The 57,671-nt window shown below is 56.9% G+C and carries 48 protein-coding genes and 1 riboswitch; of the genes, 22 read left to right on the top strand and 26 right to left on the bottom strand.

What is annotated here, in order from left to right; all coding sequences use genetic code 11:
* Window positions 1–54: 54 nt before the first annotated feature.
* The 6 genes from AC13E3_RS04475 to hslU all read left to right on the top strand — a co-directional run bounded on the left by AC13E3_RS04475 (window position 55) and on the right by hslU (window position 8,556).
* Window positions 55–2,229, top strand: coding sequence for a primosomal protein N' (locus AC13E3_RS04475; RefSeq protein WP_482901758.1), 2,175 nt, complete (start codon window positions 55–57; stop codon window positions 2,227–2,229).
* 199 nt (window positions 2,230–2,428) lie between these two features.
* Window positions 2,429–4,123, top strand: a complete 1,695-nt coding sequence (locus AC13E3_RS04470; RefSeq protein WP_482901757.1) for a hypothetical protein — start codon at window positions 2,429–2,431, stop codon at window positions 4,121–4,123.
* 141 nt (window positions 4,124–4,264) lie between these two features.
* Window positions 4,265–5,950: an arginine--tRNA ligase gene (gene argS / locus AC13E3_RS04465; protein ID WP_482901756.1), complete on the top strand. Its 1,686-nt coding sequence runs from the start codon at window positions 4,265–4,267 to the stop codon at window positions 5,948–5,950.
* 5 nt (window positions 5,951–5,955) lie between these two features.
* A complete protein-coding gene (locus AC13E3_RS04460) occupies window positions 5,956–6,594 on the top strand; it encodes an SPOR domain-containing protein (protein ID WP_219123489.1) in 639 nt (212 codons plus the stop codon).
* Between the two features lie 90 nt (window positions 6,595–6,684).
* The gene (hslV, locus tag AC13E3_RS04455; protein WP_008170810.1) at window positions 6,685–7,215 is read left to right on the top strand and encodes an ATP-dependent protease subunit HslV; all 531 of its coding nucleotides are present in this window, start codon (window positions 6,685–6,687) and stop codon (window positions 7,213–7,215) included.
* A gap of 12 nt (window positions 7,216–7,227) precedes the next feature.
* On the top strand, window positions 7,228–8,556 hold the full coding sequence (hslU, locus tag AC13E3_RS04450; protein WP_008170812.1) for an HslU--HslV peptidase ATPase subunit: 1,329 nt from the start codon (window positions 7,228–7,230) through the stop codon (window positions 8,554–8,556).
* A 55-nt stretch (window positions 8,557–8,611) separates the two neighbouring features.
* Here the strand turns inward: hslU and AC13E3_RS04445 are convergent, their stop codons facing one another.
* The 3 genes from AC13E3_RS04445 to AC13E3_RS04435 form a co-directional block, all read right to left on the bottom strand.
* Complete coding sequence (locus AC13E3_RS04445; protein ID WP_008170814.1) at window positions 8,612–9,853, bottom strand: patatin-like phospholipase family protein; 1,242 nt, start codon at window positions 9,851–9,853, stop codon at window positions 8,612–8,614.
* 122 nt (window positions 9,854–9,975) lie between these two features.
* A complete protein-coding gene (gene ptsP, locus AC13E3_RS04440; RefSeq protein WP_014576019.1) occupies window positions 9,976–12,282 on the bottom strand; it encodes a phosphoenolpyruvate--protein phosphotransferase in 2,307 nt (768 codons plus the stop codon).
* Window positions 12,283–12,297: 15 nt separating this feature from the next.
* A complete protein-coding gene (locus AC13E3_RS04435; protein ID WP_041644941.1) occupies window positions 12,298–12,828 on the bottom strand; it encodes an RNA pyrophosphohydrolase in 531 nt (176 codons plus the stop codon).
* 173 nt (window positions 12,829–13,001) lie between these two features.
* Here AC13E3_RS04435 and AC13E3_RS04430 point away from each other — a divergent pair, with 173 nt between their 5' ends.
* Complete coding sequence (locus AC13E3_RS04430) at window positions 13,002–13,658, top strand: histidinol-phosphatase (protein ID WP_008170819.1); 657 nt, start codon at window positions 13,002–13,004, stop codon at window positions 13,656–13,658.
* Window positions 13,659–13,712: 54 nt separating this feature from the next.
* Here the strand turns inward: AC13E3_RS04430 and AC13E3_RS04425 are convergent, their stop codons facing one another.
* The 3 genes from AC13E3_RS04425 to AC13E3_RS04415 all read right to left on the bottom strand — a co-directional run bounded on the left by AC13E3_RS04425 (window position 13,713) and on the right by AC13E3_RS04415 (window position 16,432).
* Window positions 13,713–14,909 carry a class I SAM-dependent rRNA methyltransferase gene (locus tag AC13E3_RS04425; protein ID WP_008170821.1) on the bottom strand — a complete coding sequence of 399 codons (1,197 nt, stop codon included), beginning with the start codon at window positions 14,907–14,909 and terminating at the stop codon, window positions 13,713–13,715.
* Window positions 14,910–15,102: 193 nt separating this feature from the next.
* Window positions 15,103–15,495: a glycine cleavage system protein GcvH gene (gene gcvH / locus AC13E3_RS04420; protein ID WP_008170823.1), complete on the bottom strand. Its 393-nt coding sequence runs from the start codon at window positions 15,493–15,495 to the stop codon at window positions 15,103–15,105.
* A gap of 46 nt (window positions 15,496–15,541) precedes the next feature.
* Entirely contained in the window at window positions 15,542–16,432 is an 891-nt protein-coding gene (locus AC13E3_RS04415; protein ID WP_008170824.1) for a LysR family transcriptional regulator, read from the bottom strand.
* Window positions 16,433–16,551: 119 nt separating this feature from the next.
* Here AC13E3_RS04415 and metE point away from each other — a divergent pair, with 119 nt between their 5' ends.
* On the top strand, window positions 16,552–18,831 hold the full coding sequence (gene metE, locus AC13E3_RS04410) for a 5-methyltetrahydropteroyltriglutamate--homocysteine S-methyltransferase (RefSeq protein WP_008170826.1): 2,280 nt from the start codon (window positions 16,552–16,554) through the stop codon (window positions 18,829–18,831).
* On the opposite strand, the gene cpdA is transcribed toward metE, so the two are convergent.
* The 4 genes from cpdA to thiC all read right to left on the bottom strand — a co-directional run bounded on the left by cpdA (window position 18,825) and on the right by thiC (window position 22,875).
* Window positions 18,825–19,631, bottom strand: a complete 807-nt coding sequence (cpdA, locus tag AC13E3_RS04405) for a 3',5'-cyclic-AMP phosphodiesterase (protein WP_008170828.1) — start codon at window positions 19,629–19,631, stop codon at window positions 18,825–18,827. The genes metE and cpdA overlap by 7 nt on opposite strands.
* A 202-nt stretch (window positions 19,632–19,833) precedes the next feature.
* Window positions 19,834–20,319 (bottom strand): DUF1249 domain-containing protein, encoded by a 486-nt coding sequence (locus tag AC13E3_RS04400; protein WP_008170830.1) that lies wholly within the window; start codon window positions 20,317–20,319, stop codon window positions 19,834–19,836.
* Window positions 20,319–20,936, bottom strand: a complete 618-nt coding sequence (locus AC13E3_RS04395; RefSeq protein WP_008170832.1) for an NUDIX domain-containing protein — start codon at window positions 20,934–20,936, stop codon at window positions 20,319–20,321. Before AC13E3_RS04395 ends, AC13E3_RS04400 begins: the two co-directional genes overlap by 1 nt.
* A gap of 61 nt (window positions 20,937–20,997) precedes the next feature.
* Window positions 20,998–22,875, bottom strand: a complete 1,878-nt coding sequence (thiC, locus tag AC13E3_RS04390; protein WP_008170834.1) for a phosphomethylpyrimidine synthase ThiC — start codon at window positions 22,873–22,875, stop codon at window positions 20,998–21,000.
* Window positions 22,876–22,952: 77 nt separating this feature from the next.
* Window positions 22,953–23,066, bottom strand: a riboswitch (TPP riboswitch).
* 175 nt (window positions 23,067–23,241) lie between these two features.
* Here thiC and AC13E3_RS04385 point away from each other — a divergent pair.
* Window positions 23,242–24,645 (top strand): TolC family outer membrane protein, encoded by a 1,404-nt coding sequence (locus tag AC13E3_RS04385; RefSeq protein ID WP_008170837.1) that lies wholly within the window; start codon window positions 23,242–23,244, stop codon window positions 24,643–24,645.
* 48 nt (window positions 24,646–24,693) lie between these two features.
* Here AC13E3_RS04385 and waaA read toward each other — a convergent pair whose 3' ends face one another.
* Window positions 24,694–25,947: a lipid IV(A) 3-deoxy-D-manno-octulosonic acid transferase gene (gene waaA / locus AC13E3_RS04380; RefSeq protein ID WP_008170840.1), complete on the bottom strand. Its 1,254-nt coding sequence runs from the start codon at window positions 25,945–25,947 to the stop codon at window positions 24,694–24,696.
* A 121-nt stretch (window positions 25,948–26,068) separates the two neighbouring features.
* On the opposite strand from waaA, the gene lpxL reads away from it, so the two are divergent.
* The 4 genes from lpxL to AC13E3_RS04360 are packed head-to-tail and all read left to right on the top strand — an operon-like array spanning window position 26,069 to window position 30,223.
* On the top strand, window positions 26,069–27,016 hold the full coding sequence (lpxL, locus tag AC13E3_RS04375; protein WP_075267653.1) for an LpxL/LpxP family Kdo(2)-lipid IV(A) lauroyl/palmitoleoyl acyltransferase: 948 nt from the start codon (window positions 26,069–26,071) through the stop codon (window positions 27,014–27,016).
* Window positions 27,017–27,063: 47 nt separating this feature from the next.
* Window positions 27,064–28,059: a mitochondrial fission ELM1 family protein gene (locus AC13E3_RS04370; RefSeq protein ID WP_482901755.1), complete on the top strand. Its 996-nt coding sequence runs from the start codon at window positions 27,064–27,066 to the stop codon at window positions 28,057–28,059.
* Window positions 28,056–29,171 (top strand): glycosyltransferase family 4 protein, encoded by a 1,116-nt coding sequence (locus AC13E3_RS04365; protein ID WP_482901754.1) that lies wholly within the window; start codon window positions 28,056–28,058, stop codon window positions 29,169–29,171. The genes AC13E3_RS04370 and AC13E3_RS04365 overlap by 4 nt, the downstream gene beginning before the upstream one ends.
* Complete coding sequence (locus AC13E3_RS04360) at window positions 29,168–30,223, top strand: glycosyltransferase (RefSeq protein WP_482901753.1); 1,056 nt, start codon at window positions 29,168–29,170, stop codon at window positions 30,221–30,223. Before AC13E3_RS04365 ends, AC13E3_RS04360 begins: the two co-directional genes overlap by 4 nt.
* Before the next feature lie 23 nt (window positions 30,224–30,246).
* Here the strand turns inward: AC13E3_RS04360 and AC13E3_RS04355 are convergent, their stop codons facing one another.
* Window positions 30,247–31,041 carry a glycosyltransferase family 2 protein gene (locus AC13E3_RS04355; protein ID WP_482901752.1) on the bottom strand — a complete coding sequence of 265 codons (795 nt, stop codon included), beginning with the start codon at window positions 31,039–31,041 and terminating at the stop codon, window positions 30,247–30,249.
* A 132-nt stretch (window positions 31,042–31,173) separates the two neighbouring features.
* On the opposite strand from AC13E3_RS04355, the gene AC13E3_RS04350 reads away from it, so the two are divergent.
* From AC13E3_RS04350 to AC13E3_RS04340, 3 genes are read left to right on the top strand one after another with little or no spacing between them, the layout of a single operon-like run.
* Window positions 31,174–32,595, top strand: coding sequence for a mannose-1-phosphate guanylyltransferase/mannose-6-phosphate isomerase (locus AC13E3_RS04350; protein ID WP_482901751.1), 1,422 nt, complete (start codon window positions 31,174–31,176; stop codon window positions 32,593–32,595).
* Complete coding sequence (locus tag AC13E3_RS04345; RefSeq protein WP_405418521.1) at window positions 32,592–33,497, top strand: lysophospholipid acyltransferase family protein; 906 nt, start codon at window positions 32,592–32,594, stop codon at window positions 33,495–33,497. Before AC13E3_RS04350 ends, AC13E3_RS04345 begins: the two co-directional genes overlap by 4 nt.
* Window positions 33,491–35,500: a glycosyltransferase gene (locus tag AC13E3_RS04340; RefSeq protein ID WP_482901750.1), complete on the top strand. Its 2,010-nt coding sequence runs from the start codon at window positions 33,491–33,493 to the stop codon at window positions 35,498–35,500. The genes AC13E3_RS04345 and AC13E3_RS04340 overlap by 7 nt, the downstream gene beginning before the upstream one ends.
* On the opposite strand, the gene AC13E3_RS04335 is transcribed toward AC13E3_RS04340, so the two are convergent.
* The 4 genes from AC13E3_RS04335 to AC13E3_RS04320 are packed head-to-tail and all read right to left on the bottom strand — an operon-like array spanning window position 35,459 to window position 39,451.
* Window positions 35,459–36,505 (bottom strand): polysialyltransferase family glycosyltransferase, encoded by a 1,047-nt coding sequence (locus AC13E3_RS04335; protein ID WP_405418517.1) that lies wholly within the window; start codon window positions 36,503–36,505, stop codon window positions 35,459–35,461. The two genes, AC13E3_RS04340 and AC13E3_RS04335, sit on opposite strands and share 42 nt — an antisense overlap.
* A 34-nt stretch (window positions 36,506–36,539) precedes the next feature.
* On the bottom strand, window positions 36,540–37,619 hold the full coding sequence (locus tag AC13E3_RS04330; RefSeq protein ID WP_053114330.1) for a CDP-glycerol glycerophosphotransferase family protein: 1,080 nt from the start codon (window positions 37,617–37,619) through the stop codon (window positions 36,540–36,542).
* Window positions 37,620–38,738 (bottom strand): glycosyltransferase family 4 protein, encoded by a 1,119-nt coding sequence (locus tag AC13E3_RS04325; RefSeq protein WP_273085663.1) that lies wholly within the window; start codon window positions 38,736–38,738, stop codon window positions 37,620–37,622.
* Window positions 38,735–39,451 (bottom strand): 3-deoxy-D-manno-octulosonic acid kinase, encoded by a 717-nt coding sequence (locus AC13E3_RS04320; protein ID WP_008170870.1) that lies wholly within the window; start codon window positions 39,449–39,451, stop codon window positions 38,735–38,737. Before AC13E3_RS04320 ends, AC13E3_RS04325 begins: the two co-directional genes overlap by 4 nt.
* A 157-nt stretch (window positions 39,452–39,608) precedes the next feature.
* Here AC13E3_RS04320 and AC13E3_RS04315 point away from each other — a divergent pair, with 157 nt between their 5' ends.
* Entirely contained in the window at window positions 39,609–40,667 is a 1,059-nt protein-coding gene (locus AC13E3_RS04315; protein ID WP_008170871.1) for a glycosyltransferase family 9 protein, read from the top strand.
* 23 nt (window positions 40,668–40,690) lie between these two features.
* On the opposite strand, the gene AC13E3_RS04310 is transcribed toward AC13E3_RS04315, so the two are convergent.
* From AC13E3_RS04310 to glnE, 3 genes are all read right to left on the bottom strand, one after another.
* Entirely contained in the window at window positions 40,691–41,098 is a 408-nt protein-coding gene (locus AC13E3_RS04310) for a DUF6165 family protein (protein ID WP_008170872.1), read from the bottom strand.
* A gap of 87 nt (window positions 41,099–41,185) precedes the next feature.
* A complete protein-coding gene (locus AC13E3_RS04305; RefSeq protein WP_092032917.1) occupies window positions 41,186–42,112 on the bottom strand; it encodes a branched-chain amino acid transaminase in 927 nt (308 codons plus the stop codon).
* Window positions 42,113–42,189: 77 nt separating this feature from the next.
* Window positions 42,190–45,096, bottom strand: coding sequence for a bifunctional [glutamate--ammonia ligase]-adenylyl-L-tyrosine phosphorylase/[glutamate--ammonia-ligase] adenylyltransferase (gene glnE, locus AC13E3_RS04300; RefSeq protein ID WP_482901749.1), 2,907 nt, complete (start codon window positions 45,094–45,096; stop codon window positions 42,190–42,192).
* 80 nt (window positions 45,097–45,176) lie between these two features.
* Between glnE and AC13E3_RS04295 the strand changes: the two genes are divergently transcribed.
* Complete coding sequence (locus tag AC13E3_RS04295; protein ID WP_008170884.1) at window positions 45,177–46,328, top strand: ion channel; 1,152 nt, start codon at window positions 45,177–45,179, stop codon at window positions 46,326–46,328.
* On the opposite strand, the gene AC13E3_RS04290 is transcribed toward AC13E3_RS04295, so the two are convergent.
* The 6 genes from AC13E3_RS04290 to typA all read right to left on the bottom strand — a co-directional run bounded on the left by AC13E3_RS04290 (window position 46,322) and on the right by typA (window position 51,620).
* Window positions 46,322–47,185: a CYTH domain-containing protein gene (locus tag AC13E3_RS04290; RefSeq protein WP_008170885.1), complete on the bottom strand. Its 864-nt coding sequence runs from the start codon at window positions 47,183–47,185 to the stop codon at window positions 46,322–46,324. The two genes, AC13E3_RS04295 and AC13E3_RS04290, sit on opposite strands and share 7 nt — an antisense overlap.
* 93 nt (window positions 47,186–47,278) lie before the next feature.
* Complete coding sequence (locus AC13E3_RS04285) at window positions 47,279–47,548, bottom strand: hypothetical protein (protein ID WP_008170887.1); 270 nt, start codon at window positions 47,546–47,548, stop codon at window positions 47,279–47,281.
* 25 nt (window positions 47,549–47,573) lie between these two features.
* Complete coding sequence (locus AC13E3_RS04280) at window positions 47,574–47,696, bottom strand: hypothetical protein (RefSeq protein WP_008170889.1); 123 nt, start codon at window positions 47,694–47,696, stop codon at window positions 47,574–47,576.
* Between the two features lie 498 nt (window positions 47,697–48,194).
* A complete protein-coding gene (gene dtd, locus AC13E3_RS04275; protein ID WP_039881843.1) occupies window positions 48,195–48,641 on the bottom strand; it encodes a D-aminoacyl-tRNA deacylase in 447 nt (148 codons plus the stop codon).
* A 92-nt stretch (window positions 48,642–48,733) separates the two neighbouring features.
* Entirely contained in the window at window positions 48,734–49,696 is a 963-nt protein-coding gene (gene pip / locus AC13E3_RS04270; RefSeq protein WP_008170892.1) for a prolyl aminopeptidase, read from the bottom strand.
* A gap of 112 nt (window positions 49,697–49,808) precedes the next feature.
* Complete coding sequence (gene typA / locus AC13E3_RS04265; RefSeq protein ID WP_008170894.1) at window positions 49,809–51,620, bottom strand: translational GTPase TypA; 1,812 nt, start codon at window positions 51,618–51,620, stop codon at window positions 49,809–49,811.
* Window positions 51,621–52,180: 560 nt separating this feature from the next.
* Here typA and glnA point away from each other — a divergent pair.
* The 4 genes from glnA (at window position 52,181) to ntrC (ending at window position 57,054) form a co-directional block, all read left to right on the top strand.
* Window positions 52,181–53,584 carry a glutamate--ammonia ligase gene (gene glnA / locus AC13E3_RS04260; RefSeq protein ID WP_053114316.1) on the top strand — a complete coding sequence of 468 codons (1,404 nt, stop codon included), beginning with the start codon at window positions 52,181–52,183 and terminating at the stop codon, window positions 53,582–53,584.
* Window positions 53,585–53,758: 174 nt separating this feature from the next.
* Entirely contained in the window at window positions 53,759–54,283 is a 525-nt protein-coding gene (locus AC13E3_RS04255) for a DUF4124 domain-containing protein (protein ID WP_053114314.1), read from the top strand.
* Between the two features lie 252 nt (window positions 54,284–54,535).
* Window positions 54,536–55,630: a nitrogen regulation protein NR(II) gene (glnL, locus tag AC13E3_RS04250; protein WP_053114311.1), complete on the top strand. Its 1,095-nt coding sequence runs from the start codon at window positions 54,536–54,538 to the stop codon at window positions 55,628–55,630.
* On the top strand, window positions 55,627–57,054 hold the full coding sequence (ntrC, locus tag AC13E3_RS04245; RefSeq protein ID WP_014575986.1) for a nitrogen regulation protein NR(I): 1,428 nt from the start codon (window positions 55,627–55,629) through the stop codon (window positions 57,052–57,054). The genes glnL and ntrC overlap by 4 nt, the downstream gene beginning before the upstream one ends.
* A gap of 61 nt (window positions 57,055–57,115) precedes the next feature.
* Here ntrC and AC13E3_RS04240 read toward each other — a convergent pair whose 3' ends face one another.
* Window positions 57,116–57,544 carry a DUF6701 domain-containing protein gene (locus AC13E3_RS04240; RefSeq protein WP_139216055.1) on the bottom strand — a complete coding sequence of 143 codons (429 nt, stop codon included), beginning with the start codon at window positions 57,542–57,544 and terminating at the stop codon, window positions 57,116–57,118.
* Window positions 57,545–57,671: the final 127 nt, after the last annotated feature.

Genomic DNA, 57,671 nt, shown 5'->3' with positions numbered 1-57,671 from the left:
GACTGAAACAGGATAAGGAAAAACCGTGACACCCGTCATCCAGTGGAGCACTCAGTGCCATTGATTGCACGCATCGCCCTGAATCGTCCTCTGCGTCGACTCTTTGATTACATTATTCCAGAAGACCTTGAATTGACGCCGGGTCAGAGAGTGCGAATCCCCTTTGGCCGGCAGCAGGCAACGGGTCTCGTTGTGGAAGTGGGCGTTGAGCCGCCACCGGGAATAAAGCTCAAGCCGCTGTCATCGGTTATGGAGGACTGGCCCGCATTACCGCAAGAAACGTTCAAACTTCTCAGCTGGGCGAGCGACTACTATCAACACCCCTTGGGCGAATGCCTGTTCACTGCCCTGCCCCCGGCTCTCAGACGAGGGCGAATCGCCGAAGAAAAAACGGAACAGTGGTGGCGTGCACTCGACGACGCAGCAACACTTCCTGCAAATGCCCATAAACAGAAGGCACTTATCGATTGGCTAAGCCAGCACTCCAGGGGTGCCCCGACAAAGGATATTCTGCAGGCTGGTTTCGCCCGGGCACAGCTCAACGCACTGCGCGAGAAGCAACTGATTGAGGCCGTTTCGCCGCCCCGGCCGAATTCAGGCGGTGAGGACCCTGAGCTTCTTGCTCGCAGACCGGAATTGTCCATGGCCCAGGCTTCAGCCGCAGAAGGGCTGGCTGCTCCGGGCGAAGGGTTTGGTGCCTTTCTCTTATACGGCATCACCGGCAGCGGAAAAACCGAGATCTACCTGCACTATCTGAAACAACACCTCGGCGCCCAGGATCAGGCCCTGGTGCTGGTTCCGGAGATCAACCTCACGCCGCAAACCGTTGCCCGATTCCAACACTACTTCGGCAGCCGGATTGTAGTATGGCACTCAGCCCTTAACGACGGTGAGCGCCTGACAACCTGGCTGAAAGTCCGCAACGGTGAACCGGTTATCCTGGTAGGCACCCGATCGGCTGTTTTACTGCCCTTCACCAACCTGCGCACTATCATTGTCGATGAGGAACACGACAGCTCATACAAACAGGGCGAAGGTTTCCGGTATTCCGGCCGCGACCTGGCCGTCTATCGAGCCCACCTGAACAACTGCCCCGTCATCCTCGGATCGGCGACTCCGTCACTGGAATCCGTGCACAACGCCGAGCAGGCCAAATACCACCTGGTTAAACTCGAAGAACGTGCCGGCAACGCGGCACCACCGGTCATCAGTCTGCTGGATATCCGAAGCCGCCCACTGGAAGGCGGCTTATCAAGGCCCGCCCTGAATGCCATCGAGCAAACCCTGGCCAGAGGTGAGCAGGCACTGGTCTTTGTCAATCGACGTGGATTTGCCCCGGTCATGATGTGCTTCGACTGCGGCCACATGGTTGAGTGCCCCCGTTGCGACACGCGGCTGACCTATCACCGCCGGGACCGGGCAATGCGATGCCACCACTGCGACTACCAGACGGCAGCTACAGAACACTGCCCGAAGTGCCAAAGCGAGGCCTTCAAACCTGTTGGACAGGGCACAGAAAGAACAGAAGATATTCTCGCCAACGCTTTCCCGGACACGCCGGTTGTGCGAGTGGATCGCGACAGCACACAGCGCAAAGGCAGCATCCAGGGCATTCTGAATCAGGTGAACAGCGGAAAGCCGTGCGTGCTCGTCGGCACCCAGATGCTGGCGAAGGGGCACGACTTCCCCAACGTTACCCTCGTGGTGGTGGTCAACGCCGACGGCGGACTGTTCAGCGTGGATTTTCGCGCACCCGAACAACTCATTCAGACCCTTCTGCAGGTCAGCGGCCGCGCCGGCCGCGGCACAAAACCCGGCAAAGTTCTGGTGCAAACCTGCCACAGTGACCACCCGTTACTGAAAACGCTCTGCGAAGGCCAGTATCTCGATATCGCCGATCAACTTCTCAGTGAACGGGAAGAAGGACAATTCCCGCCATTCCGCGCCATGGCCATCTTCAGGGCTGAAGCCGACACCATGGAAAAGAGCCTGCAAGTACTGGATACGATAAAGCCCCTTACCAATACCACAGGCATCGAAACCTGGGGCCCACTGCCAGCCATGATTGCCCGGCGCGCCGACAAGCACCGGGCACAACTCATCCTCAACGCCCGCAACCGTAAAAAGCTGAACAGTTTGCTGACCGGAATTTGCCAGGAACTGGACCAGAGAAAGCTGCCTGCCGGGGTGAAATGGATGATTGATGTTGATCCGCAGGAGACGGGCTAACCATCACTCTTTTGGGATGGAGATGCAGGTTACAAAGTTTTTCATAATTGAATACTAATCATCATTGCCGCATTGGTTCCTGTGCTATGATTTTCAGCAACAAAACGACAAACTGCGTTAAAACACCGGAGCTTACAGTTCTGATGACGTGAATTTGCATCAGAGGGCTTTCGCTTTAATCGAAAACTGGAGAGAAATAATGTCAGGGAAATTCATTAAACGCGCGTCAGCGCTATCCTTAGCACTTTTGCTAACTGCCTGCGGGGGAGATGAGAATTCAGCTCCTCTAGTCGGCATTGGCGGCGGCACCCCGCCCTCTACCGGTGGTGATGCAGACAATGGTGACGTGCAACAAATCACTCTTGAGCTTGGAACAGGCAGCGGCTCCTCATTCCAGTCAGGCCAGATGAGCGTCTCCGCAACATCACTCTCTGCGGGAGGCTCAACCAGACTTGACTTTAACGTAGTGAACGCAGCTGACGGGAACGCCATTTACAACACTGATGAAACATCTGTAACTGTTTCATCTCTTTGCCAAAATGCTGTTTTTGACAGCCCTTTGACGACGACTTCTGGCTCATTCAGCACAACTTACGAGGCAGGGTGCGCGGGTACTGACACAATAACAGCCCGCTTGACGAATGGCTCAACAGCGACAGCGAATGTCTCTGTAGCCGCCCCTGAAATCGGAGAACTCGAATTTGTCAGCGCCACTCCAGAATCAATTGCGTTGAGCGGAAGCTCCAACAGCACCCGTCCCAGCGTCTCTGAAGTCACGTTCAAGCTCGCAGATAAGAATGGAAACGCGATTACAACCGGCGAAGAAATTACATTCAGCCTGTCGACAGAAGTAGGAGGAATCTCTCTTTCTCAAATCTCAACGGATAGCGATGAACAAGGCTTGGCGACAACACGAGTGAATGCCGGAACAGTTGCAACCGTTGTGAGCGTTACAGCGACCTACACTCCAGACAATGGCCCAGCGATTCAAACAACATCGGCGCCAATTTCCATCAGCGCAACAATTCCAGACCAAGACAGCTTTTCTATATCAGTTGAGGACAACTTTCTGCCTAATGCTAGGAACTATGACGGTGTGGAGGTGCCAATATCAATTAGGGCTGCAGATAGGAACAACAATAGGATCAGTGACGCGATTGTCAATTATGTTACTAATGCCGGTTCAGTCCAGAGTGAATGCACACTTCAAGATGGAGCATGCTCTGTCAGTTGGATTAGCCAAGACCCAAGGCCAGAGGATGGTATTGTTCTCGTTCTTGCCCGTACGGTAGGCGAAGAAAGTTTTAGGGACCTTAATAGTGATGGTCAATATGTTGAGGCAAATGATGATTTCAATGTGGCCACAGACGATAAAGGCGAAGCATTCTTGGATCGCAACCTAGATGGTTTGCGAAACACTAACGAAGAATACTTCGACTACAATAGTAACGGTCAATACGACTCGGCGAACGGTATTTACAATGGAACAGCGTGCGCAGACACGCCAGCCAATTGCACAACGTCGCTACTTGAGATCACGCAAACCGCTAAAATTTTTATGGCTAGCGACAATATTACTGTCTCTTTCACCACCCCCGTAGCCCCCGGAGAAGTGTGCGTTGAGATTTCCGGCGTCTTTACCGACAGCCAAAGCAACATCATTGAAGGTCCACCACCGGGCGGTACAAACGTGAGTTTCTCAACGACGAATGGAACCATTGTCGCTCCGTCCTCATTCACTACAACCACCTCCTACAGGGAAAACCCGGTAGAACAGTGCGTTATCGTTGAAGCTGACGACACACCATCGACCGGCACTCTAACCGTTGAGGTAAACCCTCCTGCCCCGTTTAGTGGAAACGCCTTCATATTCAGGGAATCTCTCACGGATTAAATTTTATAGCCGCCCTGCATCCAAGCAGGGCGGCTATAAATTTGAGAAGACTATCCCTTTCCGCGATAATACCCGCCTTCTGTTTTCAGTGGGCTTCCTGCCCCGAACCTAATTCTCCTGTAAACCGAGTCATCTGACAGCATGAAAGAGACCGTTTCCGATCTGCTCCAGTCTGCACTGGCAGCACTCCAAGCCGATGGCACGCTACCTGCGGACCAGTCCTTCACTCCACAGGTGGGCAATACCAAGGACAAGTCCCACGGCGATTATGCCTGCAACATTGCCCTGGTTGCCTCGAAAGCGGCTGGCTGCGCGCCCCGCAAACTGGCGGAGGCGCTGGTCGAGAACCTGCCTGAGAGCAGTGCGGTGGAGAAGGTGGAGATTGCCGGGCCCGGTTTTATCAACTTCTTTATGAGCACTGCGAGTGCCTTTGAAGTGGTCAATACCATACTGGATGAAGGCTATCGTTTCGGCCGCAACAATCAGGGCCAGGGCGAAAAAGTTCAGGTGGAGTTTGTCTCGGCCAACCCCACAGGCCCCCTCCACGTTGGCCACGGCCGTGGCGCGGCAATCGGCGACTGCCTTTGCCGGCTGCTGGAAGCAAACGGTTACGATGTAACCCGGGAGTTCTACTACAACGACGCAGGGGCGCAGATTGATAACCTGGCGCTCTCAGTCCAGTCGCGGGTGAAAGGTCTGACGCCGGACGACGAGAGCTGGCCGGCGGACGGCTACCGGGGCGATTACATTGTTGATGTTGCCAAGGCCTACCTTGCCGGCGACACCGTTACTGCAGACGATCGGGAAGTGACCGCCAAGGCGGATCCGGAGGACCGCGATGCCATCCGCGAATTCGCCGTCGCCTACCTGCGGCGGGAGCAGGATCTGGACCTGAAAGCCTTCGGGGTTCAGTTCGATGTCTATTTCCTGGAATCCTCCCTGTACGAAGACGGCAAGGTCGAAGCGACGGTCAAGCGCCTGCAGGAAAATGGCTACACCTACGAGCAGGATGGCGCCATGTGGCTGAAGACCACCGAGTTCGGCGATGACAAGGACCGGGTCATGCGCAAGAAGGATGGTGGTTACACCTACTTCCTGCCGGATGTCGCCTATCATCTGGACAAGTGGCAACGGGGCTTCACCACCGTGATTAACGAACAGGGTGCCGATCATCACTCAACCGTTACCCGCGTCCGCGCCGGCTTGCAGGCACTGAATGCCGGCATTCCTCAAGGCTGGCCTGATTACGTGCTGCACCAGATGGTGATGGTGACCCGCTCCGGCCAGGAGGTAAAAATCTCCAAACGCGCGGGCAGCTATGTCACAGTCCGGGACCTGATTGATGAAGTGGGCCGCGATGCCACCCGATTCTTCCTGGCCGCGCGCCGCGTCGATTCACAATTGACCTTCGATATCGATCTGGCTCGCTCCCAGACCAATGAAAACCCGGTCTATTACGTTCAGTATGCCCACGCGCGCATCTGCAGCGTGCTTCGAAAACTGGCCGAGGAAGGTGTAGAGCGCAGTCGCAACGAATGTATTGGCGACCTCTCTCTGCTGACGCTTGACGAGGAAAAGGACATGGCCAACCAGCTGGCCAAGTATCCGGAGCTCATTGCCAATTCCGCCGCGCAACGTGAGCCGCACCATCTCACGCACTACCTGCGGGACCTGGCGGGCCAGTTCCATACGTATTACAACGCCCACAAGGTATTGATTGAAGATACGGCGATTCGTGATGCCAGGGTCAGCCTCTACCTTGCCATCCGGCAGGTTATTGCCAACGGCTTGGACCTGTTGGGCGTCAGCGCACCGGAAGAGATGTAACACGAATGTCCCGAGATTACGCCCGCAAGGACAGGCCCGCCAAAGCGTCGGCCACGTCGCGCACGAAACCGGCGAGGCAGACAAAGCCAAAAGCGGCCCGTCCAAAACCCAAGGCCAGTGCCCGTGCCCAGCACGGCAGTTTGTCACTCAAGTGGATTCTGTCCCTGGCTGCCGTGGGCGGCTTCATCGGGTTTATCTTTTATCTGAACTCCCTGCCTGCAAACCCGGGTTCGCAACCGCAAGCAGTCAGTGAGAAGCCGGCCCAGAAATCTGCAAAGACGCCTGCGGAAACAGCCAAGGAAGAAGACAAGCCCGGGTTCCGGTTCTACGAGATGCTGCCGGAATCCGAGGTAGTACCGCCCAAAGTCGAAGAATACACGCCCGGACCGACGCAAACGGATTTCAATTATCTGCTTCAGTCCGGCTCCTTCCGCAGCAAGGAAGACGCGGAACGACAGCGGGCCCAGATCGCTTTCCAGGGTTTGCGGGCAAGCACCCAGAGGATTGATCTGGACAACGGCTCCGTCTGGTACCGTGTCAACGTTGGCCCTTTCACATCCAGAAGCCAGATGAATTCTGCTATCGACAAACTGGTTTCTCTGAATATCCAGCCATTAGTCCGTAAGATCCCCAAGGAAGGCTGATCTTTCGGGCCTGGTGCGAACACCTTGAATTCGCACCAGAAGCCTCCATAACAACGGGATACCAATTTCAATCAGGCAATTGGAGCCCAAATGACTACCATTCTTTCCGTCAGGCGCGATGACGAAGTTGCCATGGGTGGCGACGGCCAGGTTTCCCTCGGCAATACCGTAATGAAAGGCAATGCCCGGAAGGTTCGCCGCCTCTACAACGGCCAGGTGATCGCCGGCTTCGCGGGCGGTACCGCCGATGCCTTCACCCTGTTCGAGCGATTCGAAGCCCAGCTTGAAAAACACCAGGGCAACCTCACCAGGGCTGCGGTGGAATTGGCGAAAGACTGGCGCACAGACCGCGCCCTGCGCAGGCTCGAGGCCTTACTGGCTGTAGCGGACAAAACCGCCTCGCTGATCATCACCGGTAACGGGGATGTGATAGAGCCGGAACAGGGCCTGATTGCCATCGGGTCTGGCGGGCCCTTTGCCCAGGCTTCAGCCCGGGCCTTGCTGGAAAACACAGACCTGTCCGCCCACGAGATAGTCGAGAAAGGTCTGGATATCGCCGCCGATATTTGTATCTACACCAACCACAATCGCACCCTTGAAGTGCTCTCCAAAAACGACTGATCCGGAGCGACCATGTCTGCAATGACTCCCCGTGAGATTGTCCACGAGCTCAACAAACACATCGTGGGCCAGGAAGAAGCCAAGCGGGCGGTGGCTATCGCCCTGAGAAATCGCTGGCGCCGGATGCAGCTGGACAGCAGCCTGCGCGATGAGATCACTCCCAAGAACATCCTGATGATCGGTCCCACGGGTGTGGGTAAAACCGAGATTGCCCGGCGCCTCGCAAAATTGGCCGATGCCCCGTTTCTGAAAGTGGAGGCCACCAAATTCACCGAAGTCGGCTACGTCGGCCGCGACGTGGAATCCATCATTCGTGATCTGGCGGATATGGCCGTCAAGATGCTCCGCGAAGCAGAAATGAAGCGTCACGAAGAACGGGCACTGGACGCGGCGGAAGAGCGCATCCTGGATGCACTGATCCCGCCGCCCCGGGATTTCGGTGAGGACAGCCAACGCAGTTCCGACTCATCCACTCGCCAGCTGTTCCGGAAAAAACTCCGGGAGGGCGAACTGGATGACAAGGAAATCGAGATCGACCTGCGTAATTCCAGCGCAGGAGTCGAAATTATGGCGCCTCCGGGCATGGAGGAGATGACTAATCAGCTGCAGAGCATGTTCTCCAACCTGTCTTCCGACAAGCGAAAAACACGGAAGATGAAGGTTTCTGACGCCCTCAAGCGGGCCAAGGAAGAAGAAGCTGCGAAGCTGGTCAACGAAGAAGAGATCAAACAGAAAGCCATTCAGGCCGTCGAGCAGAATGGCATCGTGTTCGTGGATGAGATCGACAAGGTCGCCAAGCGATCCGAGAATACTTCGTCGGATGTTTCCCGCGAAGGCGTCCAGCGCGATCTGCTCCCGTTAATCGAGGGCAGCACCGTGAGTACGAAATACGGTTCTGTGCGCACCGATCATATTCTGTTCATCGCTTCCGGCGCGTTCCACCTGTCCAAGCCCTCGGACCTGATTCCGGAGCTGCAGGGCCGCTTGCCGATCCGCGTTGAGCTTCAGGCACTGACACCCGAAGATTTCAAGCGCATCCTGACAGAACCGGATGCCTCCCTGGTGCAGCAATACGAAGCGCTTATGCTGACCGAAGGTGTGAAACTGACCTTCCGGGAGGATGCCATTGCGCGTATCGCCGAGGTTGCCTGGAAGGTGAACGAGAGCACTGAAAACATCGGTGCCCGGCGACTGCACACCGTCCTTGAGCGGTTGCTTGAAACCCTTTCCTTCGATGCCGGTGACAAGGTTACCGATGGCTTCGAGGTAACCGCCGAATACGTGGATGAAAAGCTTGGAGAGTTGTCCGAAGACGAGGATCTGAGCCGGTACATTCTGTAGGCGTGAGCGAGACGGTGCAGATGACACAGTCATCTGCACCGTCACCTACTGAACATTATTGCGCCTTTGAAAAGAGGTGCGACACGTTAGTCAAGCCACCCGCCAACCGGCCCTTCTCGGCTTTTTTCTTCCTGCCCTTGGCCACATACAGTGGCAGCATTTCGCCGTAAAGACTGGTACTGATCGTGCGCTGCTCGTCTTCAAGGCGATCCCGGCGAAGCTTGATGCCATATTTCGCCAGCTTGGGCTCCAACTGGTCTGCGCGACTCAAAAGATCCCGCCGTGTCATCTGATAGGCGTGCTCACACACCATTCTACGGGACTGGAAGCTGAATACGTTGGAGAAGAACAGCTTGGCGTCGTCGCGGGTGGGTTCAAACAGCAGAATATCCTTGTCGGGATAATCCCGGGCATACTGGGCAATGCCCGACTGCATCCTTGAGTACACCATGGTCCTGAAGGTCTGCGACAGAACGTTTGGCATACCTGAGCGGGTCAGTTCGCCCGGCTTCATGGAGCCGGCCCGGACCGCTGCACTGGCATCAATCGGCACCTGGGGATTCACGGCGAAAACCAGGTCGGCACCATCCTCAAAGGCCACGGAAGCGTGCAGCCCCTTGCGCAGCGTACCGTCCACATAATACCGCCCATCGATTTCCACTGGCACATACAACCCCGGCGAGGCAGTGCTGGCCTGAATAGCCTTGGAAATGGGCACATGGTCAAAACCGGGAGCGCCAAAACAGACCGCTTCGGTACTCTCAACATCGGCAGCCACGATGTAGAGGCTGCGCTTGAGCTGACGGAAATCATTGGTGCGCCCGAGCATGGTGAAGGCCCGTTTGAGATACTCATGCAGGCCTTCGTTATCAAACAGCCCGGCCGGCGCTGCCTGGGCCAGGATGGTCATGGCTTCCAGCAGGCTCTGATCGTAAGGGTTGTTGACGAAGCGACTCACTGCCGTCGAAACCAACCCGGGAATTGCCAGCAATCGACTGCCAATCTCCCGGAAAGCCGGGCGATAGAATACTTCCGGATGGAACGGGTGTACTTCCGCCTCGTTGCGCACGAAAATCCGGCAAAGTTGCGCCGTGGTCATCTGGTTAGCGAGATTCGCCGCCACAAAAGAGCCGCCATTAACACCAACATAGACATCGATGTTGTTGAAATCGAGACCATCAAGCGCCTCATCCAGCGCCCGGAGCGCTCCGATTTCATAAATGCCGCCCAGAGGACCACCGCCACCAAGGGCAAGCCCGATGCGGGGAGCGGGTTTATGGTCAATTGGCGAGCTCATAGCCTTCCCTTTTCCGGATTAAGAATGCGGGCCCGACGGGCAGGCCGCCAGATAATTCCATTCTCAAGATAACAACCGTATTTAGAGTGCGCACCCTATATTGCCCAAACCCGCACCTGCGATCAGGAAACGGCGGCCTCTGATACCGCCATGGCCGTTGACTTGCCGGGGCGCAGGTAACGGCCGAAGCCGGCATTACGCAACGCCAGGTCGACACAGCTCTTGATCACGTGAGGCGAGTCCAGCAACAACACATCTTCCAATAGCTGAATGGCCCACTCACGGCTGACACTGCGAATCACCGATTTGACCTTCGGCAAGCTGGCGGCGTTCATGGACAGGGAATCGTAACCCATGGCCATCAACAGCAGCGCACCGCCGGGATCACCCGCCAGTTCACCGCAGATGCCAACGGGCTTGCCCACCGAGTGAGCGTCCTGAGCGATTCGCACCAGCGCCTGGAGTACCGCCGGATGATACGAGTGATAGAGCTGGGCAACCCGGGGATTGTTACGATCGACCGCCAGCAGATACTGGGTCAGGTCGTTGGAACCAACAGAGAGGAAGTCCACCCGGTCCGCCAGCTCCCGGATCTGGTAAACGGCAGCGGGGATTTCGACCATCACGCCCACCTTGGGCATGTGAATGTCGTAACCCTCTTCCCGAACCTCGTGGTACACCCGGTAAATCAGGTGCAGGGACTCCTCCACCTCCGAGATGTTGGAGATCATTGGCAGCATGATCTGGAGGTTATTCAACCCCTCGCTGGCCTTGAGCATGGCCCGAACCTGAACCAGGAAGATCTCCGGGTGGTCGAGGGTAACCCGGATACCCCGCCAGCCCAGGAACGGGTTTTCCTCCTGGATCGGGAAATAGGTCAGCGCCTTGTCGCCGCCAATATCCAGCGTCCGCATGGTAACGGGGCTCGGCGCGAAGGCTTCGAGCTGCTCCCGGTAATACTCTCGCTGCTCCTGCTCTGAGGGGAAGCGGTCCTTGATCATGAAGGGCACTTCGGTCCGGTAAAGACCGATACCCTCGGCACCGTGCGAGAGCGAGCGCACCACATCGGTCATCAACCCGGTGTTCACCAGAAGTGAGACCCGATGGTGATCGGTGGTTTCACAGGGCTTGTCCTTGAGAACTTCAAGCCCGCGAATAAGTTCGTCTTCTTCGTCGCAGATCGCCTGGTAGTAGGACCGGAGGTCTGCCGATGGCGAAGCAAAAATCTGGCCCTCAAAGCCGTCTACGATCAGCTCCTTGCCGTCGAGCTGGTTTACGGGAATATCGACCAGCCCCATAACAGTCGGCACGCCCATGGCGCGTGCCAGAATGGCGACATGAGAGTTACTGGAGCCTTTGACCGACACCAGACCCACCAGCTGCCCCTTGGGGACCTCGCCAAGCATGGCAGGTGTCAGCTCTTCGCTGACCAGGACCGTGCGCTCGGGGTAGTTCAGGTGTTTCTGCTCGCCTTCCTGCAGATGAGACAGCAGACGGCGGCCCAGGTCCCGGATATCAACAGCGCGTTCCTGCAGGTAATGATCGTCCATCATCTCGAAATGACGGATGTACTGCTGGACCACCTGCTTGAGAGCGCCCTGGGCCCAGATCCCTTCCCTGATCTTGTTCGACACCTCACCAGGCATGGCATCGTCGCCCAGCATTCTCAGATAAACATCGAACAGGGCCTGCTCTTCAGGACGCAGCTGCGAAGCCAACCGCTTGGCAACCCGCTCGATATCTTCCCTTACCGCCTTAACCGACGCTCCGAACAGGGCCAGTTCCTGATCAATATCGTCAGTCGGCTTTTCCGGAACCACATCAAGATCAGCGGATGGATAAACGACAACGCCATTGCCGATGGCAACACCTGGAGCACCCGGCACGCCGTTAAAACTAACATCGTGTGCCTCCTCACCGGTCAGGGACAGGCCACTGATGGCGCCGGTGGCTTCACTATGGGCTATGACCCCCGCCAGCTGAGCGGAAACGGTTACCAGGAATGCCTCTTCGCCCTCATCAAAGCACCGGGAACTCTCCCTCTGCTGGACAACGAGCACACCCAACACCCGGCGATGGTGAATGATCGGAACACCCAGGAACGAGCGGAAGCGCTCCTCACCAGTCTCGGGGAAGTAACGATAGCGTGGATGGGAGGGCGCATCCTCGAGGTTGATAGGCTCCTCACGAGAGCCCACCAGGCCGACAAGACCCTCTGAATAGGCCAGGCTCACCTGGCCAACCGCCTTGCGATAAAGGCCTTCGGTGGCCATCAAAATGTAGCGGTTGGTGGCAGGGTCAAGCAGGTAGACGGAACAGACCTCGGTTCCCATGGCTTTCTGCACCCGCGATACAATGATATCCAGCGCCTCCTGCAGATCGCGGGCGCTGTTTACCTCTTGTACTAGACTTCGCAGAATGCTCAGCATGGCGGTGTCAGTCCGTCATTTCTGGTGTTCCTGTAAACGCCGATTCTGCTCCGCCCTATGCCACTGCTCCATGTTGTAGAACAGTCGCGGCGCAAGCTCTCTCAGCGCGCGTCGATACACTTCTCGCTTGAATGAAACCACCTGCCCCAACGGATACCAGTAGCTTACCCACTGCCAGCCGTCGAACTCCGGTGAATCCGTACCGTCCACGCAAACCTGCGCGTCCGGCGATAACATCCTCAGCAGGAACCATTTCTGTTTTTGGCCCACACAAACGGGGTGGGAGTTTTGGCGTACCATCCTCCTCGGGAGTCGATACCTCAGCCAGCCTCGCGTGCAGCTGATGATTTCCACATCGTTTGCACAGAGGCCGATTTCCTCTCCAAGCTCCCGATACAGCGCATCCTCGGGGGATTCATCATGTTTGATGCCACCCTGGGGAAACTGCCAGGAGTCCTGCCCTATTCGCCTTGCCCAGAGAACTTCTCCTCTGTGATTGGCCAGAATGATTCCGACGTTGGGTCTGAAACCGTCTGAATCGATCACGGCACAGTCCTCTCAAAAGTCGGTTGACCGGTACAAAAATTCACCGGTCGGATTTGTCCAAGTTGCTCTCATTCTTACAGAATCCCAAGGGTTCGGCAAACGGAGCCGTTGGGGACAGGTCATGATAGACTTGGCGTTTTACTGCAAGCCCTGTGATCACCGGAGGTAGCCGCTTGACGCTCGCAATTTTTGATCTCGACAACACCCTTTTAGCCGGAGACAGCGACCACGCCTGGGGCGAATTTCTGGTGGAGGAAGGCATTGTCGATGCCGAGGAATACCGCCTTGCCAACGACCGCTTCTATCAGGAATACCTGAACGGCGAGCTGGATATTCTGCACTACCTGGGGTTTGCCCTTCAGCCTTTGGCCAGTCACAACATGGAAGAGCTACTGGCGTGGCGGGAAGCCTTTATGGAGAAAAAAGTGCGCCCCATGATGCAGGCCACTGCAGATACGCTGCTGGACAGCCACCGGGAGCAGGGTCACACCCTGATGATCATCACCGCCACCAACCGTTTTGTGACTGAACCCATTGCCGAGGCCCTCGGCATAGAACATCTGATCGCCACCGAGCCCGAGCTTGTCAACGGCCGTTATACAGGCGAAGTGGCCGGCACTCCGAGCTTTCAGGATGGCAAAGTCGCGCGACTGGATGACTGGCTGAGTGCCCATAACAGGACACTCGAGGGGGCCTGGTTCTACAGCGACTCCCACAATGACTTGCCGCTGCTGAAAAAAGTGGACAACCCGGTAGCCGTCGACCCGGACCCGACCCTGGAGCAATTTGCCCGGGACAACGGCTGGAAAGTGATGTCACTGAGAGGCTGAAATGTGAATATGGGGTCAGATGAAAGCTTTCATCTGACCCCGACTTCAAATGCTTCAGAAGAAGCCTGTTAGTGAGCGTACAAAGCAGGACTTGATGTAATCGGTCTCGGGGATGCCCGGAATCACCGGGTGATCCGGAGCCTGATGCCCCTGCTCGAGCAACTGGACAAAGCGGTCGATCTTGCGGCCGCTGCCTCGAATGATGTCCACCAGCTTCTCCTGCGAGAGATGCATCGAACAGGACGCGGAAACCAGTATCCCATCGCGCTCCAGCAACCGCAGACCGAGCTGGTTCAGCCGGGCATAGGCCTCTTCACCCGCCTTCTGGTCCCTGCGCCGGGGAATCAGTGCCGGCGGATCGAGAACCACCACATCAAACTTCTCCTTCTCATCCGCCAGCGCCTTCAGGGCCTCGAAGGCATCTCCCTCAATGGTTTCCACATTGTCGAGGCCATTGAGCCTGGCGTTGTGGTGAACCGAATCAATGGCACCGGCCGAACTGTCGACACAGGTCACTTGGGTGGCCCCGGCACAAGCGGCCTGAATGCCCCAGCCACCGACATAACTGAACACATCCAACACCCGCTTGCCCGGCGCATAGGCCTGCAAACGGGCACGGTTCATCCGATGATCGTAAAACCAGCCCGTCTTCTGGCCGCCTTCCAACGGCACCTCGAACCGGACACCGTTCTCCTCCACCTCCAGCAGACTCACCGCAGCGCCATGGGCCTGCTCCACGTAGGTATCCAGCCCCTCCACCTTGCGCATCTTGCCATCGTTCTTGAGGATGATCGCCTCAGGGTGCACCAGCCGCTGGACTGCCCGAACAACTGCCTCCTTCATCGCTTCCATACCGGCCGTGGAAATCTGCACCACCACCGTGGAATCAAACCGGTCAATCACCAGCCCCGAAAGCCCGTCACTGTCGCCAAACACCCAACGGTAAAACGGCTTGTCGAAAAGCCGTTCTCTGAGCGCAAGCGCAGCCTCCATCCGCTGGGTCAACCGCTGGGGCGTCATACCGTGGCCCGGATCCCGACTGATCAGCCGGCCACAAATCAGCGCATGGGGATTAACGAACACTGTACCCAGAGGCTTGTCGTTCGACGCCCGAAGCTCCGCCTGAACACCGGCCTCGAATTCCGTCAGCGGACTGCGGCGGGTGTCCACCTCATTGCTGTAAACCCATAGATGGCCAGCACGGAGACGGCGCTCTGCGCCTTTTCGAAGATACAGAACCGGAAAATTCATAAAGACCACCTGGAAAGGAAAGACAGGGATTATACAAGATGAGTTGAAACTGATACCGATGTATGACGGGCTGACGGGGCGGGCCTTCCAAAACTGTGCGGAGCCAGGGATGGCGGAGCCAAGCGTACAGGGACGTATTCACAGCGTGTTTTGGAAGGCCCGCCCCGTCAGGCCAGCCTCCCAAGCGGAAGTGTTATTCCTCGGCCGCCACATGCTCCGCATAAGCTGTAGAATCCATCAGGCCATCCAGCTCACCAGCATCCTCAAGCCGCACCTTGTAAAGCCAGCCGTCACCGTAGGGATCTTCGTTGACCTTCTCCGGCTCGTCCTCAAGGCTCTCATTCACCTCGATAACCTCACCGGTCACCGGGCTGAACACATCCGAAGCCGACTTCACAGACTCAGCGACTCCGGCTTCCTCTCCACCGTTAACCGTTGCGCCCACATCCGGAACACCGATGTATACCACATCACCCAGTTGCTCCTGGGCAAAATCCGTAATACCGACAGTCGCCGTGCCATCGTCTGACACGCGAACCCATTGATGGGTCTCAATGTATTTCAGGTCTGCGGGTATCTCACTCATAGTCTGGTTTCCTGAACGAATTTTTTGCGCAGTTTAACTGAAGAGGTTAATTCCAGCGAACCTCACGTGCCAGCTTCATGAACGAATTCAGGTAATCCACCTCCCGATCCCGCTCACGAAGTCCCAAAAAGATCTGTTTCGGAATCCCCGTTTCCCCGAGCTGAACCGGCCGAACCGGAATCCGGGTACCGTAATCCTCGACCAGCCAGCGTGGGAGCGCGGCCACCCCGCGCCCTGCCGCAACCATTTGCAACATGATATCGGTGGTCTCGATGGTTTTGTGCCGCGCGGGACTGGCGTGGGCCGGAAGCAAGAACCGCGTGTAGATATCCAGACGTTCGATTTCCACCGGGTAGGTGATCAGGGTTTCTTTCTCCAGATCCCCGGGTTCAGCCCAGGCCTTGTCCGCCAGAGCATGGTCCGCGGCCACCACCAACACCTGCTCGTAGTCGAACACCGGCTCGAAAACCAGGCCCGGGCGCTGCAGGGGGTCCGGAGTTACCAGCATGTCGATGTCGTGACCGAACAGGGCGCCAATGCCGCCAAACTGGAATTTCTGTTTTACATCCACATCCACCCCGGGCCAGCCCTCCAGATAGGGCCCGACTACTTTCAACAGCCATTGATAGCAGGGATGGCACTCCATTCCGATACGCAGCGTGCCACGCTGCCCCCTGGCAAACTGGCCGATCAGCATCTCCGCGTGCTCCATCTGCGGCAGCAGCCTGTTGGCCAGCGAAAGCAGGTATTCCCCCGACTGGGTCAGTCGCAACTGCCGCCCTTCCCGCACCCAGACGTCGGTACCCAACTGGTGTTCCAGCTTACGGATGGAATGGCTGAGGGCAGATTGCGTCAAGTGCAGGCACTCGGCGGCCGCCGTCAAAGACCCCTGCTGATTCACTGCCCGGAGAATTTCCAGATGGCTTCGCTCGATCATTATCACCCTTCGCATGAGCAATATTCATTGATCTCTGAAATAATACCATTATTTTTCATTCCGCCAGGTGGATATTCTGCACTTTCTTCAAAATCACGAAATCAAGCAGAGGACACACCATGGTAACCACCCACAATCTCGGCTTCCCACGAATCGGGGCCCGCCGCGAGCTGAAGTTTGCCCAGGAAGCCTTCTGGAAAGGCCGGATAAACGAGGAGGATCTGCAGATTACCGGTGCCGATCTCCGGCGCAGGCATTGGCAGAACCAACGCCCACTGGACCGAGTGCCCGTCGGAGACTTCTCCTTTTACGATCAGATACTGGATATGAGTGTCACCCTGGGCAACCTGCCTGAGCGGGTGAACGACACCAAAGGCAGCGAACTCGACCGTTATTTCCGGGTAGCCCGGGGGCGTTCCGGGCAGGAATCAGCCTGCTGTGGTGTTCAGGCAGGGGAAATGACCAAATGGTTCGACACCAACTATCACTACATCGTGCCCGAGTTCCACCAAAACACCCGCTTTCGACTCAATGGCAACCGACTAATCGATCAGATCGACGAGGCGCGAGCCCAAGGATTAACACCAAAGCCGGTGATTATCGGCCCCGTCACCTATCTCTGGCTTGGCAAAGCCAAAGACGACAGCGACCGACTATTGCTGCTGGAGTCTTTACTGCCCGTGTACTCAGAGCTTCTGGAACTGTTAGCAGACCGTGGCGTTGAGTGGGTTCAGGTAGACGAACCCGCGCTTGTGACCGACCTGGATGCGGACTGGCGCCACGCCTTCAGCCTCGCTTATCACCACCTCAAGACAAGCACGCCGAAGTTGTTGGTAACCACTTACTTCGGTGAATTGCGAGAAAATCTGCAGCTGGCCTGTGAATTACCCGTGGCCGGATTGCACCTCGATGCCATCAGTGCCCCACAGGAAGTCCCCCGTGTGGTCGACTGGCTACCGCCCCACAAGCAACTTTCTTTGGGCGTTATCAATGGCCGGAATATCTGGCGATCGGATCTGGAGAAGACCCTCGACTGGCTCGAACCGGTCTATGAAAAGTTGGGGAATCGTCTCTGGCTCGCGCCATCCTGCTCACTGATTCATGTGCCTGTCGATCTAACGAGTGAAGACAAGCTTGACCCGGAAATCCGCAGCTGGCTGGCATTCGCCGTCCAGAAACTGGATGAACTGAAGACTCTCGCCACAGCGTTGAGTAATGGAAGAGCGGCCGTTCGCGAACAACTGGCGGAATCGACGGTAGCCGTCAACAGTCGGGCAACATCCGAACAAGTTCACAGCGCTTCTGTGCAGGCCCGTCTCGCCGACGTCAGTCCGGCACTCGGTCAGCGGCAAAGCCGTTTCCCGGACCGCATCGCCATACAGCAACGGAAGCTTGGCCTACCCCGCTTCCCGACAACCACCATCGGGTCCTTTCCCCAAACACGGGATATCCGCCAGACCCGCTTGCAGTTCCGAAAGGGTGAGCTAACGGAGCCGCAATACAACGCCCGGATTCGCGAAGAGGTTCGTCGCTGCATTGTCGAGCAGGAGGCCCTGGGGCTCGATGTGCTTGTTCACGGCGAAGCCGAGCGAAACGACATGGTCGAATATTTCGGCGAACAACTGGACGGCTATGCCTTCAGTCAGTTCGGGTGGGTTCAGTCCTACGGCTCGCGATGCGTGAAACCACCCATCCTGTTCGGAGACATATCTCGCCCGAAAGCCATGACCGTCGAATGGATCCGCTATGCCCAGTCGCTCACGAAAAAGCCTCTGAAGGGCATGCTGACCGGACCTGTCACCATCCTCAACTGGTCGTTCGTGCGGGACGACCAGCCACGGCGAGAGACCTGCCTTCAACTGGCACTGGCCATCCGGGAGGAGGTGCTGGATCTGGAGGCCTCGGGCGCCCGAATTATCCAGATCGATGAAGCCGCCCTTCGGGAGGGCTTGCCGCTGCGGCAAGCCGATTGGAAGAACTATCTGGACTGGGCCATCGAGTCATTCCGGATATCTGCCAACGGCGTTCGAGACGAAACCCAGATCCACACCCACATGTGCTATTCGGAGTTCAACGACATTATCGAAGCCATCGCCCGGATGGACGCTGATGTGATTACCATCGAGACCTCCCGGTCGGACATGGAGCTTCTCGATGCCTTCCGTGGTTTCCATTACCCGAACGACATCGGGCCCGGTGTCTATGACATACACTCGCCGAATATTCCCGACAGCGAGCAGATTCGATCATTGATGATAAAGGCGGCAGAGCGGATACCAGCAGAGCGGCTATGGGTGAACCCAGACTGTGGCCTGAAGACCCGTCAGTGGGAGGAGGTCCGCCCTGCCCTGAAAGGCATGGTCGCCGCCGCTCGGGAACTCAGAGAAAGTATTCAGTAACCGGAACTGTTCTGATCCAGCTCGAACTGGAAATCCTCGGCCCGGCGGACTTCCGTTGCGAAGTCGCCATAATCGTGGAATTCGAACCAGCGGTAACCGGGCGGTAAATCCTCAACCGAGAACTTACTGGAACCGGAAGTAAACTGGATGCAGGTGGACGGCGTGGCCAACAGCTGCACGCCGTTGCGCTCGCGCTCGTGCTCCTGATGGATATGCCCCCACAACACGATCCTGACCTGAGGAAATCGATCTAGCACCTGCCAGAACGCATCGCGATTGGTTAGGCCAATTTTCTCCATCCAGTCGGAGCCGATATCCACCGGATGATGATGGAGTGCAATCACTGCCGGTATGTCCGGATGTTGCTCAAGCGTCTCCGAGAGGAACGCCAGTTCGGATTCAGCCAAAGCGCCGAAAACCTTGCCGGGCACAGAGGAATCCAGCATCACAAACTGCCAGCCACCCTGAATCACGTGACGATCAGAAGCGTTGTACTCGCGAGAAACCTGGAGCAGGTTATCGATATGATCGTGATTACCAGCGATCCAGACTGAGGGACAGGAGAAAGACTTCAGGCTCTCACCAAAGACTCGGTACGCTTCCACCGACCCGTCTTGAGCGAGATCCCCGGTAGCCAGAATCAGATCCGGCTGACCGTGCACTTTCAATACCTCTGCAATAACCGCCTGCAGGCTTTCCCGGGTTCTAACGCCCAACAGATCTCCGTCGGCACGCGCCATCAGGTGCGGATCAGTCAGCTGCAGTACCCGCAGTGGCCGGTTTTTTTCCTTCGTGGTCATGGCGTTCTGGATCTACTCGCTGGCAATACGTGGTCTGATAACAAGTGTACGACGCCGATTCACAGATTTATCACTTTCGAATCGAACCCGGGTCACATTCTGGCAAGGCTTAGACGATATATTGCAATTTTTGACAACTATGGCACATCGGTGCGCCATAGCCACACCACTTTAGTACAGGATAAGCGTGTATCGAACCGCCTCAGTCGACGCCTTCGCCGGCAGACCAGGCTGCATGTTCCATGGGCAGGTGACCAAACCTGAGACAGTAATCCAGCCAATCGGCGAGGAAGCCGTTGACCTGGACCTTTTCATCCGGATGGTGCATGAAGCGATTGGGGTAATCGTTGACGGGAGCAATCTGGCGATCACGGTAGCAGCTGATCACTTCCGCCATGCTGGCGTCGTGGTAGACCCGTACGGTCATTTGAGGGTTGTTTAACCAACGACCGGAATTATGGACCTGCTCAAGCAACAGGGTTTCGGTGAACTTTGCTGTCTGGAGCACCTGAATCCGGACTCGTCCCAGGTAGTGGTTCTCCCGATGCAGCTCGAACTCGCACACGGGCTTGCCGTCCACCTCCAGCTGCCTCAGCTTACGGAGCCGCTGATAGTTTCCGTCACACAAGGCGCCGAGCTGTCTGAGATCCGGAACATACCGCCTGGGTTTCATGGTCCACTCGCCCATCACTGCCACCCTTTCCTCAAACGGGCCCGATTCAGCTCGAGCCACTGCAGGGCTATAATGGCGGCCGCGTTGTTGATGCGACCATCGTGGATCATCGCTATGGCGTCGTCGGATGACACCACATGGGCACGGATATCCTCATGTTCATGTTCCATACCATACAGACCACCGGCATCCGCGGTGCTGACACACCCGCAATAAAGGTGAATCATTTCCGTGCTGCCGCCGGGTGACACCAGGTAATCGCAGATTTTTTCCAGCGGCTCAAAGGTAAGTCCGGCCTCTTCCTGGCCCTCGCGTTGAGCGACTTCTTCAGGGCTCTCGCCGTCTTCGTTCATACCAGCCACCAGCTCCAGCAGCCACGGCGACTGATCACGACCCAGGGCACCAAGACGGAACTGCTCAAGAAGGACTACCTCGTCCCGTTCCGGGTCGTAGGGAAGTACACAGGTGGCATCGCCACGAATGAAGAGTTCTCGGGTAAACACCGGCATGTCCCGGCCGTCAAAACGCGGATGGGTCAACCAGAGCTTATCCATGCGGAAGAAGCCCTGGAAGACGGTTTCACGTTTTTCGACGTTGACGTCGTCGGCGTTGAACTGGAACGGTTTGGCCATTTTTTGTCCGGTCGTTGAATCGACTTGGAACGATAGCCTTTAGTTGGGTATTACTTCAAGTTCAAACCTTGTCGTAAAGCTTACTCCCGGACTCCACGAACTCGCGGGATTTCTCCTGCATGCCGGCATCCACTGCCGACACCTCATCCAGGCCGTGCTCCTTCGCATAATCCCGAACTTCCTGGGAAATCTGCATGGAGCAGAACTTCGGTCCGCACATGGAACAGAAATGCGCCACCTTGGCGGATTCCTTCGGCAGGGTCTCATCGTGGTAGGCGCGAGCCGTATCCGGGTCCAGACCGAGGTTGAACTGGTCTTCCCAACGGAATTCGAAACGGGCCTTGGAGAGCGCATTATCGCGAATCTGGGCACCCGGGTGCCCCTTCGCCAGGTCCGCGGCGTGGGCGGCGATCTTGTAAGTGATGATGCCGGTTTTCACATCGTCCTTGTTGGGCAGCCCCAGGTGTTCCTTGGGTGTGACGTAGCAAAGCATGGCGCAGCCATACCAGCCGATCATGGCGGCACCAATACCGGACGTGATGTGATCGTAGCCCGGCGCAATATCGGTAATCAGCGGGCCCAGGGTGTAGAACGGCGCTTCGTCGCAACATTCGAGCTGCTTGTCCATATTCTCTTTCACCAGATGCATGGGCACATGGCCGGGGCCTTCAATCATGCACTGCACATCGTGTTTCCAGGCGATCTTGGTGAGCTCACCGAGGGTTTCCAGTTCGCCGAACTGGGCTGCGTCGTTGGCGTCGGCGATGGAGCCGGGGCGCAGGCCGTCGCCAAGGCTGAAAGAGACATCGTAGGCTTTCATGATTTCGCAGATGTCTTCGAAGTGCTCGTACAGGAAGCTTTCCTTGTGGTGAGCCAGGCACCATTTGGCCATGATCGAACCACCCCGGGAGACGATGCCTGTGGTGCGCTTGGCAGTCATAGGCACATGGTGCAGGCGGACGCCCGCATGGATGGTGAAGTAATCCACGCCCTGCTCGGCCTGTTCGATCAGGGTATCCCGGAAGATTTCCCAGGTCAGGTCCTCGGCCACGCCGCCGACTTTTTCCAGGGCCTGGTAAATCGGCACGGTGCCGATGGGTACCGGGGAGTTGCGGATGATCCATTCCCGGGTCTCGTGAATGTTCTTGCCGGTAGACAGGTCCATGATGGTATCGGCGCCCCAGCGGATGCCCCAGGTCAGTTTCTCGACTTCTTCCTCAATGGAGGAGCTGACCGCTGAGTTGCCAATGTTGCCGTTAATCTTCACCAGAAAGTTACGGCCAATGATCATCGGCTCGGATTCCGGGTGATTGATGTTCGCGGGGATAATGGCGCGGCCGCGAGCTACCTCGTCTCGGACGAACTCCGGGGTGATTTCCGCAGGCAGATTGGCGCCGAAGGACTGGCCGGGATGCTGGTCTTTCAGCAGACCCTGTTCCCGGGCCTCCTGCAGCTTCATGTTTTCACGGATGGCGATGTACTCCATCTCCGGGGTCACGATACCCTGCCGGGCGTAGTGCATCTGGGAAACGTTTTGGCCAGGTTTGGCCCGTAGCGGTTTTCGCTCGTCCATGAACCTCAGCGGGTCAAGCTGGGGGTCTTTCATGCGGCGGCGGGTGAACCCGGAAGAGTAGTCCGGAAGCTGCTCCACATCACCGCGTTCGGCGATCCAGGCGGCGCGGACTTGTTTGAGACCTTTACGAAGATCAATAGCAGCTTCAGGATCTGTGTACGGGCCGGACGTATCGTACACAACCACCGGAGGGTTCGGCTCGCCGCCCATCTCCGTGGGCGTGTCCTGCACGGTAATTTCCCGCATAGGTACCCGCAGATCGGATCGGCTACCCTGCACGTATACTTTTCGTGAGCCTGATAATGGTTTGATGGCGGCGGAATCCGCCGCTGCGGATTCACTGAGATAGGCTGGCAAGTCCGTCATGGTCTGCTCCCGGTATTGGAGGGTTGTCGGGTCGCGTATGACGGGCCTTCCGGTACGGAAGAGGCTGGAACCAGCACGTTTTGAATGGTCTTAATCCCTACGCCGGCATTATCCGGATCAGGTTGCGGGTTCCGCACTGCAATCTCAGCCAACCACCGGTTTTCGGTGTATCAGCACCCCGTCAAGACGCGAACTGCTCACAAAATGAGTGAACTCTGCAAGTGTAGAAGCGGAGGCGTTTATTGTCCATAATGAGCAACCAATACCTTTGGGTCACCGTCGGCACCGGCCCATACCTTGAATACAGGCCTTCCGAACCCCCTATCCAGATCAGGGATACCCGGAGATAGTTTGTCAGGAGAAGCAATGAATAAGCGTTTACTTCCAGGATTGATCAGCCTGCTCGCAGCCCAGCCTGCGTTCTCTCTGGATCTGATGGAAACCTATGAAAAGGCACTGTCCTATGACTCCGGCATTGCCTCGTCCCTGGCGCAGTTCCAGGCACAGCAGGCAACCAGCGATGTCAGCAAGAGCGCCCTGCTGCCCAAAATCTCGGCGGTTGGGTCAGCAAGCTACACAAGTTTCGAGCCCAGGAATATACCCGGGGGGGCAAACGCCGATGAACTGACGCGGCAACTCTTCTCGGGAGACAGTTATCGCACCTACCGCTACGGAATCGAACTGACTCAGCCACTGTTCCGGGCTCAAGACTGGTTCAGCTATGAGGCCAGCCAGTTCCAGACCGAGGCGGCCGAGGCCCAGTACAACCTGGCCCAGCAACAGCTGATTCTTGATGTAGCAACCGCCTACTTCGATGTCTTGCGCGCCAAAGACACCGTCACAACCGCCAAAGCAACTGAAACGGCCATCCAGCGCCAGTACGAACAGGCCCAGGAACGGTTTGACGTGGGGCTCATTGCCATCACCGAAGTCTATGAGGCGCGTGCCAGCTACGACGATGCCAGAAGCCAGCGCATCGCCGCCGACAACGACCTCAATGTGGCCAAAGAACAACTGGCCCGGTTAACCGGAGAATATCCGGACGCCATGGAAAATCTCAGGCAGAATTTTCCGCTCGGGCGCCCGGAGCCTATGGATCCAACTTCCTGGGAAACAACCGCCGTGGAGCAGAACTGGTCCATTCAGGCGGCCCAGAGACAGTTCAGTGCCAGCGAAGCCAGCCTGAAAGCGGCAAAGTCTGATCATTTACCAACTCTTGAGCTGAGCGCCTCCTACCAGGAAACCAGTCTGGAGAACGCCCTTTTTACTCAGCAAGAAGGCAACCAATCGATTGTCTCACTGTCACTGACCATCCCGTTCTACACGGGCGGCGGCACCCAGGCCGGCGTCCGGGAACAGCGCTCGCTGCTCACCGCCGCCGAACAGGACCTGAATACGGTGCGCCGGGACGTACGGGTGAATACCCGGAGCCTGTTCCTGACGGTCAACAACAATATAGAGACCGCTTCCGCCCTGGAACAGACCATCATCTCTCGCCGCAGCGCCCTCGACGCCACCCGCGCCGGCTATGAGGTTGGAACGCGCAATATTGTGGAAGTACTGGATGCGGAACGGGCCTACTACGTAGCCCTGAGAGATTACGCCAACGCCCGCTATGATTACCTGATCAACTCGCTTCAGCTCAAACAGGCCGCCGGAACCCTGACCCCTCGGGACCTGATCGACCTGAACAACTGGCTGAGCGCCGCTGCACCCGGCATCGAGGCGCTGGCCAACGAGAAGAAAACCTTGGACGATCCTACCCAGTAACCACCAGGGCGGGCCCGAAGGCTCGCCCGCATCTTTTGGGCCGATGTATCACACCCGCTCAATAATCCCATCAACCACCTTGTCTAACGCCCCGCGGTTCTTGTTCACCACTTCCAGGGCTCGCTGACCAATCGCTTCACGTTCCTGACCGTCACTAAAAAGAGACGACACGTGAGCGGCCAGATCATCTGCATCGGTAACCAGTTTAACGCCCCGGTCATTCAGCAGGCTCTGGTATATAGTTTCGAAATTAAAGATATGCGGGCCTGAAAACACCGGAATACCCCATCCGGCGGGTTCGAGGGGGTTGTGGCCGCCGCGCTCGATCAGTGAGCCGCCTACAAAGGCCAGGTCACTGGCGCCGTAAAGCATCATCAGCTCCCCCATGGTATCTCCGAGATACACCTGGGCCTGGGCAGGGCCCTCTCCAAGGGAGCGACGGGCCAGAGTCAGCCCCTCCTTGACCGCTTTTTCTGCCACAGGCTCAAAGCGGTCGGGGTGTCTCGGAACCAGGATCAGCAGAGCGCCTGGATGTTCTGCCAAAACTTTTCCATGAGCCGCCAGCAGTTGATCGTTTTCGCTGCCGTGGGTGCTGCCGGCAATCCAGACTGGCCGCCCCGCCAGCTCCTGTCGGAGCGCCATAGCCGCAGCTCGCACATCTTCAGGGATATCAACGTCAAATTTGACACTACCCGTTACGGCCACTTTCTCAGGCGCAACGCCAATTCGCCGAAACCTCTCGGCGTCTTTCTCTGCCTGGGCCGCCACCCAACTGATACTGCGCATGATTGGGGCTGCGAGGCCGCGAATACGCTCATAGCCCCGGGCGGATCGTTCTGACAGGCGGGCGTTGATCAAAAACACCGGAACCCGGCGAGCCCGGCACTGACGAATCATGTTCGGCCAGATTTCGGTTTCCATGATGACCAGTATTCGCGGGCTGGCGCGATCCAGGAAACGCCGGATGGCGCCCGGCGTATCATAGGGTGCGTAGGCGTACTGCACCTGATCACCAAACATCTTGCGTGCCTGGGCCAGGCCGGTGTCGGTCATGGCTGTCATCAGGATGGTGATACCCGGGTTCCGGGCCAGCAATCGTCGAACCATGGGCGCTGCCGCTATGGTTTCACCCACCGAGACAGCATGAACCCACACAACCGTGCCGCTAGCCCGGGGCACAATGCCCAAGCGCTGGTACCAGTTGCGCCTGAGTTCCGGAGCTCGACGTCCGTTCCACCACAGGCGCAGCAGAATGAACGGCAGAATCAGCCTAATAAGCTGGGAATAGATAAATTGCAGCACACAGGACTCCGGGCAAAACAGTGCGCTATCATAGCGCAAAACCTATTGATTTGCTTCCGATTGATGGCTCGGGCCATTGTGCCACCATCAATCGATTCAGACTTTGCAGGACCGGCTTTACGTGAAAACGAAATACCGCAAAATACCGCGAAACACGGATTACTCGGCCTACCGCCATCCCCGATGGTGGCCCACCTGGCTGGGAGTCTTTTTGATGTGGTGTGTGTCCCGGCTGCCAATACGCGTTCAGTGGTGGCTGGGCAAACTGGCGGGACTGCTGGCGTTCCGCCTTGCCCGGGAACGTCGGCACATCGCCGAGGTGAACATTCGGCTGTGCTTCCCGGAACTCACGGCCGCTCAGCAATCTGCGCTGGTTCGGAAAGCGTTTATTGCCAATGGTATTGGCTTGCTGGAAATTGGCATCGCCTGGTTCCGCGATCCAGCCAAACTGACAGGCATCACACAGGTCCATGGCCTTGAGCATTTCGAGCATGCTCTGGCGCAGGGCAAAGGCGTTTTATTACTGGGAGGCCATTACAGCACTCTGGATCTGGGCGGGAGCCTGGTGACCGAGTTCATTGAAGCAGACGTGATGCAGCGGGACCATAACAACCCTTTGATGAACGCCGTGATGACGAGAGCCCGTGAACGCCGGTATGGCAACGTGCTCGGCGCCAAGGACCTCCGGGGCCTGTTTCGCAGCCTTAAGAAAAACCGGGCCGTCTGGTATGCCACCGATCAGGATTACGGCCGCAAGGATATTGTCTTTGCGCCCTTCTTCGGAATACCGGCGGGCACGATTACCGCTACGTCCAGGATCGCGGAGCGCAGCGGCTGCAAGGTCGTCCCGTTCAGTCATTTCCGACGTGACGATGGTCCGGGCTACGACATCTACTTCCATCCTGCCCTTGAGAGCTTCCCCAGCGGGGACGATCTTCAGGATGCAACATTGATCAACCAGACTATCGAGCGAGAAGTGCGGCGCGCCCCGGATCAATATCTGTGGATGCACCGGCGCTTCAAGACCCGCCCTGATGAGAACGATCCGGGATTCTACAAACGCCGGTAGTAACGAACTCAGGCAACACGGAGGCCGGCAATACATGCCGGAACACCATGGCCAAACCCGAGCCCAGAACGCAGGATGCATCCACTCCGGTGGTGTGGCTTCTGACCGACAACAAGCCGGGTCACCGGAATCAGCTGAAGGGGCTTGGCAACCGGCTTCGCGTTCTGGCTGGGGCAAGCACCTACTGGATCGATGTTTCCCCCACAAAGGTACCTCTGTGGCGGGCATTGCTGGCCTCTTCGCCGCGTATGGAGGCGTCACTGCCTCGACCCGATCTTGTCATCGCGGCAGGGTCCGGTACGCATCGGTTACTGCTTGCGCTGCGAAAACGTCGCGGGACCCGAACGCTGGTCATCATGAAGCCCGCGTTTCCGCTGTCTCTGGTCAGCGGCGCCCTGATTCCAGCCCATGATCGCGTGCAGCCAGGCCCGCGGGTTCTGTTAACCGAGGGCGTTCTGAACACCATCACACCCCTGGCCAGAATCACCGAGAAACGGGAAGCGCTATTACTCATAGGCGGACCTTCGCCGCACTTCGACTGGGACGACGATGTCGTCCTGGGCCAGATATCCCACCTGATCGGGCAGTACCCTGACTGGCGCTGGACCATCAGCACCTCACGGCGAACACCGGAGCCCCTGCAGGACCGCCTCGACGACATGGCCGGACTGCGGATCACCGTTGTTCACCCCCAGCAGACCCACGAGGATTGGCTAAGCCATCAACTTTCCGCCTCACGGGCGGTCTGGGTGACTCCCGACAGCATGTCCATGGTTTGCGAGGCGGCAACCTCCGGAGTGCCAACGGGCCTTTTCGAGTTGGCGGCGAGACCCGGCAGCCGGGTCGTGGACGGAGTGGAACGGCTGGTCCGGGACGGCTATGTTGCCAAGTGGACGGATCACGCCAGCGTCATGGCCGGCAGGGCCGACCACAACCAGTCGCTCTGGGAAGCCAATCGCGCAGCCCTATGGGTCATCGAAAACGGGTTACTGCCAAAGAGCCACAAAACCAATCAACGCCTGCCCAAGGGGGCCCAGCCTTGAGAATTCTTCAGGCACTTCCAGCGCTGTACAGCGGCGGTGTAGAAAGAGGTACCGTAGAGTTCGCTGCAGACCTCGTCAAACGCGGCCACGAATCCTTTGTCGTCTCCAAGGGCGGACCCATGGCGGAACAACTGCGGGGACAGGGTTCAAAGCATATTTTCATGCCGATTCACCGGAAAAATCCGGCGTCCTTCGGGCAAATCCTGCCGATGCGAAAACTGCTTCTTGAACTGAAGCCGGACATCGTTCATGTCCGCTCGCGCATGCCCGCCTGGATTATCTTCCTGGCTCTGAAAAGCATCCCGAAACGGGAACGCCCGGCGGTTGTGTCCACATTCCACGGCATGTATTCGGTAACACCCTACAGCGCCATCATGACCCGCGCCGATCACATCATTGCTGTGTCCCAGTGTGTGCGGGACTACGTGATGAACAACTACCCCGTTCCGGCGGAGAAGCTGACGGTTATTCAGCGTGGTGTCGATGTGGATGCGTTCCACCAACGTGAACTTAGCCAGCAATGGCTGGACCGCTGGTTCCGTCAGTATCCGCAGCTTGCCGGCAAGAAAATCATCATGATGCCCGGACGGATTTCCCGCTGGAAAGGCCAACTGGATTTCCTGGCCATGATGGCGAAGCTGGTGCGCGAGCGGCCCGATTGCCATGGCATCATTGTCGGTGGCGCGGAGCCCGGCAAAGAGCACTTCCTGGATGAACTGGAAAAGGAGCGGGCACGCCTGGACCTGACCGACAAGGTCAGCTTTCTCGGCCAGCGCAATGACATGACCACGCTGTACCTGCTCGCCGATGTGGTCTGCCATATGAGCACCAAACCGGAACCCTTTGGCCGGACAGTGACCGAAGCCCTGGCATCCGGAACGCCGGTGGTGGCCTACAATCGTGGCGGGGCGGCTGAAACCCTGCAGGCCTGTTTCAGGGATGGGCTGGTGACACCGGATAACGTGGAGGAATTTGCCCAGGCGGTTTCCGGGCTACTCGATGCCAAACCGCCGAGGATCGAGATCCCCTATCGATTCCGACTGGAAGCGCAAACCGAGGCGAGCCTGAAGGTTTATGAGAATGTGCTGAAGAACGCCGCTGGCCAATCATGACCTCACCTACCCGATTAACCATTGCCCTTCTGCTCGCCACCCCCGGCACCACCTGGGGCGGAATGGAACAGCACACTGCCGACCTGGCAAGTGCACTGGCCGAACGGGGGCATAGCGTCCATGTGCTTGGTCACAAAACCTACCGGGATCACTTCCCCGCCGGTGTCCACTTTCATCCACTGCCTGTTCAACTCGGGCGACGGAACCTCTGGCTCCAACTGGCCCTCCGCCGACGACTTCGCGAATTATCGCCCGATATTTTGCACGCCCAGGGCAATAAGGCTGCGCAACTGGCCGGTAAAACCGGGAAACTTGCCCGTGTGCGCTTCGGTACGCTGCACGGCACCAAGTCCAGCCACAAGGCATTTGATCGCCTCGACGAGATCATTGCAGTAAGCCCACGGATCCTGGGAGCTCTGAGACACCCTCACAAACACCTGATCTACAACGGCGTGGACTCAGAGCGCCCACGAATTCCAGCCAATGATGGCCCCGAGCTTCCGGCAGGTGTCACCAATGTGATTGCCGTGGGACGCCTGGAAGCCGTAAAAGGCTTTGATGCGCTGATCAGAGCCTGGGCCATACTTGGCGCCTCCGCGGACAACTTCCATCTGACCATATTCGGCGAAGGAAGCCAGCGGGAACAGCTGGCGCGTCTAATTCATCAATCAGGCCTCGGAGATTCCGTCACCCTGGCAGGCTTCAGCCAGAACCTGAAACCGGTCTACCGCAAAGCGGATTTGACGGTGATCAGCTCCGAGCGGGAAGGTTTTCCCTACGTGCTGGCGGAGTCGCTCATCTATGGCTGCCCGGTTGTCTCTACTCCGGTATCAGGGCCTCGCGATCTTCTCCCGAGTTCGTCTCTCAGCGAGGGGCACCGCGACAGTGACCTTGCTGACCTGATGGCCCGGGCGCTCGCCAATCCGGAAGCGCTGAAACAGAGCCAGCGGTCCGCTATGGCGTTTGCACGTGAAACCCTCACAGTGAAAGCCATGGCTGAACAGACAGAGGCCCTTTATCGGAAAGCCATTACTGAGCGCAGGGCCACTTGAAAATAATCTGGGCACGCTGATTCCTAACGGGCACTTTCCTCCTCAAGCTCAGACAGCATCTGTATCTCGCGAGCCTTCGCCAACCGCATAAAATTCCGGTTGGCCGCAGTAATGGCAACGCTAAGGCCAAACCAGCCGTTCAGAATCTGTCGGTGCAGCAGGTAATACTTCAGGAACTTCAGGGGAAACTCGGCGAACAGCCGGGCACTGGAAATTCGTCGCCCCTTTGCGGCAATAAAGCGGGCCTGCTCCGTAGACAACTGGCAGTACTTGCGCTCCATCTGCTCCAGGGAAATCAGCGTGCGATGCAAGACGTCGCCCTTGAGATCCAGAACCCGGCCTGTTTTCACCTGGGGTCGGTCATTGTTGCTGTCTTTTTCGGCCTCAATCACCGCCTTGTTGCGATTGTAGAGCCTGAGAATTTTCTTCGATTTATCATGACGGAACGGATGTCGGGGATCAGGCTGGGACAGCACCCAGCGCATCCGGAACCCCGCAATATCCGGGTCGACCGGCTTTGAAAACAGCGCCTTGATATTGGCCACAAGCTCGTCCGACAGCACCTCATCCGCATCCAGATCCAGCACCCAGTCATTGCGGCACAGGCTTGCAGCAAAGGCCTTCTGGCAAGCAAATCCCTGCCAGTCGTTATGAACAAACCGGGCACCCGCCGCTTCTGCGATTTCCCGGGTTCTGTCAGTACTCCCGGAATCGACTACGATAAGTTCATCAACCCAGCCGGAAACCTTCGCGAGGGATTCCGGCAGTCGCAGCTCTTCGTCCTGGGTGATGTAATAAACAGATAACGGTAACTTCATCAAAATTCCTGATATCAGGGCAATCAGTTTACGGACTGGTCAGAACAATATCATGGTTGCCTTATGATAAGATGGCGCGCCTGATTTTGATGTTTTTCTTGGCATTCTTTAACTCAAGCCCGGAGTGTACAGATGATTCACCCCGTCATTATGGCTGGCGGTACCGGCTCACGCCTTTGGCCGATGTCGCGCCAGCTGAATCCGAAGCAGTTCCTGAAACTGACCAACGGCCCCCTGTCGATGTTGCAGGCCACCGTTGCGCGGCTTGAGGGCATGGACGCAGCAAACCCTCTTCTGATCTGCAACGAGGAACACCGGTTCCTGGCTGCGGAACAAATGCGCCAATCCGGCCACGAGGATACGCGGATCATTCTGGAGCCCTGTGGCCGGAATACGGCGCCGGCGATTGCCTTGGCAGCGCTGCAGCTGACCGAGGCTGCAGAAAACGGTGCCGATGATCCCCTGATGCTGGTGCTGGCAGCCGACCACCTGATCAAGGACGTCACCGCCTTTCAGGAAGGGGTGAAAAAAGCGATTCCTCTGGCACGAGAGGGAAAGCTGGTTACGTTCGGCATTGTCCCGAACCATCCAGAAACAGGCTACGGCTACATTCACCGAGGCAAAGAGCTGGGGCCCGATAGCTATCTGGTGGATGCGTTTGTTGAAAAGCCGGACCAGGCCACCGCACATCGTTACCTCGACTCGGGTGAGTACTTCTGGAACAGTGGGATGTTCCTGTTTGGCGCCCGCCAGTACCTGAAGGAACTGGAAGCTCATCGCCCCGATATCCTGGCTGCATGCCGCGCCGCTATCGCTGATACCGCGGATGATCTTCATTTCACCCGGATCAACGCCGAGCGGTTCGCCGAATGCCCGTCAGACTCGGTGGACTACGCCGTCATGGAGAAGACCGACAAGGCCGCCGTGGTTTCCCTGGATGCCGGCTGGAGCGATATTGGCTCCTGGTCGGCGCTCTGGGAAGTCAGTGACAAGGACCCAGACGGCAATAGCCTGACCGGCGACGTGATTACCCATAACACCACTAACACGCTGGTCCGCGCCGACAGCCGGCTGGTGGCAACAGTCGGCGTGGACAACCTGGTGGTGATCGAAACCAAGGATGCCCTGCTGGTTGCCCATAAAGACAGCGTTCAGGACGTCAAAACCGTGGTGGAGCGAATCAAGACCGATGGCCGCCACGAACACATGAACCATCGGGAAGTCTACCGGCCCTGGGGCGTGTACGATTCCATCGACAACGGCGCCCGCTATCAGGTCAAACGGATTACGGTCAAACCAGGCGCCAAGCTCTCTGTGCAAATGCATCACCATCGCGCAGAACACTGGATTGTCGTCAGTGGCACAGCCCGTGTCACTAACGGTGATAAGACCTATCTGGTCACCGAAAACCAGTCGACCTTCATTCCAATCGGCCAGGTGCACTCGCTGGAAAATCCGGGGGTCATCGACCTGGAACTGATCGAAGTCCAGTCGGGCTCTTACCTGGGCGAGGACGACATTGTCCGTTACGAGGATCGGTACGGCCGGAAATGAGCAAGCTCAAGTATTTCGTCATTGCCGGGCTACTCAGAATCGCCGGCTGGTTATCGCTGGCCGGCGCCCAGCGGATAGGCCGCTTCGTCGGTTACCTGGTGTGGAGGCTGCCAACCAAGTCGCGACAGGTTACCGACACTAACCTGTCCATCTGCCTCCCCGAGCTTTCAGACACCGAACGGGCGGTTATGTCAAAGAGGTCCCTGGCCCAAACCGGCATGACCATGCTCGAAGTTCCTCTAATGTGGGAATGGCCGGTGGAGAAATGCCTTGGCCTGATCCGGGAAACTGAGGGGCTGGAACTGATCGACAAGGCCATGGCCGGCGACCAGGGGCTGATTCTACTTGCGCCGCACCTGGGTAACTGGGAACTGGCCGGGCTGTTCTTCTCATCGCGCTACAAGATGGCAGCGCTTTACAGCCCACCGAATATGCCCGAATTCGAAGATTATATGATCAAGGTTCGCGGCCGGCTTGGCTCTGAGCTGGTCCGGGGCGACCGTCGTGGCCTGGCCCGACTTGCCTCGATTCTCCGGGAAGGCGGTGTTGCCGGGATTTTGCCGGATCAGTCACCCCGGGGTAAAGGCAACGCCTTTGCACCTTTCTTCGGCATGGAAGTGAAGACCATGACCCTGGTGTCCAAGCTTATCCAGCGCACCGGCGCCAACGTGCTGATCACCTATGCGGAACGCCTGCCCGATGCTTCCGGATTCCGGATTGTGGTGCGCGAGACCGGTCCGGGCCTCGGCGACAAGGACCCTGTGGCCGCAACCACGGCCATGAATCACGCCATCGAACAGTGCGTGCGAGAAATCCCCGAGCAGTATCAGTGGGAGTACAAGCGCATGCGGCATCGGCCACCCGGCGAAATCAACCCCTACAACCCGGATCGCGTATGCTGAACCCCACACTGGCCTTCCATGCACTGTTGATCATCGGGTTTGGCGGCGCACTCCTGTCTTCGAGCATCCTGGCCGGCGCCACCCTTTTGCTTGCCATTGCCGGAATGGTGCTCAGTGCTCGGAAATCACTGTATAAAACCGGTTGGGACAAGCCCAAAGAGCTCAGGCTGCTGCACTTTTCCTTCTGGTTCTTCGTTCTGGTGAGTTTTATCTCCTGGGCCCAGGAAGGCTTTGATTATGAGGGTGGAAAAACGTTTGGCACGCACGCCCGGTTTATCCTGTTCTGGCCACTCATTGTTGCCATTAGCTATGCCCGCATCGGAGCCCGAACCACCTTCGCAGCCATCGGACTGATGGCAGTATCCATCATCGGGATTTTTCTCGTGACCGTTGCTGCCCGCCAGGGCGCGCTTGGTCAGGTGCTGAATTCCCGTTTCGGTGGCGGGATCAACCCGATCAGCTTTGGCAATCTCGCCCTCCTGGGCGGCATGTTGACGATCGTTGCTGCCATGTTTTTTATCCGGGACAAACGGGTAGGCCTGGCGATACTGTTTTTCACGGGTGGAACGGCTGCGGCCCTGATCTCCATGCTGTCTGAAACCCGCAGCAACCTGGTTGCTCTGCCATTTCTTCTGGTCGCGCTGGTGCCGCTGCTCAGCAAAAAACTTCGAGTTGCCGGATTAATTGTTGTGCCACTTATCGTGGCCGGCGCGATTATCACCAGCGACCGCATGTCCACCTCACTCAATGGTTTGCTCCATGATGGCCAGCTGGACTCCGGCATGGAAATCCGCCTGGAAGTATGGGGGCAGGCCTTGAATATGCTCAGAGAGAATCCTTGGTCCGGCGCAGGCCTCGGCGGGTACACCCATAAAATTGAAGCAGAAGTTGCAGATGGCAATCTGCCGAAGTACTTCCTGGACTGCTGCACCGGGCATGCCCATAACGATCTGCTGAACAACGCCGCAACCAGTGGCATTCCGGGCATTCTCAGCTGGGCCCTGCTCATTTTCATTCCACTGGCCATCTTTGCCAGAAATCTGTCCAGCCGCCACGCAGCAACGGCCCACCTTGCGGCAGCCGGTTGCATGATTTCTATTGGCTACTTCTTCTTTGGCCTCACAGAAGCCACCTTCAATCGGACTTTGTTCCTAACTTTCTACCTTCTGGCAGTTGCATCGATCGCCTCCGCTATGTTCACAGAGTTGAGCGCGTCCTATGTTCGAGCCCGGGCGCGGAAGGTTTCGGCGACCATCATCACCAAAAATGAAGAAGACCACATTACCGACTGTCTGAAGTCAGCGAGGCTGGTCGCCGACGAAATCATCGTTCTGGATAGCGGCAGTACTGACAGAACTGTCGAACTGGCCAGACAGCTGGCCGATGTCGTTGAAGTCACCGACTGGCCGGGTTTTGGCATCCAGAAGCAGCGCGCACTTGAGAAAGCGACCGGTGAGTGGGTACTGTCACTGGATGCCGATGAGCGTGTCACACCAGAGCTGGCAAGGGAAATCAACGATCACCTGGCCGATCCCGACGCGGACGCCTACAAGCTTCCCTGGGCAGTAACGATTTACGGCAGCCGCCTGGATTTCGGACGCAGCGGCCGAGCCCCGCTCCGGCTGTTCCGTCGCGAGGGAGTAAGCTTTTCGGACGCCCTCGTCCACGAGCGGATACTGATTCCGTCCGGACGCAAGATCAAAACCCTGAGGGGCCGCCTGACACACTATACACACAGGGATTTCGGCCACTCGCTGGAAAAAAGCGCCAAGTACGCCTGGCTTGGCTCACTGGAGAAACATCGCAAAGGCAAGAAGACCCGCACCATGATCTACCCCACCCTGCGGGGCCTGATGACGTTCGTGCAGGTGTACTTTATTCGGTTCGGGTTTCTGGACGGTGCTGTGGGCTATCTTACCGCTGTGACGTACGCACAGGTAACGTTCAACAAATATGCCGGGTTATGGACTCTGGACCGGCCGGCCCGCTTTGAAAAGCCGTGACCCCCGAAGGAGCGTCGTTTCCACGCCGACGCTCCCGAACATACGCCTTATTTCGTCATAGTAAGGAAGCCGGGCGCCCAGAGCGGCATCATCGATCTGGAACACCCGGATTTCCGGGAATATCTTTTTCAAGGTAAACAGAGCGGTTGAAGCAAAGCTGTAGAAAGCGAGATAGATTTCCCCGGACAGGGCCACTTCGACCTCGATCGGACGACCGGCCTGCCGTATCTCGAGCGGAAATTCTGCCAGCAAAGCCTCCAACTCTTCCCTGCTTTCCTTTCGGTGCATGAAGTACACCACGCGGCTATCAGGATGACGCTCCACCACGTGCTGGATTTGCAGTTTCAATTGCTGAAGCCGATCCTCACCACCAAAGGGTTGGCCAAGGAACCCGACCATGGGCGTCTGGCTATTGTCACAGGGCGTTTTTTTGAAAGTTTTACGAAACACCGGGAAATCGTGAACGCGCACCTGGACAAGCTCGGAGTTCGGTAACGGAAAGAAGGAGAAGAATGCGATCACCTCCGGAACAACACGATGGATCCTGATCCCCATGGTTCGCAAAAGTCGCTTCTTGGCCGGTGAAATCCGGGAGGCGATGCCCTCGTCGTGAATGGCATGGTAATAGGTTACTGTTGCCAAGCCGTCATCCACGAAAATCAGCTGTTCGCTGTCGAACCCCCGATAAAACACTTCGTGAATCCAGCTGGATTTGTTTCCGATAAACAACCTCTCAATAGTTCGCTTTGAGAGACTCCTGGCAACTGACCCCAGACGAAGGTAAAAGGAACTCTTTTTAAGATAAATGGTTTCGATGCCCTGCCAGCCCAACGCCTCGGCCAGGAAAGCCATTTGCCCCTCGGTCTCGCGGTTATCAGGTCTAGCAATGATGAGAAGTGTTTTTTCGGAGTCGCAGCCATAGTGGTAACGAGCCTCGGAGCAACTGATCAGTTGCAGGGGCGTACTCGCAACAAAGACATTGATTGGGCTTGCGGCGCTGATCAAATCATTCCTTTCCTGGCCGGGATCTTCGCTTGGTCTATCCTGAGCTTTCAGGTGCCATGCGTGCAAGTTCCTTCCGCAACCGACGTCGGACTTTCAGTTTGCGTAAAAGGTTTATCGGCTTTGGCTTGAGTTGGCTACGCTTGTTGATCAGGAAATCCTCGACCGCATCAAGAACCCGCTTGCTGGAACGACCATCCCGGAAACTGTGCAACTGGTCGCAAAGAGCTCGCGTTTCTTTCATCAGCGGATCGGGATACTGCACCGCCTCTTCGAGAGCTTTCTCAACGCCCGCCACTTCCTGGACATCGATCAGATAAGGCCCCGGCATTTTGGTTCTGAATGTGACCACCGGGCGATCCAGGAACATGAACTCGAACATGATGGACGAGGTGTCGCAGAGCATCACATCAGCCTGCGGCAGCAGAGGCAGCAGATCTTCATCGCTCTCGACAAAACGAAGGTTCTCGCCACTCAGCTTGCGATACTGATCCACTACCGCGGGATCCATTTTCGGATGAAGCGTTACAATGAACTTCCAGCGACCACTTCTGGAGAGCTCGCCGATCTTCTCCACCAAATCCGGAGCTGACGTAACGGACCGGCTGAACGTTGAAGCGTAAAAAACAACCGGCAACTCATTTTCCAGACGGTTTCTCTTCCCGATTTCATTCCGCGACAGCAATGGATCGAGCTTTGGCCAACCTGTGTGAGCAACCCCGAAATGCTGGTACCGCTCGGCCAGTTCACGGAACTTTTCCGTGTCTTTAAGGGCATGCGTACAGTAAAGATCGAACCATCCCCGAATTCGGTAATGGTCACTTTCATCTTCGCTGCTATGGCCCCGCTTGTTGCGCGCCATGCCATGGAATACCTCAACCTTGATTCCGGGAAAAAAGTAGGGCACCCAATCACCGGGAACGAAGGTCGCATCCGCGTTGTAATCCATGACCTCTTTTACGGAAACGAGACGGCGCTCATCGGCCTGAAGCGGAGCTGTTGAGCACCCGGCGACGAACCAGGCAGCCTCATCGCCCCGGCGCCGTATCTCTTCCTGCAGCGGTCGCAGTATTGAATAGGAATAGGGTTGGTTTACAAAAAACAGGTACCGGCGCATTCAAGCCCTGCCCGTCAGCGATTTGTATAGCTCACCCGTCTCAGTGACGGTCTGTGAGGTGTGAAAATGCCGGGCTATCCGTTGCCTCGCAGCCTGCCCAAGAGAGGCCGCCAATTCACGATCGCGGTAAAGCCGCTCAATAGCCGCTGAAAGCCCGGGAGCATTTTTCGGTTCAACCACAATACCGCTGACGCCATCTTCCACCAGCTCCGGCATACCGCCAACACTGGTCACTACCGGCGTCACTCCGTAGACCATCGCCTCGATGACGGCACGGGGCAGTCCTTCCCTTTCCTTCGAGGGAAGCACAAACACATCACTGGCCGCCGCTATGGCCGGCGCATCGTTGCGGTAACCTGTAAAGTGAATCCGCTCGGGGTGAGAAGTGGCAGCGGCCTGCGACTGAATCTCTTCGTTATCAATAACGTCTCCCACCAGCAGCAAATGTATATCTACATCCTCAGGCAGCTTATCGATCGCTTCAATCAGGTCATCGAAGCCTTTTCTCGGGGTATTTCTCCCGGTGCAGCACACCACGAAGGCATCTTCCGGAACACCAAACTGTGTCAGGTCGGCCTTAGGCGATTGATACCAGTCCAGGTCGTGCCCTTTGTAGATTCTCTGAAGCTTCCGTTCAGGAATGTGCATCCACAGAAACCGGAGGCTGGCCAGGTAATCCTTGATGGCATCAGCGACACAGACAATCTTGCTGACGCGAGGATGCAGGAAGGTAATCCAGGATTCCGGATTGAGAAAACTGATGTTACCGATCACACCACGATAGGCGACGATCTTGATATCCGTGCCCCGGGAAGCCCGTAATCCGCATGCCAGGGCCCGGGGATTATAGGCATGAATGACCTCGTAGTTTTTCTTGGCCAGTTGTTGGCGGATGGACTCGGTGCCCTCTTTGTCAAAGCGGTTCTTCAAGGCCATGGGGCAGGCAACCATGCCCTCGTCGACAAGACGCTGATAGTTCCGGCCCTTGGGGTTACACATGACGTCGACGTCGAACCCGGCCTTTCTGAGCCCGATAAAGAGTTCAGTCTCCGGACGATCACAGGCATCCGTAAGACAAAGTATCGACGGAAGCGATCCGCCCTGTTGTGGATTGGTCAAGTGGCCATTCCCCTGTTGTATCCGTTCATGAAATAACTCCAGGTTTTTGCCCGTGCGTCTTCTCCGGCCACCTTTACCAGCGATCGCGAGAAGCGATCAAGATTGGCCTCTTTCCAGCGCGCCGGGGCACTACCAGTCATCAACCTGCTCTTGTCGAAATCAATCAGAAAGTATTCGTTGCCCCGGACCAGTACATTGAAGCAGTTCAGGTCCGCATGCATGACGCCGGCGTCGTGAAATCGACGAATGGTTTCTCCAATGGACGTCCACGCCTCATTGTCCAGCTCCGAGATAAGGTCAGCCAGGGGCGTAGTGTTCTCCAACCGTTCAATGATGATGGCGGCCCGGTACTGAATTGGCGACAGTTTGCGATACCAGGCCGCAACAGGACAGGGTACGGGAAGCCCCTGGCTAACCAGTTTGTTGAGCAACCGGAACTCTGCAAAGGACCGCACATACTCCTCGCCGGTGAAGGCATAGGCGTATCGCGCAAATTTCGCCATCAACCCGCCCCGGCGATATTCTCGAAGCACCAGTCTGTCCTCTCCGGCCTGCAAAAACCAGGCGCCGCCGCGGCCCCCGCTGCTTACCGGGCGGGCTTGATTGCCCCAAGAGGCGGAATTGAACCAGTCCTCGGTAACCCTGCCCTCGTAATCCGGGTGAATCAGCATTGCCGAAGCCCTTTCCCGGATACAGATTTCAGACTCCACCATGCTGGGCCCCCGGTCACCGAAATTGAAAGAAGGCACGTACTACCCACTCACGCCGGGACGGAAACGCGCGAGTAAGTTAGAATGACGGCCAGTTTACCAATGATTGCCGACAAAGCTCCACAGCACCAGGCCACAACCTGAACCGGATCAATATCTGATGAACTCCATCTGCATTCTTCGCCTGTCCGCCATCGGCGACGTGACTCACGTAATACCTGTCGTACTGAGCCTCCAGGAGCAGCTTCCCGGCGTGAAGATTACCTGGGTTATCGGCAAGATCGAAGCCAAGCTGGTTGGCGATCTGCCCGGCGTTGAGTTCATTATTTTCGACAAAAAGACTGGTCGCAAAGGCTACGCTGAGCTTCGCAGACAAATGACGGATCGCAAGTTTGACGCGCTGCTTCACATGCAGGTGGCTTTCCGAGCCAACCTCGCCGCTGCCTGCATTCCGGCCAGAGTCAGAATTGGCTATGACAAGGCCCGCAGCAAGGATCTGCACAGCCTGTTTATCAACCACCGGATCAAACCGGCACCGAAGCAGCACGTGCGAGACTGCCTTGCCAGCTTCCTCGAACCTTTGGACCTCAAGGCCGCGCCGCCGCGCTGGCAGATTCCGTTGAAGGATTCAGACCATGAGTTTGCGCGCGAGCAACTGGCTAATGACCGCAAGAACCTTGTAATAAGTCCGTGTGCCAGCCACACACTGCGTAACTGGCCCGCTGAGCGTTACGCACAGCTGGCTGATCACGCGATTCAGAAGCACGGTATGAAGGTGATTCTGGTGGGCAGCCCCGCCCCGTTCGAGGCCGAGTACTGCGCCGCCATCGAAGCCGCAATGAAGGAAAAAGCGCACAACATCTGCGGCAAGGACACCCTGAAGCAACTGACAGCGTTAATGACCCATGCCGACCTCGTGGTAGCGCCCGATACTGGGCCGGCACATATCGCCAGTGCGGTGGGCACCGATGTCCTTGGGTTGTTTGCCGCAAGCAATCCTTACCGCTCCGGGCCCTATAATTCTCTGGACTGGTGTGTGAACCGGTATCCTGAAGCACTGGAGAAGTTTACCGGCAAAACGGTGGAACAGGCCCGGTGGGGGGCGAAAGCAGAGTTCGAGGGGGCGATGGACCTGATCACGGTTGCAGATGCCACGAATATGCTGGATCGTTGGGTTGAAGTTAACCCGGTGGCCAAAGCTGAAAGCTGGGTCAGATGAAAGCGTTCATCTGACCCAAAATTTCACTTCCGTGCGGTGTAGTCCTGGTAGGACTTCTCTTCCACGAAACGAGACCCCAGGGCCAGGTTGACCTCTTTTTTGATCGCAGCGCGCTTGTCATTGGTGACGTATACAGCGCGTGCCAGCTCAATAAATCTCGCGCCAAAGTCCTGGGCGGCTTCCTGATCCCGAATATCGTCTTCAATCACCCACAGCTCTTCGTTGACCGCTTTCAGCTGCTTGCGGAGATCGGCGATTTCAGCAGCCTTGTCCTTTACCGCCTCGTCCCAGGTAGCGCTCAGCTCATCAAGCTCAAGCCGGACATTCTTGACCTTCGTTTCATCCTTGATGCGCTCGGACTTGATTTCGAGAATGGTGATTTTGTCCAGCACCTCGCCAAAAGATACCGGTACCTTGATAACGTCTGCCATTTGCTCGTCCCGCCAGTAAACAGGGTGTGTTAAACAACAAAGCCGCCGGGCTGAAACAGCAAACGGCGGCCTGTAATTATTCTGGAATCAGCCTTTAACGTGCGTCAGCCAACCGCTGTGCTCAGCCAGCTTGCCCTTGACTGCATCAAAGTACATAGCCTGAAGCTTCTCGGTCACCGGGCCACGCTTGCCGGCACCGATCACACGGCCATCCAGTTCGCGGATCGGCAGCACCTCGGCCGCTGTGCCTGTGAAGAAGGCTTCATCGGCGATGTAGACCTCATCGCGGGTAATCCGGCGCTCCTTGATCGGAATGTTGAGCTCGCGCGCAAAATCCATGATCGTGGCACGGGTAATACCCTCCAGGCAGGAGGTGAGTTCAGGCGTATGCAGCACACCATCACGCATGATGAAAATGTTTTCTCCGGAGCCTTCGGCAACGTAACCTTCGTTGTCCAGCAGCAGGGCTTCCTCGGCACCACCGGAAATGGCCTCGTTCAGGGCCAGCATCGAGTTAATGTAGTTGCCGTTCGCCTTGGCCTTGCACATGGTGATATTGACGTGGTGACGCGTGTAGGAGGACGTGCGCACCTTGATCCCCATTTCCTTCGCTTCCGGTGACATGTAGGAAGGCCAGCTCCAGGCCGCAACCATTACGTGCACCTTCAGGTTATCAGCCCTGAGCCCCATACCCTCGGAACCGAGAAACGCCATTGGGCGCAGGTAGGCTTCGTCAAGATTGTTTTCCCGGATCGCCGCACGCTGGGCTTCGTTGATCTCGTCCTTACTGAACGGCATTTTCATGTTCAGGATGTGGGCGGAACGGAAAAGACGATCCGTGTGCTCTTTCAGGCGGAAAATGGCCGGGCCATTCGCGGTGTTGTAGGCCCGCACACCTTCAAAACAGCCCAGGCCGTAATGCAGGGTGTGAGTCAGGACGTGGGTCTTGGCATCCCGCCAGGGAACCATTTCACCATCCATCCAGATAACGCCATCGCGATCAGCCATCGACATTCTTCATTGCTCCTAAAAAAGCGTTTTTCGGGGGAACCGGCATTCTAGCAGGAAAATCTGCCGGAATTGAATTTGCCTCAGGCCTCAATCATCACTTTTTTCCACATGGCGCGGATGTAGTCACGCTCTTGTGAGAAGGCATCACCCTCCACCTGACTATTGAGGTTCTGAAGCGCCCGCCGGTGAATCGTGGAACGCAGGGCGATGAAGGTTTCCCTGAGTTTTTCGGCATCTTCGACCGCCATCACCCCGGCGCGCCCCAGCTCCTCCATCTGGCGAATGTTATCGGACCACTGGGTCAGCTCCGGGTGCTCAGCGGACCACGCCAGCATCAGGTACTGGACGATAAACTCGATATCAACGATGCCGCCGGTATCATGCTTGATATGAAACACCTCGTCCTGCCGGCTTTCCGGCGTGGCCAGACTGGCCCGCATCTTCTCCCTCATTTCGACCACCTCGTTCCGGAGTTTCTCACGGTCACGGGGCTGACAAAGGATCTCGTGGCGTATGGATTCAAAAGCTTCAAGGGTCTCCGTGCATCCGGCAACACCCCGGGCCCGGGCAAGCGCCTGATGCTCCCAGGTCCAGGCGTCCTCGCGCTGATATTTTTCGAAGGCCTGCAGAGTACTGACCAGCAGCCCGGAGTTACCGGACGGCCTCAAGCGCATATCAACCTCATAAAGCTGCCCCGAGGGCGTCTGGGTGTTGAGGATGTGGACGATCCTTTGCCCAAGCCGCGTGTAAAAAACCGCATTGTCGATGGGCTTTTCACCGTCGGTGGCCAGCTCCGGATCAGCTTTGTGCACAAACACCAGGTCAAGATCGGAGGTATAGCCCAGTTCGATCCCGCCCAGCTTGCCATAGCCAATGATGGCAAAATCGGTTTCACAGGCGGAGCCATCTTCCCGGCGCGGATAGCCGTGGCGGCTGACCAGGTTGGCGAAGGCTACGTCCACCACATGATCCAGAACAACCTCGGCGATCCAGGTGAGGTAGTCACTGACCTTCATCAACGGTAATGTGCCTTTCAGTTCGGACGCCGCAACCCGCAGGATATGGGCTTTCTTGAAATGCCGCAGTGACTCCATCTGCTCTTCCAGATCCTCAAACGGAATCCGAAGCATCTGCTGGCGCAAATCATCCTGCAATTCTGCTTTCGCGGGTGGGCTGTACAGGCTCTCGGCGTTCAACAGCTCATCCAGCAGGAGCGGTGTTTCCGCCAGCTGCCTGGCAATCCAGGGGCTCTCACTGCACAACCGCACCAGTTGGGTACAGGCGCCCGGATTTTCCAGCAGCAACACCATGTAGGCCGTGCGACGCAGTATGGCTTCCACCAGCTGCAACACCCTGGACAGGGTCTCGGACGGGTTATCAACCTGGGTGAGCGCCTCAAGCAGCATGGGCATGAACTGATTGAGTCGCCGGCGCCCCTGGGTCTGTAGATTCTGAACAGTCCTGTTTTCACGAAGTTCAGCCAGCTCCGCCAACGTAGCACCGGGGTCTTCATAGCCCCGTGATTTGAGCCAGTCGGCGGCGGCCGCCTCTTCCATTTCGGAAAGCCAGAGCTCGAACCACCCTTCTTCGAGGGCCCCCTGCCCCTCATCTTCGTCATCTTCCGTGGTAATAATGTTGGAAAAATGCGTGGCGACCCGCTCCCGGTGTTCTCTGAGGCACTGTTCGCACGCCTGCCAGTTCTCGAAATCCATAATTGTGGCGACCCGTGCCCGGGACAGCTCATCTTCCGGCAGCAACTGGGTTTGCTTGTCTTCCATACCCTGGAGCGCATGCTCCAGGTTTCTGAGAAACACATAGGCGTCGCGAAGCTCACCAACCACCGGCGACGGCAACAGCTCGAGCTCTTCCAGCTCTTTCAGGATGACCAGCAGCTCCCGCTGCTGAAGCTCCCTGTCCCGGCCACCGCGAATGAGCTGGAATGCCTGAACCACAAACTCAATCTCACGGATACCGCCGCTGCCGAGCTTGATATTGTTTTCCAGTCCCTTGCGGCGTACTTCGCGGCCGATCATGGCTTTCATGCTGCGAAGGGATTCAAAAGCGCTGAAATCGATATACTTCCGATAGACAAAGGGGCGCAGGCTTTCCATGAGAACCTTCCCCGCCCTCTGATCGCCGGCGACCACACGGGCCTTGACCATGGCATATCGCTCCCAGTCCCGCCCCTGGTCCTGATAGTAGGTTTCCAGAGCAGCAAAACTCAGCGCCAGCGCGCCACTCTGGCCATAAGGCCGGAGACGCATGTCCACCCGGAACACAAAACCATCTGCCGTAATCTGGTCCAGAGCCTGGATCAGCCGCTGGCCAAGGCGAACGAAGAACTGCTGATTATCCAGTGAGCGCCGCCCGCCAACGGTTTCCCCCTTGCTCGGAAAGGCAAAGATAAGATCAATGTCCGAGGAGACGTTCAGCTCCCGACCACCCAGCTTACCCATACCCAGAACCACCATTTTCTGGTCGGTTTCCTGGCCGGTTACCGGGTCAGCCCCTCGAGGCGTACCGTATTGCTCGCAGGCGTCCTGGTATAGCCAGCTGAGCGCTCCATCAATACAGATATCGGCAAATACACTCGTCGCCGACATGGTCTCAGCCAGGTCTGCCCATCGCATCAGATCCCGCCATATAATCCGGAACTGGGTCTCCATGCGGAATTGTCTGAGGGCCGAGTGCAGGCCAGGCTCACCATCAACTTCAGAGAGATACTCTTGCCATCGACTTTCCAGATAATCCGGAGTGGTTGGCTCAGACAACGAACGAGAGGCCATCAATGCCTCTACCTGATCGGCATGGCGTTCCAGAGTCTGGCGAAGGAACAAACTGCGGGAGATCGCCGTAGCCACTAAGGTGTCATCCATACCCTCCGGTGAGGTCAACCAGGCCGGAACCCCTTCCGGGAACACTGATTCCCAGCACCCGGCGACATCATCCGCCAGCGGTTTCGGAAGGCTGTGCCATGGCTCGGACATAATGCAAACCCCTGTCTCTCTGTTATATTTCGGGTACTGTATAACGAACTTACCCGCAACTGAACAGGCCGCAGACACGGATGCAACGAAACCGCCGCCCACTGAATCCGGAGCATCAGCAAACTCACCTGCCCATGGGCGGGATGATTCGGAGCCGGATGAAGCGCCTCTTTGCGATCCTGGGAACACTGCTATTGGTGCAGGTCCTGATCATCTGGGCGGTCGAGGACCTGGAACTATTCGAAGCCGCCTGGCTGACCATGACCACGCTGGTAACGGTCGGCTATGGCGATTACGCACCCCAGACGATGATCGGGCGGTTCAGCACCATTGTGCTGATGTTTATCTCCTCAATTACGCTGCTGACACTGATCGTCAGCGACTATATCGAATACCGGTTCTACCGCCGGGAACGTATTTTGTCGGGAAGGTGGATCTATAAAATGAATAACCACATCATCATCATTAACACGCCCCAGCACGGCGGCGACCAGTATTTTATGAGATTTGCTTCCCAGATTCGGGAGATTCCAGGGTACGAAACCATTCCAATCATGATTCTGACCCGGAAGTTTCCAATGGGGCTACCCACCGAGCTCTCGGACATCGGGGTGGTGCATCACCACGGAGCAGGCTTTGATCCAGAGGCGCTGAAGGCCGTCCATGCAGGCAGCGCGAGGCATATCATTGTGCTGGCCGCAGACGAAGCGGACCCATTTTCAGACAGCCTGACGTTCGATATTGCCCACCGCCTCACAGAAATCAATCTGGGCCATCGCACCATTGTCGAGTGTGTAAACGACCAGAACCGTGGGCGCTTCAAATCCCTCGGAGTGCGCATTGTGCTCCGCCCAGTGAGAACATACCCGGAGATTATGGTTCGTTCTGTGGTTGCACCCGGTTCCGAGAAAGTGCTGGAAGATATGTTCAACTACGAGCATGACCACCCTCATCGTTATGACTTGCAGCTGGACGACCTGAATTGGGCCGACATCGTAAGCGCTCTGGTACGCCATGGCATTGGCACCGCTCTCGCCTACATTGATGAAGATGACGAGGTTATCTGTCATCCGCCAACCAACGAAGAAATCGAAGGCAAGGGGCTGATAGTACTGGTTAAATCTTCTGAAACACCGGAGGTCTCTGTGGTGCAGGAAGCACTGGAGCGGTACCGGGCATTCCTGAAGCAGTGGCGCGCCCATTCCGCGGATCAGGAAACCGGCGATTACTGACCGGCAGTGGCAAGCTGTAACTGGAGGACACCCAACGTCGTGGAGCCTTCAGCGAGATCACGAATTGCAGCGCCCGTGGCCAGATCAGACATCACACACTCCCAGAGTTCACCGCACCCTGCGGCGCCAGCCGCATTTGCGACGCGCGACAGGTCGTATTCCTGTGCAGGAAACGGCTGATCCAGCAACCAACAGACACTCAAGGCCTGAAGGAATTCGGTAATGGAAAGCGCCTCGCTTTTACGCGCCGGCTCCGGGTGATACAGGCCCGCCAGAAAATAGCCCTGCTCGGCCTTACTGACCAGATTCAGGAAAACCGGCACTTCCCTGGCCAGCTCGAGCGCCCAAGCCACCAGCTTGCTGTCGTCCCCACTCTTGAGCTCAAACTCCACCTCGTGGAGCGGCCACCTGGCATCATTGCCGGCCACAGTGCCGGAATCGACTGCTATCTCAATGGAAGTCTGCCCTTCTTCCAGCCAGAGCACCTGGCGCTGAAAGTTGGTTTCAAACACAATCTGGAGCCGGCTGAGGTCCAACCCGGCATTCAGCGGTGTGTCTTCCAGTAACGACAAAGCCAGTTCAGGACTGGATACAGGCCACTCCCACTCCTCGCGTCGGTGGGCGCCATCAACGAATTCGCCCCGGGTTTTCAGGGTCTGGATATAGTCATCACCTGCTTTGCGAACCCTCAGCGCAGCTTTGGCTCGATTCAGATCGGCATTGGGCGTGTCGAAATAGTGATTGATCAGGGATTTGGTTTTTCCAGCTCGGACTTCAGGAAGTGAGGAAAGCCACTTTAAAGCCTGTGCCTGTGCGGCCTCAGAAACACTGAGCTTGATTTCCAGTTCGGTTGCCATGCCAATGCCTTATTTTTCGGGATTCATAAACGCAAAAAACCGGCGACCCTGAGGTCGCCGGTTTTCATACTACAGGATTAGCCGATTGGCTGATCAGAAGTAGTAAACACCACCAACGGAAGCGATAGAACGCTCGCTTTCGTCAGCAACGCCGTATACACCGTCGTCACCGCCACCGAGGTAGCCTTCGAAGTACACATACATGTGGTCAGACAGGTTGTGCAGAGCCTGGAAGGTTACGGTAGAAGTTTCAGTGTCGTTGGCGTCGTCAGCCAGGGGCGAATTCGTGGTCGTGCTAAACACCGATGGTGGAACCGTTGTCAGCGTGCTCAACTTCAGAGCTTCCGCCTTTGACGCTGTCATGGTACAGAACGTACTGGATGTTACCTTACACGGTCGGCATGGAATCCATTTTGGCTGCCAGCTCGGAAGCAGACATGGTTTCCTGGGCCAGCGCGGAGCCAGAGAACGTTGCGACTGCGATAGCAGATGCGAGGAGCGTTTTTTTCATGTTGCGCCTTCCTTTTTGAGTTAACTCAGGTTTTAGCGACGGGTTCTTATCCCGATTTTGTAAGGCTTCACCAGTCAGGCTGGATGAGGCCGATTCTGCATCACCCTATGTCAGTTTTATGACAAAGGAGTAACTTTTCTTCTTTTTCGAATAAATCTTGCAGATTCCAGATCTATACAGCTCAATCACTTATCGAACTTTCTTAAAGTTCTGGATGATGAAAATGCTTTAATACAATCATTCTCATTTTGCAAATTAACTGCAGTGCGTTTTTAGCTCTTTTGGCACCAGAAACGCAATCATTTATGCAATTTTGTGCTCGTGAGCTGCGTTACAGTTGCATATCAAATCCGAGGCCAGATTTTAACAAACCCCTTATCAACAAAACTTAGACTGAAAAAACCCTTGGATCGCAACGACTCCGAGGACATTTCCGCACCATTAAAGGCCGGCATGACCACCCGCGCACTACAATAGCGCAAATACTTATACACTCTGTTATCGAGTCTCGAGCATGAACGTGACGGGCCCGTCATTCACCAACCCGACCTTCATATCTGCGCCAAATCTGCCCTCACCCACCTTTTCCGGCCCCAAACCGGAACGTGCTTCTACCACAAACCGTTCATACAGCGTGTTGGCGGCATCCGGCCCCGCTGCAAGAGAGAAGCCCGGCCTGGTTCCGGAGGACGTATCCGCCGCCAAAGTAAACTGGGAAACAACAAGAAGGGAACCACCGATATCCAGCAGGCTACGATTCATCCGGCCAGTCTCATCGGGAAACACACGATAAGTGAGGATTTTTCGGCAAAGCTCCCTTGCCTCGTGCTCGCTATCTCCCTTTTCCACACCCAGCAACAGCAAAAGGCCTGTGTCGATCGAGGCTATCTGCTCACCGTCCACGGTAACACTGGCTTGCGACACTCGCTGGATCAATCCTTTCATTCACTGCCTTGAGGACGTTTGAACAGGCGAACATTAAGATCGGGCAAGAGTGTATCCGTGGCCATTACGGGCCGCAACCCTGAAAACGGGATTCAGCCAGCACTTTTTTCAGTTTTCGCGACAACGGACTCAACACCGCGGATGAGGGCATCAACAATCGCCGGCTCGGAAGCCGAGTGGCCGGCGTCGCGAATGATCTGGAATTCCGCTTCCGGCCAGGCCTTGCTGAGTGCCAGCGCATTCTCCAGAGGGCAGACCATATCGTATCTGCCGTGGACGATTATTCCGGGAATGTCCGCCAGGCGGCCTGCATCGCGAATGATCTGGTCCGGCTCGAGAAAGGCCGAATTCATGAAATAGTGGCATTCAATGCGGGCCAGGGCGATGGCCACATGAGGATGGCCAAAGTGCTCAACGACCCTCGGGTTCGGGTGCAGCGTCGCACACCTGCCCTCCCAGACCGACCAGGCCTTGGCCGCCTGGATCTGCTCCAGCTCGTTGGAACTGGTCAGCTTGCGATAGTAGGCCGAAACCATGTCAGCCCGGTCGGCTTCCGGAATCTGCGCCTCGAAGTCAGACCAGTAATCCGGGAACACCCGGCTCGCCCCCTCCTGATAAAACCAGTGAATATCCCGCGGCCGACAGAGAAAAATCCCACGAAGAACCAGTCCCGACACCCTTTCCGGATGGGCCTCGGCGTATACCAGGCTGAGAGTCGCCCCCCAACTGCCACCAAATAGAAGCCACTTGTCGATACCGAGAAACGAACGTACCACTTCCATGTCTTCAACCAGCTTGTCCGTGCTGTTGCCTTCGAGCTCTGCCAGGGGGCTGGACCGCCCGGCGCCGCGCTGATCCATCAGAATGATCCGGAATCTCTCAGCGTCGAAAAAGCGCCGATGGTAGTCTTCACAGCCGCCACCGGGGCCGCCGTGGACCACCAGGACAGGTATCCCGTCCGGGTTCCCGCTTTCCTCAACGTAGAGTTCATGGGGAGGATCAACGGCTATGCGATGCTGGGCATTGGGCTTGATTTCCGGGTAGAGGGTGAGCATGAAACGCTCCGCGTGAAGGATTTAACCGGAGTTTAGCTTAACACCATAAAAAAAGGGCCAGATGAAAGATTCATCCAGCCCTTGTTACCCATGCTCGATAAGAGCCGGGCGGTTACTTCTTGTTGGCGCGCTTGCGCTCGTTTTCGGTCAGAAGTTTCTTGCGCAGCCGGATGGACTTCGGCGTTACCTCAACCAGCTCGTCGTCATCAATAAACTCAAGCGCCTGCTCAAGGGTGAACTTGATCGGCGGCACGAGACCAATGACTTCATCCTTGCCAGAGGCCCGCATGTTGTCGAGCTTTTTGGCCTTGGTGGGGTTGACCACCAGGTCGTTGTCCCGGCTGTGAATACCACACAACTGCCCTTCATAAATTTCCTGCCCCGGATCCAGGAACAGCTTGCCACGGCTCTGCAGGGTTTCCAGAGAGTAGGTAAAAGCGGTACCCGTAGCCATAGAAACGATGACACCGTTCTGGCGACTGGTTACATCGCCAACTTTGATCGGGCCGTAGTGGCTGAAAGTCGAAGTCAGAATGCCAGTGCCTGAAGTCATGGTAAGGAAGGTGTTCCGGAAACCAATCAGGCCCCGGGCTGGAATGGTATAGTCCAAACGCATCCGGCCCTTGCCATCCGGAACCATATTGGTCAGGTCGCCTTTACGCAGCCCCATTTGCTCCATGACGGCACCCTGATGCTGCTCCTCGATATCAACAATGACGTTCTCGTAAGGCTCCTGCTTCACGCCGTCAACTTCGCGGATAACAACTTCCGGACGACCAACCGCCAGCTCAAAGTTCTCGCGACGCATGTTTTCAATCAGTACAGACAGATGCAACTCGCCACGACCGGATACCTTGAACTTGTCCGCGGAGTCGCCCTCTTCAACACGCAGCGCCACATTGTGCAGCAGCTCCTTTTCAAGGCGCTCCTTGATGTTCCGGCTGGTGACGTACTTGCCTTCCTTGCCGGCAAAAGGCGAATCGTTGACCTGGAAGGTCATGGACACGGTCGGCTCATCCACCGTCAGTGCCGGCAGAGCTTCAACGTTGGCCTGATCACAAAGAGTGTCAGAGATAAACAGCTCGTCCATGCCACTGACACAGACGATGTCGCCAGCCTGAGCTTCTTCGACTTCAACACGCTGAAGACCGGAATGTCCCATGATCTTGAGGATACGGCCGTTACGCTTCTTGCCGTTGGCGCCAATGGCGGTTACCGGCGAATTGGTCTTGACCTTACCGCGCATGATACGACCAATACCGATCACACCGAGGAAGCTGTTGTAGTCCAGCTGGGAGATCTGCATCTGGAACGGGCCATCCGGATCCACGTTCGGCGCCGGCACGTGGTCAACAATCGCCTGGAACACGGCATCCATGTTGTCATCCAGGTTTTCGTGATCCATCCCGGCAATGCCGTTCAGAGCGCTGGCAAACACAATCGGGAAGTCCAGCTGCTCATCAGTGGCTCCCAGGTTGTCAAACAGGTCGAATACCTGGTCCACGACCCAGTCTGGACGAGCGCCGGGACGGTCAATCTTGTTAACCACGACGATCGGGCGCAGGCCCGCGGCAAATGCCTTCTGGGTAACAAACCGGGTCTGAGGCATGGGGCCGTCAATGGAATCAACCACCAGCAGCACGCAATCGACCATGCTCATGACTCGCTCAACCTCACCGCCGAAATCAGCGTGGCCCGGGGTGTCCACAATATTGATATCGTAGTCGTTCCATTTCAGGGCCGTGTTCTTGGCCAGAATGGTAATGCCCCGTTCTTTTTCCTGATCGTTGGAATCCATGACCCGCTCGCTATCGAGCTCCTTCCGATCCAGGGTGCCGGATTGGCGCAAGAGCTGGTCTACGAGGGTAGTCTTACCATGGTCAACGTGGGCGATGATGGCGATATTACGAAGTTTTTCAATCACAAAAATATTCCTGCGGCATGCACTCAATGACCTGAGAAGGTCTATCGCAGGGAGAATCCCAGCACATGCCGTCTCAAATCCGTAAAATGAACTCATTCACCGGAGCTGGCTGCCCGGCACCCTGCATGGTGCTTTCCGATCCACGATCAAGAAATGACAGGGTAAAAAATGAAGCGGCGCGCAGTATAGCGAAAAGTCTGTGTCGTTAATATGAAGAAAAACGCCTATTCTCTACACTAAGCACTCGCACTCATTTAGGGCGCATAGCCAATAAATGCACCAACGCGGTGCACCAATTAAGTGCAAGCGACCAGCCCAGAGCTACTAATTTCTCGTGAACATGCCCCAAACCCTTGCAGTTGCGCTGTTCTGGAGCATGCCCTAAAAATTGGCAAGCGCCTTGCTTTATCGAAATCAGCCGAAATTTGCAGGTAAGACGCAACGGCATTTGCTAAGCTGCGCGAACCTGAGAAACAGATCGGAACCCGTTTATCCGGGCGATCCGGCACCACGAACATGAATACAGCCGCCTGTGCGGTATAACTTACGGAGCATGCACAATGTCCAAGACAGTTGATTTGATCAAAGAACACGAAGTCAAATGGGTTGACCTGCGCTTCACCGACAGCCGCGGTAAAGAGCAGCACGTTACACTGCCTGCCACCGAAGTGGATGAAGACTTTTTCGCAGACGGCAAGATGTTTGACGGCTCCTCAATCGCGGGCTGGAAAGGCATCAACGAATCCGACATGATCCTGATGCCGGACGACGAAACCTCCGTTCTTGATCCCTTCACCGAAGAAACCACTGTCAACATCACCTGCAACATCGTAGAGCCTTCTACCATGCAGGGTTATGAGCGTGACCCGCGTTCCGTTGCTCGCCGTGCCGAGGAATACCTGAAGTCCACCGGCATCGCCGATGGCGCGCTGTTCGGCCCGGAGCCGGAGTTCTTCGTGTTTGATTCCGTGAAGTGGAATGTAGACATGCAGGGCGCTTCTTACCATATCCACTCTGAGGAAGCCGCCTGGGTATCCGGCGAAGATTTCGACCGCAACAACATCGGTCACCGCCCGGGCGTTAAAGGCGGCTACTTCCCGGTTCCGCCGGTGGACAGCCTGCACGACCTGCGTGGCGCCATGTGTGCCGCCATGGAATCCATGGGCCTGGAAATTGAAGTACACCACCACGAAGTCGGTACTGCCGGCCAGTGTGAAATCGGCGTTGGCGCCAACACCCTGACCCGCAAGGCTGACGAAGTACAGATTCTCAAGTACTGCGTACACAACGTGGCCCACGCCTACGGCAAAACCGCCACCTTCATGCCCAAGCCGGTGGTTGGTGACAACGGTTCCGGCATGCACGTACACATGTCCCTGAGCAAAGACGGCAAGAACCTGTTCGCAGGCGACAGCTATGCCGGCCTGAGCGAAGCGGCACTGTACTATGTTGGTGGTGTTATCAAGCACGCCAAGGCCATCAACGCCTTCACCAACCCGGCAACCAACAGCTACAAGCGCCTGGTTCCGGGCTACGAAGCACCGGTTATGCTGGCCTACTCCGCCCGCAACCGTTCGGCCTCCATCCGTATCCCGTACGTGAACAGCCCGAAGGCGCGTCGTATCGAAGTTCGCTTCCCTGACCCGGCGGCCAACCCGTACCTGGCGTTCGCGGCGCTGATGATGGCCGGCCTGGACGGCATCCAGAACAAGATCCACCCTGGCGATGCCATGGACAAGGATCTGTACGACCTGCCGAAGGAAGAGGCGCTGAGCATTCCGAAGGTTGCCGAAACCCTGTCTGAAGCCCTGGACTGCCTGGAAGCGGACCACGAGTTCCTGACCCGTGGCGGCGTATTCACCGAGGACATGATCGCGGGCTACGTGGATCTGAAGCGCGGTGAAGTCGAGAAGCTGAACATGACCACTCACCCGGTCGAGTTCGATCTGTACTACTCCTGCTAATATCTCTCTTTAGAGAGAAAGCAGACAAGCCCCGCCCTCGTGCGGGGCTTTTTTTTGAGCAAAAGCACAGTGCCTGCAGCCCTTAACGATATGTAACCAACATCCGGGGCTGCAGACGTTGAAAAGACCCCGGGCGCCACCGATAATCGGGGAAACCCAATAACAGGTGAGCTTATGAATCCAAAGTCTGGATTGGTTACCGGCCTTCTGTTTTTTCTGGCGATTCCGGTCTCGGCCGAGGTTTATCGCAACGTTGATGCCTACGGCAACGTCACCTATTCTGACGAGCCCAGCGAAGGCGCTGAAGCGGTAGAGGTCAAGCCGGTCACGACGATCACCCTGCCCAAGCCAGAGGCTGTGCAGGAAACCGAAAAGCTTCGTGAAGAAGTTCAGCGAGAAGGCGCTGCCTACGAAAGTCTGTCCTTCGCCTATCCGGATAACAACCAGGCGTTCTACAGTGGCAGCGGCGATGTCCAGTTCGAGGTGCGCAGCACCCCCGGCCTCCAGCCCGGCCACAAATACGAAGTGACCCTGGACGGGCAGCCTGTCGGGCAAAGCACCTCCGGCTCAATCACCGTCAACAACGTGTTTCGTGGAACCCATGAAGCCCGGGTCCATATCGTGGATGAAAACGGGGTTCAGGTAAAAACCGGCTCACCGATTACCTTCACGGTTCACCGTCCTTCCGCTCTGAACTAGCCAAGCCGCCCACATATCCGCACCATTTTGGTGCGATAGCACCAAAAAGCAGCCATACTCTGATCAGCAACGGGGCGCATTTTCCGGACTGATCAGAGGCTTTCTTTCCATTTGCACCAGCTTACGGCACTTTTCCGCGCCAATGTCCCCTTTTGCCCGCACTTTGCTCATTCATTTGTGAACCTGGCTAAAGTGGTTCGCTTTTTGCAAAACTCCGGAGGTCACACTTTGTCGAACCAACGGGATTCACGCATGGCATTGCCTTCGGCCCAGCAAAACGGATACAAGAGCATTCTCGACAGCCTGACTACGGCCGTCCTGGTGCTCGAGGATAATCTGAGCATTCAGTATCTTAATCCGGCCGCCGAAAGCCTGTTCGAAACCAGCATGACCCGAAGCCAGGGCCAGCCCTTCCAGGACATTCTGGTCGAGTCCGAAGACGCCCTGAAAACCCTGTTTGCCGCCGTCCGTAACGGGCAATCCTACACTCGCCGCGAAGCCGAGTTTCTGCTCGCCAGCGGCTCCCGACTCACTGTGGATTATTCCGTAACGCCTATCAGCCTGGAGCCGACGGAACTGCTGATCGAAATCCAGCCCAGGGACAGGCTGATGCGGATCAGCCGTGAGGAAGACATCATCTCCCAGCAGGAGACCACCCGTATCCTGGTGCGGGGCATGGCCCACGAGATCAAGAATCCGCTGGGCGGCATCCGTGGCGCGGCCCAGCTGCTTGATCGTGAACTCAGCAGTGAAGACCAGCGGGAATACACTCGGGTCATCATTGACGAGGCAGACCGCCTCAGAAGCCTTGTTGACCGGATGCTGGGCCCCAACAAGGCACTGAAGCTGGCGCCGACCAACATCCATGAAATACTGGAAAGAGTTGGCACACTGCTCGAGGCTGAGAGCAAAGGGCGACTGAATTTCAAACGGGATTACGACCCCAGCATTCCGGAGTTCAAGGGTGACAAGGAACAACTGATCCAGGCGTTTCTAAACATCGCCCGGAACGCAATGGAAGCGGCCTTCGAAAACCAGGCGGGGCATAGTTCCGAGGAACCGCCGACTATTACCTTCCGCACCCGCACCCTGCGTCAGTTCACCATTGGCAACCGCCGCCACAAACTGGTGTGTCGGGTCGACGTGATCGACAACGGACCCGGAATTCCGCCGGAGCTGGTGCAGAACATTTTCTATCCGATGATCAGTGGCCGTGCCAGTGGCACCGGTCTGGGGCTTTCCATCACCCAGAGCATCATCGGTCAACACCGCGGACTGGTTGAATGCGAAAGCGAACCAGGCCGAACCGACTTCATCATCTTCCTGCCTCTGGAGGACACCCCATGAGCCAACCGGCGAACGTCTGGATCATAGACGACGACCGCAGTATTCGCTGGGTGCTGGAGCGCGCCCTTAACCAGGCCGGTATGCAGCCCCGAGTTTTTGACAGTGGTGAAAGCATCATGATGCGGCTGGAGCACGAACAGCCGGATGCCATCGTCAGCGATATCCGCATGCCCGGCGTTGACGGCATCACCCTGCTTTCCCAGATTGTGGACGTTCACCCGGACGTGCCCGTGATCATAATGACCGCCCACTCGGACCTCGAGAGCGCGGTGACCAGCTACCAGACCGGCGCGTTTGAATACCTTCCCAAGCCCTTCGATGTGGATGACGCCGTGGCGCTGGTCAAACGCGCTGTGGCCCATAGCCACGAGAAGCGGGCCAGTGGTGAGCCTCAGGCCGAGATGGCCCAGCGAAACGCCGAAATTATTGGTGAAGCACCGGCCATGCAGGAAGTTTTCCGCGCCATTGGCAGGCTGTCCCACTCCAATATTACCGTGCTGATCAACGGCGAGAGCGGCACAGGCAAGGAGCTGGTGGCTCAGGCACTGCATAACCACAGCCCCAGGGCCAACCACCCGTTCATTGCCCTGAACATGGCCGCTATTCCAAAGGACCTGATTGAATCCGAACTGTTTGGCCACGAAAAAGGCGCCTTTACCGGTGCCGGCGCCGCCCGACAGGGTCGTTTTGAACAGGCCAACGGCGGCACCCTTTTCCTCGATGAAATCGGCGACATGCCCGCGGACACCCAGACCCGACTATTGCGGGTTCTGGCCGATGGCGAGTTCTACCGCGTAGGTGGCACCACCCCGATAAAGGTGGATGTGCGCATCATCGCGGCAACGCACCAGGATCTGGAAAAGCTGGTCCAGGCGGGCACCTTCCGTGAAGACCTCTTCCACCGCCTGAACGTTATTCGCGTGCATCTGCCAAAGCTGGCCGAGCGGCGGGAAGACATCCCCCGCCTGATGCAGCACTTCCTGAAACGGGCCGCAAAAGAGCTGGCCGTAGAGCCGAAGATCCTGCGTGAAGAAGCGGAAGAATACCTGACCACCCTGCCCTGGCCGGGCAACGTCCGCCAGCTGGAGAACACCTGCCGCTGGCTGACCGTCATGGCCAGCGGTCGCGAGATCCACATTGATGACTTGCCCCCGGAATTGCTGCACCAGGCAGAAACACCGACCACCGGGACAACCTGGCAGGAAGGCCTGAAAAACTGGGCCGAACAGGAACTCAAGCGGGGCAAGAAAGGCATTCTCGATACGGCCGTGCCCGAGTTCGAGAAAATCATGATCGAGACCGCCCTGAAGCACACCGGCGGCAGACGCCGTGATGCGTCAATACTTCTGGGCTGGGGACGGAATACGCTGACCCGGAAGATCAACGAACTGGGGATGGACCATCCGGAACACGAAGACGACTGACGATTGGCGAACCGCCGGGGTTCGTTGATGTTTTGGGGCAGGACTCAGGTCCTGCCCTTTTTTATCGTTCCTGCCAGTAGATCACTCTGTCGTGGCCCCGATAGACGCCGAATGTCGCGGTTGCTTGCGGATTTTCCTCAACACCGTCGCCGTCGAAGTCAGACTGCCAATATAGAGGCACGGGATATTCAACCTGAACATTACCGGTGTTACCTTCTCCCGGCGCAGTGAGACGGATCGGCGCTCCAGCGGCAGGCCGACCGCTATTGATTGTCCCTGAATTGGCATCCACGGAGGTGTTCGGAGGTATGTCCGTTATCACCGCATCAGCGGTATTGTAAGCCCAGCAAATTTCATCACTGTGCAGCTCAAAATCAGTCCCGTTCCAGATCTGGACTTCAAACGGCATCGCCAGATCGAGGGTTTCAGGGCCATAAGCGTTCTCTAAAACCATTCGACCATAACGAATTGAAGCGGTTGGGTAGGGCACGTGCGCCTCACAAAGAGGTTAGCCGTTGCCCCCCCACCGAACCGTACGTGCACATTTCTATGCATACGGCTCTCCAACAAGCTTTTTCCGGAAAGCGCGTAGGTCGGGTAGTGTCCCCTTGTGCAGA

It is taken from the genome of Marinobacter sp. L-80, from assembly GCF_056859395.1.
Note: the sequence above shows the minus strand (reverse complement) of the source record. Positions and strands in the feature narration are given on the sequence as shown.

Excerpts from the sequence above, each read along its gene's own strand:
- AC13E3_RS04470 (WP_482901757.1), top strand. The coding sequence starts at position 2,429 with ATGTCAGGGAAATTCATTAAACGCGCGTCAGCGCTATCCTTAGCACTT.
- argS (WP_482901756.1), top strand. The coding sequence starts at position 4,265 with ATGAAAGAGACCGTTTCCGATCTGCTCCAGTCTGCACTGGCAGCACTC.
- AC13E3_RS04460 (WP_219123489.1), top strand. The coding sequence starts at position 5,956 with ATGTCCCGAGATTACGCCCGCAAGGACAGGCCCGCCAAAGCGTCGGCC.
- hslV (WP_008170810.1), top strand. The coding sequence starts at position 6,685 with ATGACTACCATTCTTTCCGTCAGGCGCGATGACGAAGTTGCCATGGGT.
- hslU (WP_008170812.1), top strand. The coding sequence starts at position 7,228 with ATGTCTGCAATGACTCCCCGTGAGATTGTCCACGAGCTCAACAAACAC.
- AC13E3_RS04445 (WP_008170814.1), bottom strand. The coding sequence starts at position 9,853 with ATGAGCTCGCCAATTGACCATAAACCCGCTCCCCGCATCGGGCTTGCC.
- ptsP (WP_014576019.1), bottom strand. The coding sequence starts at position 12,282 with ATGCTGAGCATTCTGCGAAGTCTAGTACAAGAGGTAAACAGCGCCCGC.
- AC13E3_RS04425 (WP_008170821.1), bottom strand. The coding sequence starts at position 14,909 with ATGAATTTTCCGGTTCTGTATCTTCGAAAAGGCGCAGAGCGCCGTCTC.
- gcvH (WP_008170823.1), bottom strand. The coding sequence starts at position 15,495 with ATGAGTGAGATACCCGCAGACCTGAAATACATTGAGACCCATCAATGG.
- AC13E3_RS04415 (WP_008170824.1), bottom strand. The coding sequence starts at position 16,432 with ATGATCGAGCGAAGCCATCTGGAAATTCTCCGGGCAGTGAATCAGCAG.
- metE (WP_008170826.1), top strand. The coding sequence starts at position 16,552 with ATGGTAACCACCCACAATCTCGGCTTCCCACGAATCGGGGCCCGCCGC.
- cpdA (WP_008170828.1), bottom strand. The coding sequence starts at position 19,631 with ATGACCACGAAGGAAAAAAACCGGCCACTGCGGGTACTGCAGCTGACT.
- AC13E3_RS04400 (WP_008170830.1), bottom strand. The coding sequence starts at position 20,319 with ATGGGCGAGTGGACCATGAAACCCAGGCGGTATGTTCCGGATCTCAGA.
- AC13E3_RS04395 (WP_008170832.1), bottom strand. The coding sequence starts at position 20,936 with ATGGCCAAACCGTTCCAGTTCAACGCCGACGACGTCAACGTCGAAAAA.
- thiC (WP_008170834.1), bottom strand. The coding sequence starts at position 22,875 with ATGACGGACTTGCCAGCCTATCTCAGTGAATCCGCAGCGGCGGATTCC.
- AC13E3_RS04385 (WP_008170837.1), top strand. The coding sequence starts at position 23,242 with ATGAATAAGCGTTTACTTCCAGGATTGATCAGCCTGCTCGCAGCCCAG.
- AC13E3_RS04370 (WP_482901755.1), top strand. The coding sequence starts at position 27,064 with ATGGCCAAACCCGAGCCCAGAACGCAGGATGCATCCACTCCGGTGGTG.
- AC13E3_RS04360 (WP_482901753.1), top strand. The coding sequence starts at position 29,168 with ATGACCTCACCTACCCGATTAACCATTGCCCTTCTGCTCGCCACCCCC.
- AC13E3_RS04355 (WP_482901752.1), bottom strand. The coding sequence starts at position 31,041 with ATGAAGTTACCGTTATCTGTTTATTACATCACCCAGGACGAAGAGCTG.
- AC13E3_RS04350 (WP_482901751.1), top strand. The coding sequence starts at position 31,174 with ATGATTCACCCCGTCATTATGGCTGGCGGTACCGGCTCACGCCTTTGG.
- AC13E3_RS04345 (WP_405418521.1), top strand. The coding sequence starts at position 32,592 with ATGAGCAAGCTCAAGTATTTCGTCATTGCCGGGCTACTCAGAATCGCC.
- AC13E3_RS04340 (WP_482901750.1), top strand. The coding sequence starts at position 33,491 with ATGCTGAACCCCACACTGGCCTTCCATGCACTGTTGATCATCGGGTTT.
- AC13E3_RS04330 (WP_053114330.1), bottom strand. The coding sequence starts at position 37,619 with ATGCGCCGGTACCTGTTTTTTGTAAACCAACCCTATTCCTATTCAATA.
- AC13E3_RS04320 (WP_008170870.1), bottom strand. The coding sequence starts at position 39,451 with ATGGTGGAGTCTGAAATCTGTATCCGGGAAAGGGCTTCGGCAATGCTG.
- AC13E3_RS04315 (WP_008170871.1), top strand. The coding sequence starts at position 39,609 with ATGAACTCCATCTGCATTCTTCGCCTGTCCGCCATCGGCGACGTGACT.
- AC13E3_RS04310 (WP_008170872.1), bottom strand. The coding sequence starts at position 41,098 with ATGGCAGACGTTATCAAGGTACCGGTATCTTTTGGCGAGGTGCTGGAC.
- AC13E3_RS04305 (WP_092032917.1), bottom strand. The coding sequence starts at position 42,112 with ATGTCGATGGCTGATCGCGATGGCGTTATCTGGATGGATGGTGAAATG.
- glnE (WP_482901749.1), bottom strand. The coding sequence starts at position 45,096 with ATGTCCGAGCCATGGCACAGCCTTCCGAAACCGCTGGCGGATGATGTC.
- AC13E3_RS04295 (WP_008170884.1), top strand. The coding sequence starts at position 45,177 with ATGCAACGAAACCGCCGCCCACTGAATCCGGAGCATCAGCAAACTCAC.
- AC13E3_RS04290 (WP_008170885.1), bottom strand. The coding sequence starts at position 47,185 with ATGGCAACCGAACTGGAAATCAAGCTCAGTGTTTCTGAGGCCGCACAG.
- AC13E3_RS04285 (WP_008170887.1), bottom strand. The coding sequence starts at position 47,548 with ATGACAGCGTCAAAGGCGGAAGCTCTGAAGTTGAGCACGCTGACAACG.
- AC13E3_RS04280 (WP_008170889.1), bottom strand. The coding sequence starts at position 47,696 with ATGAAAAAAACGCTCCTCGCATCTGCTATCGCAGTCGCAACGTTCTCT.
- dtd (WP_039881843.1), bottom strand. The coding sequence starts at position 48,641 with ATGAAAGGATTGATCCAGCGAGTGTCGCAAGCCAGTGTTACCGTGGAC.
- pip (WP_008170892.1), bottom strand. The coding sequence starts at position 49,696 with ATGCTCACCCTCTACCCGGAAATCAAGCCCAATGCCCAGCATCGCATA.
- glnA (WP_053114316.1), top strand. The coding sequence starts at position 52,181 with ATGTCCAAGACAGTTGATTTGATCAAAGAACACGAAGTCAAATGGGTT.
- AC13E3_RS04255 (WP_053114314.1), top strand. The coding sequence starts at position 53,759 with ATGAATCCAAAGTCTGGATTGGTTACCGGCCTTCTGTTTTTTCTGGCG.
- glnL (WP_053114311.1), top strand. The coding sequence starts at position 54,536 with ATGGCATTGCCTTCGGCCCAGCAAAACGGATACAAGAGCATTCTCGAC.
- ntrC (WP_014575986.1), top strand. The coding sequence starts at position 55,627 with ATGAGCCAACCGGCGAACGTCTGGATCATAGACGACGACCGCAGTATT.